Here is a 54,974-nt window from a genome sequence, read left to right as displayed (position 1 = left end):
TTGCCAACGGCGAAGCCCCGGTCTCCCCCCAGGACAGAGACGCGCTGGCGCAATCCTGCCCTCACGTGTTCACCATGATGAGCAAAGAGGAGCTGGCGGTTGCCGAACAGGATGATGGCAGCGAACCACGCGACATTACGCGGGAGCCGCTGGATTTTCCTGCCGAACGCTCAGCTCGCCTGCAACAGTTAGTGCGCGGCGATGAAGGCTTTCTGCTGGCATTGGGCTATTCAACCCAGCGCGGCTATGGCCGTACCCATCCGTTTGCTGGCGAGATCCGCACGGGTTATCTCAGCGTGTCAATCTGCCCGGAAGAGCTGGGTTTTGCCTTTGAGATCGGTGAGATCCTGCTGACCGAATGCGAAATGGTGAATGGCATCACCCATCAGGAGAGCCAGCCACCAAAGTTTACGCGGGGTTATGGTCTGGTGTTTGGACGCGCAGAGCGCAAAGCCATGGCGATGGCGTTGGTCGATCGCGCGTTGCAGACTCGTGAATATTCTGAACGCATCACCAGCCCGGCGCAGGACGAAGAGTTTGTGCTGTCGCATGCCGATAACGTTGAGGCCGCAGGCTTCGTCTCTCACCTTAAATTACCGCACTACGTCGATTTCCAGGCCGAACTGGAACTGCTGAAAAAACTGCGTCAGGAGTATGAGGAACGCCAACATGGCTGAGTTACAGGGCTACAACAACGGCTATCTGGATGAGCAGACCAAGCGCAGTATTCGCCGGGCAATAATGAAAGCGGTGGCGATCCCAGGCTATCAGGTGCCGTTTGCCGGACGAGAAATGCCCATGCCCTATGGCTGGGGAACCGGGGGGATTCAGATCACCGCCAGTATTATTGGCGATGGGGACGTGCTGAAGGTGATTGACCAGGGCGCAGATGACACCACCAATGCGGTGTCGATTCGCCGCTTCTTCCAGCGCGTCAGCGGCGCGGCGACCACTGAGCGTACGCGGGACGCTACGCTGATCCAGACGCGTCACCGTATCCCGGAGACACCACTCGAAGAGGATCAGGTGCTGGTGTTTCAGGTGCCGATCCCAGAGCCGTTGCGCTTTATCGAACCGCGTGAAACCGAGACGCGCACCATGCACGCGCTGGAGGAGTACGGCGTAATGCAGGTGAAACTCTATGAAGATATTGCCCGTTATGGTCACATCGCCACCACCTACGCCTATCCGGTCAAAGTGAACGATCGCTATGTAATGGACCCTTCGCCGATCCCGAAATTTGATAATCCCAAAATGCACATGATGCCGGCATTGCAACTGTTTGGGGCCGGGCGAGAAAAACGCATCTATGCGCTGCCGCCTTACACCAAAGTGGAAAGTCTCGATTTCGACGACCATCCCTTCACCCTGCAACAGTGGGAAGAACCTTGCGCACTGTGCGGCTCGCGCCACAGTTATCTGGATGAAGTGGTAATGGATGACCAGGGCACGCGCATGTTTGTGTGCTCCGATACCGATTTTTGCCATCAGCAGCAGGAACAGAAAAATGCACAATGAACAACCGCTGCTCGCCGTCAATAACCTGACCCACTTATACGCACCGGGCAAAGGCTTTGAACAGGTCAGTTTCGATCTCTATCCCGGTGAGGTGTTAGGCATTGTCGGGGAGTCGGGTTCCGGCAAAACCACGCTGCTCAAAAGCCTCTCGGCACGACTTATACCGCAGCAAGGCACGATTCACTACCAGGGTAACGATCTCTATCAGCAGGATGAAAGCGCACGCCGTCGTCTGCTGCGTACTGAATGGGGCGTGGTACATCAACATGCGCTGGATGGCCTGCGCCCGCAGGTGACGGCGGGCGGCAATATTGGCGAACGGCTGATGGCCATTGGGCAGCGCCACTATGGCGAGATTCGGGCGACCGCCGCGCACTGGTTGCAGGAAGTGGAAATTGCCGCCAACCGTATTGACGATCTGCCCACGACATTTTCTGGCGGGATGCAGCAACGCCTGCAAATCGCCCGCAATCTGGTGACTCAACCCAAACTGGTGTTTATGGATGAGCCGACCGGCGGACTGGATGTTTCGGTGCAGGCGCGTTTACTCGATTTGCTGCGTACTCTGGTGCGGGAACTCAACCTCGCGGTGGTGATTGTGACGCACGATCTCGGCGTGGCACGGTTACTCGCCCACCGGCTACTGGTGATGAAGCAAGGACGCGTTGTGGAAAATGGGCTGACCGACCGTGTGCTGGACGATCCCCATCATCCTTATACCCAACTGCTGGTCTCTTCAGTGCTTAATTAACGGGGCTCATTATGAAAACACAACTGCGGGTAGAAAAGCTGTGCAAGACCTTTGTGTTACATAACCAGAACGGTGTGATGCTGCCAGTATTACAGAATGCCTCGCTGGAAGTGGCTGCCGGTGAATGTGTGGTGCTGCATGGCCGTTCCGGCAGTGGTAAATCGACCCTGCTGCGCGCGCTGTACGGTAATTACCAGGCCAACAGCGGCCATATCTGGTTACAGCATCAGGGGGAGTGGGTCGATATGGCTCAGGCTCCGGCGCGGCAGATCATCGCGATCCGTCGCCATACGGTTGGCTGGGTCAGCCAGTTTCTCCGCGTGATCCCTCGCGTTACCACGCTGGACATTGTGATGCAACCGCTGCTGGAAAGAGGCGTCGAACGCGCCTTTTGTGAGAAGCGAGCCAAAGAGTTGCTGACGCGACTGAATGTGCCAGAACGTTTGTGGGCGCTGGCACCGTCGACCTTTTCCGGTGGTGAACAGCAGCGCGTCAATATTGCGCGCGGGTTTATCGCCGACTATCCGGTGTTGTTGTTGGATGAACCCACGGCTTCACTCGACAGCGCCAATAGCGCAGCGGTCGTCGAACTGATTGAACAGGCGCGTGCTCGCGGCACCGCCATTGTCGGTATTTTTCATGATGAAGGCGTGCGTGAACGGGTGGCGGATCGCCTGCACGTCATGCTGCCGGTGAATGCAGGAGTAGCAGTATGATTATCAATAATGTGGCTTTGGTGCTGGCGGATGAAGTGGTCAATGGATCACTCGAAATGCGGGATGGGCGCATTGCCAGTTTTAGCGAGAGCACCAGCCGCTCCCCGGCCGCACTGGATGGCGCAGGCGCATACCTGTTGCCCGGCCTGGTTGAACTGCATACCGATAACCTGGATAAATTCTTTACCCCACGCCCCAAAGTTGACTGGCCAGCCCACTCGGCGATGAGCAGCCATGATGCGCTGATGGTCGCCAGCGGTATTACCACAGTGCTGGATGCGATTGGCGTCGGTGATGTGCGCGATGGCGGCCACCGCCGGGAAAACCTCGATAAGATGATCGATGCCATCCGTGACAGCAACCGCAAAGGGCTGAACCGGGCGGACCACCTGCTGCATTTACGTTGTGAACTGCCGCACTTCAGTACGTTACCGCTGTTTGAAGGGTTGATGAGTACGCCGGAACTGGCACTGGTCTCCCTGATGGATCACTCACCAGGCCAACGGCAGTATGCCTCGCTGGAGAAATACCGCGATTACTACCAGGGCAAATATCATTTGAACGATGAGCAGATGGATGCGTTCGAGCGAGAACAACTGGCGTTTGCCGCCGAATGGTCGCAGCCCAATCGCCAGGCGATTGCCGGTTTGTGTCGACTAAAAGGCATTGCCATTGCCAGCCACGATGACGCTACCGCCGCCCATGTGGCCGAATCCCACCAGGTCGGCAGCCAGATTGCGGAGTTCCCTACCACGCTGGAAGCGGCTCGTGCTTCACGCGCCTGCGGTATGCAGATTCTGATGGGCGCACCGAACATCGTGCGGGGGGGATCGCACTCCGGCAACGTCGCGGCATGGCAACTGGCCGCTGAAGGACTGCTGGATATCCTTTCATCGGATTACTATCCCGCCAGCTTGCTGGATGCAGCATTCCGTCTGGCGGCAGATGAACACAATGGGCTGAGCCTGGCAGATGCTGTTGCTCTCGTCACGCGTAACCCGGCTCGGGCGCTGGGGTTAAACGATCGCGGGGTGATTGCCGAAGGATTACGTGCGGATCTGGTGCTGGTCCATACCGATCATGGTCATCCACACATTCGTCATGTGTGGAATCAGGGCAGGCAGGTGTACTGATGGCGCGCCTGATCTGGCTTACCGGGCCGTCTGGCGCGGGCAAAGATTCACTGCTCAACGCCTTGCGGGAAGTGCCGCCAGCCAGACTCTTGATCGCTCATCGTTACATTACCCGTGCTGCCGATGCGGGCGGGGAAAATCACATCGCCCTGACGCCCGCTGAATTTAGCCTGCGTGCCGCCAGCAATCTGTTTGCACTGCGCTGGGAGGCGCACGGTCATCAGTATGGCATTGGTGTGGAAGTGGATCTGTGGCTCCAGCGCGGGCTGGACGTGCTGGTTAACGGTTCCCGATTGCACTTGCCCGAGGCGCAGGCGCGCTACGGCGAACAACTGGTGCCGGTTTGTCTGACGGTATCTGCACCTGTACTGGCGGCGCGCCTGCAACAGCGTGGCCGGGAAACGGCGGAAGAGATTGCCCGACGGCTGGCGCGTGCCGCACAGCCGCTGCCGCCGGGCTGCTATCAACTGAACAACGATGGCGCATTGAGTGACACCGTGCTTCAACTGCGCCAGCTTCTGGAGGGTTCGGGATGCAACTGACTTTTCTCGGTACTGGCGGTGTGACGGGGGCACCGGTGCCCGGCTGCGACTGTCTGGCGTGTTTACGGGCGCTGAGCGATCGTCGCTGGCATCGTGCCCCCTGTAGTGCGCTGATTGAGGCCGGGAAGGAGCGCATTTTGCTCGATGCCGGACTGCCGCAGTTGGCACAGCGTTTTCCGCCAGGCAGCCTGTCGCGCATTCTGCTGACCCACTACCATATGGATCACGTGCAGGGGCTGTTCGCCCTGCGCTGGGGCATTGGGCGACCCATCCCGGTGTGGGGGCCGCCGGATGAGAAGGGCTGTGATGATCTGTATAAGCATCCGGGCCTGCTGGATTTCCGCCCCTCATTAACCCCTTTCGTGCCGCACGCCTTTGGTGAATTGCAGGTGACCCCGCTGCCGCTGCAACACTCGAAGCTCACGCACGGCTATCTGTTTAACTGGCAAGGGGCGCGGCTCGCATGGCTGTGCGATACCTGCGGGCTCCCGCCTGACACCGCCGACTTCCTGCGTGGGCAGCGCATTGAACACCTGGTGATTGACTGTAATGACCCGCCACGCGAAGCGGCGGGCAATCATAACGATATTACGCGGGCACTGGCGATCATTGAGCGGCTCCAGCCACGGTTTGCCTGGCTGACCCACCTCAGTCACGAAATGGACAACTGGCTCCAGGACAACCCTTTGCCTGACAACGTACTGCCCGCACGGGATGGTATGACGCTGTCATTAGGGGTAGTTCAACCTGTCACAGTTTGATCACTGGAGTGTCATTCAGCTTTCATCCCGCTTGCCCGTAATAGGCCTCAATTTCAGACTACCGTAAACGGATGAATGAGTATGGCGCAGGCAATATTAAAAACGGCTTTTGATAACCCTCAGCCGTTTAGCCCCAGCGGGCATAAGGTGCTGTCGGTCCAGGGATTGTGCAAAGCGTATGGTGAAAACCGCGTGCTGGATGACGTCAGTTTCGATCTTCATGCGGGTGAGTTGGTGGCAGTGATTGGCCGTTCCGGCGCAGGAAAATCGACGCTGCTGCACATGTTGAATGGCACTATCAGTACCTCGCAGGGTGCCATTTACAACCTCAGTAATCGCGAACAGCCGCAGGATGTGGCCCAGTTAAACCGCAGCCAGATGCGGGCATGGCGCAGTGAGTGCGGCATGATCTTCCAGGATTTTTGTCTGGTACCCCGGTTAGATGTGATAACCAACGTGCTACTGGGACGCCTGAGCCAGACCTCGACCCTTAAGTCCTTTTTCAAAGTGTTTCCCGATACTGACCGCGCCCGTGCCATCGAACTGTTGCAGTGGATGAACATGTTACCCCAGGCGCTGCAAAGAGCGGAAAACCTCTCTGGTGGCCAGATGCAGCGCGTTGCCATCTGCCGCGCACTGATGCAGAACCCAAAAATTTTGCTGGCAGATGAGCCTGTTGCCTCTCTCGACCCGAAAAATACCAAGCGCATCATGGATGTGCTGCGTCAGGTCAGCGAGCAGGGCATCAGCGTGATGGTCAATCTGCACTCGATTGAACTGGTCAAGCAGTATTGCACCCGCGTGATCGGTATCCAGCGCGGCAAAGTCCTGTTCGACGGACATCCTTCAGACCTTACCGACAGCCTGTTACATGCGCTGTACGGTGATGAAATCAACCAGCTCCATTAACGCCTACGACAAGAGAACAACCTCGAATGAAACTGACAACATTAGCTTTATTGACTGGCGCTCTGGTGACTTTTGGCGCGCACGCAGCAGATGCTCCAAAGACCTTGAATCTGGGGATTCTGGGCGGCCAAAATGCCACCCAGCAGATTGGTGATAATCAGTGTGTGAAAGATTTCTTTGATAAAGAGCTGAATGTCGATACCAAACTCAACAACTCTTCTGACTACTCTGGGGTGATTCAGGGCCTGTTAGGTAAAAAAATCGACATGGTGCTGAGCATGTCTCCTGCTTCTTATGCTTCTGTTTACCTCCAGGATCCAAAAGCGGTGGACGTTGTGGGCCTGGTGGTTGATGACAAAGATCAGTCGCGCGGTTATCACTCGGTGGTGATTGTTAAAGCCGACAGCCCGTATAAAAAGCTGGAAGATCTGAAAGGTAAATCGTTTGGTATGGCGGATCCTGATTCAACCTCAGGCTTCCTGATGCCTAACCAGGCGTTTAAGAAAGAGTTTGGTGGCAGCGTAGACGATAAATACAAAGGCACGTTCTCCAGCGTAACCTTCTCAGGCGGCCACGAGCAGGACATTCTCGGCGTCTTAAATGGTCAGTTTGAAGGCGCGGTGACCTGGACTTCACTGGTGGGTGACTACAACAAGGGATACACCTCAGGCGCTTTCACACGCATGATGCGTATGGACCAGCCTGACCTGATGAAAAAAATCCGCATTATCTGGTCTTCACCGCTGATCCCTAACGGCCCGATTCTGGTGAGCAATAACCTGCCACCGGCATTCAAAGCGAAGCTGGTTCAGGCGATTAAAGATCTGGATAAGAACGATCACGCATGCTTCATGAAAGCCGTGGGCGGCGCACAGCATATCGGCCCTGCGACCGTGGCGGATTATCAGAACATCATTGATATGAAGCGTGACCTGATGAAAGACAGCCGCAGCTAATTTCCTACTCCCTTTCCCTCACCCCAACCCTCTCCCGTAAACGGGAGAGGGAGCTGAGTGGTGCATGCATCTGCCCCCTCTCCCAGTTGTGGGAGAGGGCTAGGGTGAGGGGACCTTAAAACCAGAGAAGACACTCTTGACTGATTTCGAACGCTATTACCAACGTATCCGTAGCCAGCAGAAACGTGATTCTCTGCTGTGGTCGTTACTGCTGGTGGCCCTGTACCTGGCGGCGGGGAAGGTGGCGGAGTTCAATCTCCTCACCATTTGGCAATCATTGCCGCACTTTTTTGATTACCTGTATGAAATCATGCCGGTCTTGCATCTGCCGCTGCTGTTTGCCGATGGCAAAACGGAAGGCTCACTGGCCTACTGGGGCTATCGCCTGCATTTCCAACTGCCGCTGATTTGGGAAACCATCCAACTGGCGCTGGCTTCCACCATCATTTCCGTCTTTATCGCGGGCATACTCGCATTTTTCGCGGCCGATAATACCCAATCCCCACCAGGCCTTCGGTTCGCCATTCGCTCTCTGGTGGCTTTTCTGCGTACCATGCCGGAACTGGCGTGGGCGGTAATGTTCGTCATGGCGTTTGGCATTGGTGCGATTCCGGGATTTTTGGCTTTAGCGCTGCACACCGTAGGCAGCCTGACCAAGCTGTTTTATGAAGCGATCGAAAGCGCGTCTGACAAGCCGGTGCGTGGGCTGGCTGCCTGTGGTGCCTCACGTCTGCAACGGATGCGCTTTGCCTTTTGGCCGCAGGTGAAACCGCTGTTTCTCTCCTACAGCTTTATGCGCCTTGAAATCAACTTCCGCTCATCGACCATTCTCGGGCTGGTGGGAGCAGGGGGCATCGGTCAGGAGCTGATGACCAATATCAAACTCGACCGTTTTGATCAGGTGAGCATCACCATGCTGCTGATCATAATTGTGGTTTCACTGCTGGATACGCTGTCTGGCTGGTTACGCCGTCGCGTAGTTGAGGGTTAAACAATGATGACGCTGGTTCCCGATCTCGACAAAATTAAGCAGGAGCATGCCGCACTGTTCAGCGCGCAGTCGCGCTATCTGCGCCGCCTGGCCATAGTGGCATTAGCGATTGCCGTCTACTATCTGCTGTTCTTTCTCTATTTCGGCATTCCGTGGGCGCGCGCTGCGCAAGGTATGGAGCAGCTCGGGCACTATTTTGTCCGCATGTTTATCTGGCAGGATGTCGCCAACTGGCCGTTTGCTTATTACTTCTCGCAGATCGGTATCACCCTGGCGATCGTCTTCTCCGGGACCCTTACCGCCTCACTGCTGGCGTTGCCCCTCTCGTTTTTTGCGGCACGCAACGTGATGCATGAGCCTGCTTTGCGCCCAGTGGCTTTAGTGGTGCGGCGTCTGCTGGATATTTTACGCGGCATCGATATGGCGATTTGGGGGCTGATTTTCGTGCGTGCGGTGGGTATGGGGCCACTGGCTGGGGCGTTGGCGATCATCATGCAGGACGTTGGCCTGCTGGGGAAACTGTATGCCGAAGGCCATGAAGCGGTAGAGCGTTCCCCCAGTCGTGGACTTGGGGCGGTGGGCGCAAACAGCCTGCAAAAGCACCGTTTCGGCATTTTTACCCAGTCATTCCCCAGTTTTCTTGCCCTGAGCCTGTATCAGATTGAGTCCAATACCCGTTCGGCAGCGGTGTTAGGGTTTGTGGGTGCGGGCGGTGTCGGGCTGGTCTATGCCGAGAACATGCGGTTATGGAACTGGGATGTCGTCACCTTCATTACCTTAGTGCTGGTGGTGGTGGTCATGACGATGGACGTGATCTCCAGTCGTCTGCGCAAGCGCTACATTACCGGTAAGCCGGTGCCGTTATGGCAACCGCAAAGCGTTGATTAAAAAACCCTCCCATTACGTAGCACGCAGGTCAAAACGGCCTGCGTGATTACGCTCTCAGCCCGACGCAAACGATTAAATCCGTTGCACATTTACCGGGCGATGCACCATAATCGCGCTTTCATTTGGTTCAGAGGATTCTGAATCAGGATACGCAACCGTTTTCGTTGCAAACGCTGTAATGGCATAGCGCTTGCTATGCTATCAGGGAGTTATACCGGGAGAGTCGCAACGGACAGCAGCGCTGACCCCATGATGTGGGTTCTCCCCGCGCGATAGCCGAGGCGAGCATACCGTCCCGGCGTCGTTTTTTAGCGCAAAACAATAATGCGTATGCATATTCCCTATTGGCAAGAGAGAAAGCACCTGTGTGCCGTCTCCTCGAATGAGAGATGATGATGTTAGATAAACTATTCCAGCTTAAAGCGCACAACACCACGGTGCGTACTGAAGTGATTGCCGGGCTGACCACCTTCCTGGCGATGGCGTATATCCTGTTTGTGAACCCGTCGATCCTGAGCGCAACCGGGATGGATAAAGGGTCGGTGTTTGTCGCGACCTGTCTCGCGGCGGCGATTGGCTCGCTGTTGATGGGCTTAATTGCCAACTATCCGATCGCGCTGGCACCGGGTATGGGCCTGAATGCCTTCTTTACCTACACTGTGGTGCTGCACATGGGCTACAGCTGGCAGATCGCGCTGGGTGCGGTATTCCTCTCCGCTGTGCTGTTCTTCGCCCTGTCGATTTTCAAAATTCGTGAATGGATTATTGCCAGTATCCCACTGCCACTGCGTGCCGGCATTGCCGCAGGCATAGGTCTGTTCCTGGCGCTGATTGCCCTGGAAGGTGCGGGTGTGGTGGTAGATAACCCAGCGACCCTGGTCGGTATGGGCGATCTCACCAAGCCGGGTCCACTGATGGCGATCCTCGGTTTCCTGATCATTGTGGTACTGGAAGCACGTCGCGTGACTGGCGCGGTGTTGATCGGTATTCTGGCGATTACCATTCTGTCGATGCTGCTGGGCCTGACCCCGTTTGCGGGCGTGTTCTCTGCTCCGCCTTCACTGGCACCGACTTTCTTGCAACTGGACATTAAAGGCGCCCTGAACGTTGGCCTGGTGAGTGTGGTGTTTGCCTTCCTGTTTGTGGACGTGTTCGATAATACCGGCACCCTGCTGGGTGTGACCAAACGTGCAGGACTGGCGGATGAGCAGGGCAACCTGCCAAAAATGGGCCGTGCTCTGGTAGCAGACAGTGCGGCTGCGCTGTTCGGTTCACTGTTAGGCACCTCAACCACCACCAGCTACGTAGAATCTGCTGCCGGTGTGAGTGCCGGTGGTCGTACTGGTCTGACAGCGGTAGTCGTGGCGATTCTGTTCCTGCTGAGCCTGTTCTTCTCGCCGCTGGCCTCTAGCGTACCTGCTTATGCGACCGCGCCTGCACTGCTGTTTGTGGCAGTGCTGATGACTTCCGGTCTGGCCGAAATCGACTGGAAAGATATCACCACCGCAGCGCCAGTGACCGTCACCGCATTGACCATGCCACTGACCTACTCGATTGCTAACGGTATCGCTTTCGGTTTCATTACCTGGACCGTGGTTAAATTGCTGACCGGCCGCCTGAAAGAGATCAACATTGCGCTGGTGATTTTATCGCTGCTGTTTGTGATTAAGCTGGGTTGGTTGAGCGCCTGATTCGCCGCTCCTCCCGCGTTTCAAGAAACCGAATGCCCTCTGGGTGTTCGGTTTTTTTTTGCGCTGAGGTGAATGCCTACACGATGACGATTTTCCACCGTCCATCCATACGCCCTTCGGGAAGAATAGATGGACGGCCAGCCCGACTAATTAACTCAACGGAACGGGGGTTCGTTGAAGGTACGCAGTTTGCGTGAGTGCAGCTTGTCCCCCTCGGCGCGCAGCAGTTCTACCGCACGAATACCGATTTGCAAATGCTCGGAAATCGCGCCTTCATAGAACCGATTTGCCTGGCCGGGCAGCTTGATCTCGCCGTGTAGCGGTTTGTCCGATACGCACAGCAAAGTGCCGTAAGGGACGCGGAAGCGATAGCCCTGAGCGGCAATGGTGGCGCTCTCCATATCCACGGCGACCGCGCGGCTCAAATTAAAGCGCAGGGCAGAGGCGGAGTAGCGCAGTTCCCAGTTGCGGTCGTCGGTGGTGACGACCGTACCGGTACGCAGCCGCTGTTTGACCTCTTCGCCGGGCATACCGCTGACGGCTTTGGTGGCGTCATACAGGGCGCGCTGGACTTCTGCGATACTCGGCACGGGGATATCCGGCGGCAATACGCTGTCCAGAACGTGATCGTCACGCAGATAAGCATGGGCCAGCACATAATCGCCGATGGTCTGGCTTTCGCGCAGGCCACCGCAGTGACCAATCATCAGCCAGGCATTCGGGCGCAGCACCGCCAGGTGATCGCAGATGGTTTTCGCATTCGACGGTCCAACGCCAATATTGATCAGCGTAATCCCGCGACGGCCAGGGGCGGTGAGGTGCCAGGCAGGCATCTGGTGTTTTTTCCATGCCAGGTCAGAAAGCATTGCATCGCTGTCTGGGGTAGCCGGATCAATCACCACCTGACCGGCGCACACCAGGCTGTCATAGGGGGTTGCGGGATCGCGTACCTGCTCAATCGCCCAACTGACAAACTCGTCAACGTAGCGGGTGTAGTTGGTAAACAGCACAAACGGCTGGAAATATTGCACTTCAGTGCCGGTGTAGTGACGCAGACGCGCCAGAGAGAAATCGGTGCGCAAAGCATCAAAATGGCACAGCGGGAATTCAGTATCAGGATGGAACAGACCATCCGCCGTCTCGTCCCCAATCAACGACAGTTCCGTGGTGGGGAAGTGGCGAGCGATACCCGCGCTCATGGTGCGGTCCAGCGTCAGGTCGGAGCCGTCTATCACGTACGGGTAGGGGATCTCCTGCTTAGAAGGGCCAACGCTAATTTCGATCTGGTACTCTTTTTCCAGCATCGCTAACTGCTCGCTGAGATAAGGACGTAACAGTTTAGGGCGCGTCAGTGTGGTGCTGTAACTGCCCGTATGCGTGAACCGCCCCCAGGCGCGGGTACGGTTCTGCTGCGGGCCTTCCCCTAGCCAGGTGATACGCAGTTCCGGGTAAACAAACAGCCCCGCAGCACGTTGCGCCTCATCCGGTAAGGTTCCCTGTTCAGTGAAGGTCTTGATGGCACCGCGCAGTGCAGCCACCGCGTTATCATACAAGCGTTCCAGTTCATCCAGCGCCTGCTGGCTGTTGAGATGTTGCCGGGTTCCAGGCATAGGTGACTCCTTGCAGTTCAGTGGCTTTTTAACAGCTTATCTGGTTTCCGTGTAAGACGAAAAAAAGTTTGTAATCAGGATTTAATAGTGCTGGAAATTATTTGCCAGTTTGCCTGCGGACTATCATGATTAGAACTCACTTCCCATCTTTCTGATGATTTGGTTATTCCCTTGCAAAATCCTGGTGTAGCAGTGGTACGCGCGATCAAGCGCACGGCCTGGTATCCGAAACGCCGTAGCTTTCGCACGTTGATGTGGCGCGAAATCACGCCGCTGGCAGTGCCTATTTTTATGGAAAACTTGTGCGTGATGCTCATGGGGGTGCTCAGTACCTTCCTCGTGAGCTGGCTTGGCAAGGAAGCGATGGCCGGGGTGGGGTTAGCCGACAGCTTCAACATGGTGATTATCTCGTTCTTTGCCGCGATAGATCTGGGGACCACCGTGGTGGTGGCCTTTAGTCTGGCAAAACGTAACGGGAAGCGCGCCAGGGCAGCAGCACGTCAGTCGCTGGGGTTGATGACGGTGCTCTCTGTGCTGCTGGTGGTCGGCATTGAAGTCTGGGGCCATCTGATTATTGATGGCATTGCGGGCAGCGCCGATCCCCAGGTGAAAGCGCTGGCGCTGAGCTATCTGCAAACCTCGGCGTTGAGCTATCCTGCTGCGGCAATCGCGTTGATTGGCAGCGGGGCACTGCGTGGCGCAGGCAACACCAAAATCCCCATGTTGATCAACGGCGGCATGAACATCCTCAATATCGCCATCAGTAGCGTGTTGATTTATGGCTGTCTGGGTTGGCACGGGCTGGGATTTGTCGGCGCGGGGCTGGGGCTCACCATTTCGCGCTATATCGGGGCGATTGCGGTGATCGCCGTGTTGATGGCGGGGGTGAACTCCTCGCTGCGTATTACGCTGCGCAGCTATTTTCGCCGTTGGGACATCAATATTCTGCGTGAAGTGCTGGGCATTGGCGTGCCCGCCAGCATCGAATCGGTGCTGTTTAACGGCGGTAAACTCCTGACGCAGGTGTTTGTGGCTGGCATGGGCACCAGTGAAATTGCCGGTAACTTCATTGCCTTCTCGGTGGCTTCACTGATCAATTTACCCGGTAATGCGCTGGGGTCCGCCTCTACCATTATCACCGGCAAGCGCCTTGGCAAAGGTCAGGTGTTCCAGGCGCGTCGCCAAATCATGCACGTCTTCTGGCTGGCAAACCTGTTCCTGTGCGTGTTGGCGTTTACCACGGTGCCGCTCTCCGGCCTGCTGGCGCGGTTCTACAGCCGCGATCCCGAAGTGATTACGGTGACACAGCATCTTATCTGGCTTAACGCCGCCTTTATGCCGTTCTGGGCGGCATCCTGGGTACTGCCCGCAGGGCTAAAAGGCGCGCGTGATGCCCGTTACACCATGTACGTCTCGATGTTCAGCATGTGGGGCATGCGCGTTGTGGCGGGCTACCTGCTGGGGATTCAGTTTGGCATGGGAGTATATGGCGTCTGGCTTGGGATGTTCTTTGACTGGGCGGTGCGCGGCGTCTGTTTCTGGTGGCGATTAACCAGCGGCAAATGGCTCAATAACTACCGAAAGATGGTGGCAAAAAAGTCGTAAAACACAGGGGCGTAGCAGCAGGCTGCGCCCTTATGCTTTTAGTAAATAAGTAAAAGCTATTAGTTCCTTCCTTCTGACTTATGTCATGGTTTACCCCGCAGTCGCTGATCAAATTACCTTATAACTCAAGCTGTTTTGAACTGTCCGTCACTTCACTAAGAGGTCGATTGGTATGGAAAACTGCACGCCGGTATTTGCCGTAAACGATCTTACTGTTGCTCTGCCGAAGGGGATGGACCGCCTGAATGCGGTGGAGAATCTCAGCTTCTCGCTGTATGCAGGGGAAATCCTGTGCATTATTGGCGAGTCCGGTTCGGGTAAATCGGTCACGGCCCATGCTGCCATGGGATTGCTACCGGCGGCGTTACGCATCCAGAGCGGAACCATTACCCTGCACGGCAACGATTTACTGCAAATGACACCGGAGCAACTGCGGCAGCGGCAGGGAAAATCGCTGGCGATTATCTTCCAGGACCCGCTCTCTGCACTGAACCCGCTAATGACCGTGGGTGCTCAAATCCGTGAAGTTCTCCAGGCGCACAATGTGGGTGACAGCGCCAGCCAGAGTGACAAAGTGTTGTCGCTACTGGAGGAGGTTGGTTTGCCCGAACCGCGCCAAATGCAGCACCAGTATCCCTTTCGCCTTTCTGGCGGCCAGCGCCAACGCGTGATGATTGCGATGGCGCTGGCCCTCGACCCCGATGTCCTGATTGCCGATGAACCCACCACAGCGCTGGATGTCACCACTCAGGCGCAAATATTGCAGCTGATTCGCCGTTTGCAGCAGCGGAAAAACATGAGCGTGCTGTTTATCACCCATGATTTTGGCGTGGTTGAAGAGATTGCCGACCGGGTGATCGTGATGGAAAGGGGGCACATGGTGGAGTCCGGTGTGGCTGAGCAGGTCTTGCATCAGCCGCGTCATCCCTATGCGCGCAAGCTGGTGGCGGCCGTACCACGCCTGCGCCAGGAAGCGCAGTGCCTGCCGGAGAGTGCGCCTGAGGTGCTGCGCGTCACCAATTTGTGTAAAACCTATCGCAGCAAAGGTGGCTGGCGCGCGGCACGTAAAGTGCAGGCGTTAAATCAGGTCAGCTTTAGCCTGAAAAAAGGGGAAACGCTGGGCATTGTCGGCGAGTCCGGTTCCGGCAAATCTTCACTTGGGCGCGTGCTGTTGCGCCTCTTACCTGCCGACAGCGGAGAAGTGCTGTTCGACGGACGCGATATTCTGCAACTGAGCGAACAGGCTTTTCGGCCGCTGCGCCGCTGGGTCCAGATGGTTTTCCAGGACCCGTTTGCCTCGCTCAATCCGCGCCACACCATCGAAACGATCCTCACCGCCGGGCCGCGTGCGCTCGGGGGAATGAGTGCTGAAGAGATCCAACGCAAAGCCAGGCAATTACTGCGCCTGGTGGGGCTGGAGCCAGGCGTGCTGGATCGCTATCCCCATGAATTTTCCGGCGGACAGCGGCAGCGTATTGGTATCGCCCGTGCCTTGATGTTTGACCCGCTGCTATTGGTAGCCGATGAGTCGGTCTCAGCGTTGGATGTTTCGGTACAGGCGCAGGTCTTAACGCTGTTGCAGGAGATCCAGGCCAAAACGCAGGTCGCGATGATCTTTATTACCCATGATCTCCGCGTTGCCAGTCAGATTTGCCATCAGGTTGCGGTGCTTTATCAGGGGCAAATTGTTGAACAGGGAACGCCACAGCAGGTCTTCCGCCAGCCGCAGCACAGCTACACGGCAAAACTGGTGGCAGCGATCCCCGGCCACGCAGGCGACTGAAGGACTGTCACTGAGTCTTAACCTCTTTCTACGTGTTTTTCCCGTTTTCAGCGCTTTCACATGACGAAATTACGATCGGTTTTGATCGGTGTATTCACCTGAGGAAAGAGAATGGACGAGAGCTATACCGATAACTTACCCCCGCTTTCCCGGCGGCAAACCTTGAAATTGCTGGCCGCTGGCACCGCCGCCGTGGCGCTCCCCGGCCTGTTTGGTAGCCGGGTTGCTGCCGCCGCCATGAGCAGCAGTGGTGGGCAGATGGTCGTGGGTTTTTCGCAAGAACCCACGGTCTTTAATCCCCTGATGCCACACATTGAGGTGGATGACGGGCTGCACTTTAGCCTGTTCGATCAGCTGTTTGGCGTGGATGAACAGGGCCATTTCTTCCCGAAACTGGCGCTTGAGGTGCCTACAGTCGAGAATGGCGGTATCTCGCAGGATGGCCTGCAGTTTCACCTGAAACTGCGGGATAACGTCAAATGGCATGATGGTCAGCCCTTCAGCGCAGAGGACGTTAAGTTCACTCTGGCACTGCTGGTGGACAGTCATTTCCGCAGCACCAGCCGTACGGGGCACGAGTTAGTGCGCGATGTCACGGTCATCTCTCCTACGGAAATCCGTTGGCGCATGGAAAAAGCCTTTGCGCCGTACACCTCGATTCTCGCGGCCACTTTTATTATTCCGCAACATGCTTTCACGGGCGTTGCCGATAAAAATACGGCGCCATTCAATAATGCCCCGATTGGCACCGGGCCGTTCCGCTGGCAGCAACGTGTGCCCGGTGATCATATTGAACTGGTGGCGAATAAAGACTACTTCCTGGAGGGACCGCGCATCGAACGCCTGGTGTATAAGTACGTGCCGGACCTGAATGTCATGTATACCCAGTTTGTGGCCGGAGATCTGGACGTAGTTGGACTACAGTGGATCTCCGCCGATCACTATGGCGAAGCGAAAAAATTGCCGGGCAAAGTGGTGGATGTCTTCCAGAGTGCCACCATCGAAAACTTCGCCTTCAATTTAGGCAAACCACAGTTTCAGGAGTTGGCGGTGCGACAGGCGATTTATTATGCCATCGACAAACAGACGATTATCGATGCGCTCTATTACAGCCTCCCGAAGCCGACAGAAACCTACATGCCGATGCAGTCGTTTTATTTTAATCCTGATCTGCCTAAACATGAATTTAGCCTGGAGAAAGCGGCGGCCTTGCTCGATCAAGCCGGGTGGAAACCCGGGGCCGGAGGTATTCGCGAGAAAAATGGCGTACGGCTCTCGTTCTCTAACTCCACCACGGCAGGCAACCACCTGCGCGAGCAGATGCAGCAATATTTACAGCAGAGCTTTCAGCAGATCGGCATTGAGATGAAAATCGCGAATTTGCCTCCTGCCGTGATGTGGGGTGATTACTGGATGAAGTCGGAATATGACACGGCGATTGTCGGCCTCAATTTCCTCACCGGGTCTGACCCGGATACGGCCGACTATCTGCGTTCTGATGCCATCCCGGTGCAGGGCGGCGCTGGTCAGAATGTCTTCCAGTATAAAAGCCCACAGGTCGATCAATGGCTGGCGCAGGGGGCCGCGGAGTTCTCTCCTGAAGCGCGTAAAGCGGTCTACTTCAAGATTCAGCAGCAGGTACGGCAGGATATGCCATTTCTGAATCTGTTTACCTTTGCCAACGTGCGTGGTCATAAGCAGGGCGCTGAAAACATCACGCCTAACATCAATGTGCGTATCGATAGCTGGAACGTCAACCGTTGGGGCTGGCAGAAAGCCTGACCCATAAACCGGCGGGCCAGGCGGCTCGCCAGGGAGGATTCTGATGGTGACTTTTCTGATACGGCGCGGTGGGCAGAGCCTGATCCTACTGCTGCTGGTCTCTCTGATTGGTTTTTCCGCGTTGAATCTCGCCCCAGGCGGGCCGCTTTCGCAATACGCGCTGACGCCGGGGATGACGCAGGAGGCGTTACAGCGGCTAAGCCATCAAATGGGGTTAGATCGCCCCTTACCGGTGCAGTATGTTGACTGGCTGATGCATCTGTTGCGTGGCGACTGGGGCCGCTCCTACCGTGACGGCCAGCCCGTGCTGAGCATTATCTTTTCTCATCTGCCAGCCACGTTACTGCTGATGGTGAGTGCCATGGTGTTGTCGATCGCGATTGGGGTATGGAGTGGGATCCGCAGTGCCGTGAAGCGCGACAGCCTGTTTGATCGCGTCTCGACGCTGAGCTCCATGGTGGCACTGTCGATTCCCACGTTCTGGTTTGGTCTGGTCGCAATCTACTTTTTCTCGCTGAAGCTGCAATGGCTCCCCGCAGGCAACATGTACACCGTGGGGGATGGATCGGCACTGGATATCCTGCGCCATCTGATTCTACCGGTGTTAGTGCTGACGTTTGTCGACGTCGCGATCTGGAGCCGTTACATGCGTTCGGCCACGCTGGAGGTGATGCAGCAAGAGTTCATTAAAACCGCCCGTGCCAAAGGGCTCACGCCGCGTCGCGTGCTGCTAAAACATGTGGTGGGTAACGCACTGCTACCGATGATTGCGCTGGCGGGGATGCAGCTGCCGACCATTTTAGGCGGTGCCCTGGTGGCCGAAACGGTGTTTACCTGGCCGGGAATGGGGCGGTTATTTCTCGATAGCCTTGGCTACAGCGACTACCCGGTGGTGATGGGCCTGCTGATGTGTTCAGCCATTCTGGTGCTGTTGGGGAATTTACTGGCTGATGTGGTGACGGCGTTGGTTGACCCGCGCATTCGCCCTGTCTGAGGAGACAACATGACCTCTTCCGTACTGACCCCGCCACGCGCCCACGCCCGCTGGTGGCACAACCGTACCCTGCAACGCTTCCTGCATCAGCGTCTGGCGTGTTGCAGTCTCGTGGTGATCCTGGTGATGGCGCTGGCCTGCGCGTGCGGCCCGTGGCTGCTGCCGTTCGATGACTTGCATATCGATTTACGCGCTCGCTTTGCGCCGCCGCTGAGCGGCTGGCATCTGCTTGGCACCGATCCCCTGGGTCGAGATTTGCTGGCGCGGTTGCTGATGGCAGGGCGCATCTCGCTGCTGATTGGCTTCTGCGCGATGCTGCTCAGTATGCTGGTGGGCACGGTTGTCGGCATTACCGCAGGCTATTACGGCGGCAGAATCGGCGCGTTATTGATGCGCGTAGTTGATGCGTTTTTGGCTTTCCCCAGCGTATTTCTACTGCTGGCGCTGGCCGCGTTTATTAAACCCAGCCCGATGATGATCACGGTGATCATCGCCGTAACCAGTTGGATGGAAGTGGCGCGCATCGTGGAGACTAAAGTGCGATCTCTGCGTGAGCGCGAATACATTCTGGCGGCAAAAATGCTCGGGCTGTCTGGTCGTTGGATCATGTTCCGTGAGCTGCTGCCCAATGTGGTGGGGCCGATCATTGTGGCGGCGACCTTGACCGTTGCGCGCGCCATTCTGCTGGAGGCCTATATCAGTTTTCTGGGTTACGGTATTCAGCCGCCGCTGCCGAGCTGGGGCAATATGTTGAACGGGGCGCAGCAATATCTGCTGAGTGCGCCCTGGCTGGCGCTGGTGCCGGGTGTGGCGATCACCCTGGCGGTAGCCAGTTTTAACTTCATCGGCGATGGGCTACGCGATGCGTTAGACAGTCGCAGCCAGCGCCCTTAGCAGGATTTCTGCATTGGAGCGCAGAAATAGTGGGTTCTGTTTTGCCCGACAACAGGGTTTACTGCGGTTATCAACTTTTCGAGGAGACGAACATGAAAACACTACTCAAAAACTGGTTTGACAGTCTGCTGGTCACGCATGTGCGCGATAACGGGCACGATGCAGAAGCTGTGTTAGATATTGAGTTGTTAATTCCGATTAGCCAACTTTATGGATTTGAGTATTATCCGGCGGTTCATCGCTATCATGAAAGATGATGACTGTTTAAGCATACCTGACCACTGAAAGGCCCGCTCTCTGAGATGCGGGCCTTTTTTTATCCCTGACTTTTCCTGCCAGTCGCTTAGCTAAAAACCTACGAAATCCCGCCGTTTCATTACGTTCATTTCTCAATGTATGCGGAGTGTGTTTTTTGCGTAAAGAAATGTATTTATTTCGGCAGCAACGCGTGATAAAACAGGAATATAAATGATAATCATTCTTCTTATCATTTTAAGTCACCGGCCCGTGGTTTTGAGCTGATGCGTTGCATCGGTGCCAACAAGGCTGTGTGGAACTGAAAAAAAACAATAAATTTGATGCGCATCGAAAATGGAAAAAAATCGGAATTTGCCTTTTAGTAGCTTTAACTCTTTAACCTTGTTTACTGGCCTGGCGATTGGTATGACGCCAGCCGCCGCCGCGCTAGCTGCTGACGCTAGCGCTAAAAACCAGGACAGTACCCTGGTGGTAGAGGCGACAACGCCTTCACTGTATGCACCGACCCACTCTTCGGACCCGAAGTTTACCCGCCCATTAGTGGACACCACCCGTACCATCACCGTGGTGCCAGAGCAGGTCATTAAAGATCAGGGCGTCAATAACCTGACCGACGCGTTGAAAAACGTGCCAGGCGTTGGGGCGTTCTATGCGGGGGAGAACGGCAGTTCTTCTACCGGTGATGCGGTGTATATGCGCGGTATTGATACCTCCAACAGCATTTACGTTGATGGCGTACGTGATATCGGCAGCGTCACGCGCGATACCTTCAATACCGAAAGTATTGAAGTGATCAAAGGCCCGGCAGGCACTGACTATGGTCGTAGTGCGCCGAGCGGCTCCATCAACATGATCAGCAAGCAGCCAACGCTGGATAACAGCCTGGATGCTTCCATTAGCGCGGGCAGCGCCTGGTTCCGTCGCGGCCTGCTGGATTACAACCAGGCCATCAACGACAACACCGCATTCCGTCTTAATCTGATGGGGCAGAAGTCCCATGATGCCGGTCGTGGTGATGTCTCTAATGAGCGCTACGGTGTAGCACCGTCCATCGCCTTTGGCCTGGATACCGCGACGCGCCTGTATGTGGATTACCTGCATGTGCATCAGCACAACACTCCCGATGGCGGAGTTCCTACCGTGGGTCTGCCAGGCTACACCGCGCCTTCTGCTGGCACCGCAGCGCTGGGCAGCTCAGGCAAAGTTAACTCCCACAACTTCTACGGCACCGACTCCGATTTCGATAATTCAGATACGGATACCGCCACGATTCGCTTCGAGCACGATCTGACGCCAGACACCACCATTCGTAACATCACTCGTTGGTCGCGCATTAAACAGCAATATATGCTGAGCGCATTTATGGGCGGTGCGACCAATATCACCCAGCCCGATCCCAACAACGTGGATAGCTGGACCTTCTCGCGCAACATGAACCTGAAGGATGTCAGCAACCGTATCCTGACTAACCAAACCAACATCACGTCAAAATTCACTACCGCGGGTATTGGCCATGATGTGAGTGCAGGGGTTGAGTTTACGCGTGAGAACCAGACCAACTACGGCGTCAATGCGATTACCGCACCGGCGGTGAATATTTATCACCCGGTCACGGACTTTACCGTGGGTGGTTTGACGCGTAACGGCGCTAACGCCAACGGTCAGACTGATACGGCGGGGATCTATGCATTTGATACGCTGCAACTGACGCAGGACTTTGAGCTGAATGGCGGCATTCGTCTCGACAGCTACCACACCGAGTATGACAGCGCCACCGCGTGTGGTGGTACGGGTCGCGGTGCGCTGGCGTGTCCGACGGGCGTTGCTATTAATACACCGGTCACCACCGTTGATACGGCGAAATCCGGTAACCTGGTGAACTGGAAAGCGGGTGCGTTGTATCACCTGACGCGTAACGGCAACGTCTACGTTAACTACGCGGTTTCTCAGCAACCACCGGGTGGCAGCACCTTTGCCCTGGCCGCCAGCGGCTCTGGCAACAGCGCCAACCGTACTGACTTCCAGCCACAGCGTGCTAAAACCAGCGAAGTGGGCACCAAATGGCAGGTACTGGATAAGCGCCTGCTGCTGAACGCCACGCTGTTCCGTACTGACATCACCAATGAAGTCACGACCAACGACGATGGCACCTACTCACAGTATGGCCGTAAGCGTGTTGAAGGTTATGAACTCTCGGCGCAGGGTAACATCACGCCAGACTGGCAGGTTATCGCCGGGTACACCTTACAGCATGCAACAGTGCAAGAGGGGGCTAACACTGCGCAGGACGGCACCGATGGCCTGCCATACACGCCAAAACACGCCTTCTCACTGTGGACGCAGTATCAGGTCACGGACGCCCTTTCTGCGGGTGCAGGCGCGCGTTATGTGGGCAGCATGCATCGTGGTACCGATGGCGCAGTGGGTACACCAGCGTACACCGAAGGCTACTGGGTGGCGGATGCCAAACTGGGTTACAAGGTGAACAACAACCTGGACCTGCAACTCAACGTCTACAACGTGTTTGATACCAACTACGTTGCCTCAATTAACAAGAGCGGCTACCGTTATCATCCGGGTGAGCCACGTACGTTCCTGTTAACGGCTAACGTACACTTCTGATAGCACACCGGTGGGGCATTAAAGCCCCACCTTTATTTGCGAGACTTTCGTTATGATGTATCACATTCCTGCTGTGCTCTCTGCCGAAGAAGTGGCTAACTTCCGTCAGCATATGCAACAAGCCAGTTGGATTGATGGTCGTGCGACGGTGGGTAACCAGGGCGCACAGGTCAAAAACAACCAGCAAATCGATACCCGTACACCCTTATACGATGCGCTGCAAAAATCCGTATTGCAGGCGTTGAATAACAGCCCGTTGTTCTTTGCCGCTGCGCTGCCACGCACTATCTCCACCCCGTTGTTTAATCGCTATGAACAGGGGGAAACCTACGGTTTTCACGTTGATGGCGCGGTGCGCAATAATGGCGCAGCGGGCTGGATGCGCACCGATCTCTCCGCCACGCTGTTTCTGAGCGAGCCAGACAGCTACGAAGGCGGCGAGTTGGTGATTGAAGATACCTACGGGCAGCACAAAGTGAAGTTACCGGCCGGCGATCTGGTGCTGTACCCTTCGAGCAGCCTGCACTGCGTCACCCCCGTGACTCAGGGCGCGCGAGTGGCTTCATTTCTCTGGATCCAGTCGATGATCCGCGATGACAAGCAGCGTGCGATGCTGTTTGAGTTGGATCGTAATATTCAGGGATTGAAGGGGAAATTTGGCGAAAGCGAAGAGATCTTGTCACTGCTGAATATGTATCACAACCTGCTGCGTAGCTGGAGCGAGTTGTAAGGCGGCGGGCCGCAGCCCACCGCACAGGATTAACCCTGAACCTGTACCGCAGCCGCGCTGGCAACGGCGCGCTGGATAGCTTCATCGGTATCTGCGCCGGTCGCGAGCGCAACACCCAGACGACGCTGGCCTTCAATGGCGGGTTTGCCAAACAGACGCAGTTGCAGACCGGCTCCGGTCAGTGCCTGTTCCAGGCCAGAGAACTGTACGTTTTCGCTGTGCAACTGGGGCAGGATCACCGCTGAAGCGGCAGGGCCATACTGACGGATCCCGCCGACCGGCAAGCCGAGGAAGGCGCGCACATGCAGAGCAAATTCTGACAAATCTTGTGAAATCAGCGTGACCATGCCGGTATCGTGTGGGCGCGGAGACACTTCACTGAAAATCACCTCGTCGCCGCAGACAAACAGCTCAACGCCAAACAGACCAAAGCCGCCGAGGGCTTTAACCACTTTTTCTGCGATGGCTTCAGCACGCTGCAACGCCAGGGCGCTCATCTGCTGTGGCTGCCAGGATTCACGGTAGTCGCCATCTTCCTGACGGTGGCCGATTGGCGCACAGAAGTGAATGCCGTCGACGGCATTGATGGTCAGTAAGGTGATCTCAAAGTCAAACTTCACCACGCCTTCAACAATCACGCGTCCCGCACCGGCACGTCCGCCTTGTTGAGCATATTCCCAGGCGCTTTCCAGCTGACTGGCTTCACGGATAAAACTCTGCCCCTTGCCAGACGAGCTCATTACCGGCTTCACGATGCACGGGAAGCCAATGGCCTCAGCGGCGGCAATAAAGTTCTCTTTGCTGTCAGCAAACTGATAGGTCGAGGTTGGCAGCGCCAACTCTTCGGCGGCCAGACGACGGATGCCTTCGCGGTTCATGGTCAGGCGAGCAGCGCGTGCGGTTGGCACAACACGTTGGCCCTGTTGCTCCAGTTCCAGCAGCTTTTTGGTGGCAATGGCTTCAATTTCGGGTACGACGAAATCCGGTTTTTCAGCGGCGATGACCGCCGCCAGCGCTTCGCCATCCAACATATTGATGACGTGGCTACGGTGGGCAACATGCATTGCCGGGGCATCGGCGTAGCGATCCACTGCAATCACTTCCACACCTAAACGTTGGCACTCCAGCGCCACTTCTTTACCCAGCTCACCCGAGCCTAATAACATCACACGCGTCGCCGCCGGACGCAGCGCAGTTCCAAGAATCGTCATAAGTTCACCTGTCAGTCAAATTGCGCGCGCAGTATATACGAAAACGTTTGCGTTCTCATCCTTAGCGACGTTGCTCACGCGAATTGTGCGCTTTGCGCACGGAGTTATCGTTGCGGCTTGGCTTCTGACGCAGTAAATGCCACGCTTAAGAAAATTTCTTCAGGGAGAAGAGCATCATGGCACCTCCAGTGGCAAAAAAAGTCCCGTACGAACTCCACCTGCACGGTGAAACCCGCATTGACGATTATTACTGGCTACGGGACGACAAACGTGAAGACCCGGAAATTCTCGATCACCTGCGCGCTGAGAACAGCTACGGCAAACAGATTCTGGCAACGCAGCAGCCGCTGCAAAATCGGGTGTTGAAAGAGATTATCGATCGCCTGCCGCCGCAGGATCACTCGGTGCCCTACGTGAAGAATGGCTACCGCTATCAGAGCCGTTATGAGCAGGGCGATGAGTATGCGGCGTTCTATCGCCAGCCAGCCGACAGCGCGGAGTCCGACGAGTGGACACTGCTGCTGGACTCCAACCAGCGTGCCTCGCACAGTGAGTTTTACACTCTGGGTAGCCTGCACGTTAGCCCGGATAACCAGGTCATCGCGTTGGCGGAAGATTTTCTGTCCCGCCGCCAGTTTGGCATTCGTTTTCGCAACCTGGAGAGCGGAAGCTGGTATCCCGAAGTGTTAAGCGATGCCTCTTCCAGCTTTGCCTGGGCGAATGACTCGCGCACCCTTTACTACGTGCGCAAACATGAGCAGACGCTGTTGCCCTATCAGGTGTGGCGACATGAACTCGGCTCGCCGCAAAGTAGCGATCAGCTGGTGTATGAAGAAGAGGACGACACCTTTTACGTCAGCCTGCATAAAACCACTTCAGAGCACTTTATTCTGATTGCGCTATACAGCACCACCTCCAGCGAAATTCAGCTGATTGATGCGGAGTACCCGGATGCGCAGCCGCAGGTGTTCTGCCCGCGCCGCCGCGATCACGAGTACAGCCTCGATCACTACGATCATCACTTCTACATTCGATCAAACCGTGAGGGTAAGAACTTCGGTCTGTATCGCACGACTTGGCTGGCGGAAAATCGCTGGGAAGCGCTGATTGCCCCGCGCGATAACGTGGTGCTGGAAGACTTCCAGCTGTTCCGCCACTGGTTCGTGGTGGAAGAGCGCCAGCGTGGATTGACCAGCCTGCGCCGTATCAACTGGCAAACCGGGGAGGAGGTGGGTCTCGCCTTTGACGACCCGACTTACGTCACCTGGCTGGCCTACAACCCCACGCCGGAGAGCGATAAGCTGCGTTATGGCTACTCTTCCATGACCATGCCTTCAACGCTGTTTGAACTGGATATGACAACCGGTGAGCGAGTCATCCTCAAACAGACGCGGGTCGGCAACTTCAACAGTGATGATTACAAAAGTGAGCACCACTGGATTACGGTACGTGATGGCACCGAAGTGCCGGTTTCACTGGTTTATCATCGCCAGCATTTCCAACAGGGCAAAAACCCGATGCTGGTGTATGGCTACGGTGCCTACGGCAGCAGCATGGATGCGGATTTCAGCACCAGCCGCCTCATCCTGCTCGATCGTGGTTTTATTTATGTGCTGGTGAATGTCCGTGGCGGCGGAGAACTCGGACAGCAGTGGTATGACGATGGCCGCCTGTATAACAAGCAAAACAGTTTTAACGACTTTATTGATGTGACACAGGCGCTGGTGGCGCAGGGTTACGGTGCGCCGGATCAGCTCTATGCGATGGGTGGCAGTGCGGGCGGTTTGCTGATGGGCGCGGTGATTAACCAGGCACCGGAGCTGTTTAACGGCGTGGTTGCGCAGGTGCCGTTTGTTGACGTGCTGACCACCATGCTGGATGAGAGTATTCCACTCACCACCGGGGAATATGATGAGTGGGGCAACCCCGAGCAGGAGTCCTTCTATCGCTACATTCGCCAGTACAGCCCGTATGACAACATCGAGGCAAAAGCCTATCCGCATCTGCTGGTGACCACCGGGCTACATGATTCTCAGGTGCAATACTGGGAGCCGGCCAAATGGGTAGCGAAGCTGCGTGAATTGAAAACCGATGACAATCTGTTGCTGCTGTGCACCGATATGGATTCCGGTCACGGCGGAAAATCGGGGCGTTTCAAAGCGTATGAAGGCGTTGCGATGGAGTTCACCTTCCTGATTGCGCTGGCGCAGGGTGTGCTGAGCGGCACCAGCGCCTGACAGCACAAACCGCCCGAAGGGGCGGTTATTCTTCCGTTTTACTGAGGTGTTTGCGTAGCGCCTGACGCAACGGCGGGCGCAAATCGCTGACGTTGTCCAGCATCCAACGCAGGTAGCCCGGATCTTTGCGGGCTACCACGGCAACACTTTGACCACGATACTTGCCAAACGGCAGCACATCACCCTGAGCGGCCGCAGGTTGGCTGCGTGTGACCAGCTGTTGTGCATCCCACCCCGAGGTTTCCAGAATGCGGATCAGCAGAGCGGCGGTGACATAGCAGTCATACAGCGCGCGGTGTGCATGGAGATCCGCCGGGGGAGTGACGTCGAGTTTCAGGCTGTGGCGCAGCGCCTGGTTGCCGTATTTAATTCCCGGCCAGAGCTGGCGCGCCAGCATCATGGTGCAAATCCATTCACCGGGCATTTCAGGCAACATGCGGCGGTCAAAGCTGGCGTTGTGCGCGACATAAAAGGCACTGCCATGATAGCGGGGGATCACCACTTCAATCGGCGGTTTGCCTGCCACCATCGCTTCAGTGATTCTGTGAACCGCCATCGCCTCACGGCTAATAGGGCGGTCGGGTAGCACCAGATCGCTCATCGGGTTAACGATGCGCCCATCAATCACATCCACAGAGGCGACTTCAACCACGCCACCCTGTAAACCACAGGTTTCGGTATCAATAATGCGGAACATGGCTTACTTCTGCTTCGGTTCGTAAGGAAGACGCGATAAGGAGAGGGAGGCCTGGCGGTAGTGCATCAGACGCTGACGGAACCATTCCCGCAGTGCCGCAGGCTGATCATTTTCGACCTGTTCGGCAATCACCGGCATATTATATCGTTCTTTGAATGCCACCCCGGCCGCAGCCAGATCGACATTCACTTTATCTTTCTCTTCCTGGGACAAAAGGGCGAGATTGAGGTTCATGCTGTTCTCCTGATATTGAACGGCAAAAGTAATGGTTTCCCGAGCCGGGATCAAGCGCTGTGCACCGCATTGTGTGCCCTCGACACCGCTTAACGGGGAGCGTATGCTGGCCGCCATTGATAATGAGGCCATTTTTGTAAGCCGAAGAGGAAGCCGGTTGACCACCTTATGGATTGTGCTGCGAGCGCTGCACTTTTTAGCGCTGATTTTGCTGGTGGGTAGTGCATTCTACACTGCCTTGCTTGCCCCGGTGCGTTTGCGTCCCTGGCTGGCGCAACGTTTGCGCCCACTACTACTCAGTTGTAGTGTCATAAGCGTAGCGAGTGCCGTTGCGATGGCGCTGGTACAAACCGCACTGATGAGCGGTGACTGGCGCAGTATCGGTGATGCATCGGTTTGGCAGGCGGTGCGCTCAACGCGTTTTGGTTTCGCCTGGCAGTGGGAAATCGGTTTCAGTTTGCTCGGGCTGTGGGTGTGGCGACTGCGTGGATTGCCGCGTCAGCAAGGTTTGCTGGTGGCGGGACTGCTCCAGCTGATGCCGCTGGCGTGGATTGGTCATGCGGCTATGCATGATGGTCTGTTAGGGATTTTCCACCAGTTGAACCAGACGTTGCATTTGGTGAGTGTCTCTTTCTGGGCCGGAGGCCTGTTGCCGCTGTTGCTGTTGATGCGTGATGCGCGGCAGATGGAAAAGCGCATCGATGCTATTCGTGCCATGATGCGTTTCTCGCGTTATGGTCATCTTGCCGTGGCGATGGCGCTTTGTACCGGTACGATCGATACCATGCTGATCGTTGGTCCGCCGTTCCTCTGGACGTTCAATAGCTACATCGCGCTGCTGCTGTTTAAGATTTTACTGGTCAGCCTGATGGTGTCGATTGCGGTGTATAACCGTTATTACCTGGTGCCGCAGTTCCACGAGGCTGGCAGCCGTAGCCCGCAACTTTTTTTACGCCTGACGCAGTATGAATTGCTGTTGTCGTTAGGCGTGGTAGGTCTGGTGAGTGTGTTTGCCACTCTGACGCCGACCTGAGATTTCACTGGTACGTTTTAAGAAGGAAAGCTGTTTTGCTGAAGAAAGCCCTCCCTGCAATCCTGTTACTTTCGCTGTGTGGTCAGGCCATGGCCGCTGAGATCATCACCGTGAGCCGTTTTGAGATTGGCAAAGACAAATGGCCGTTGACGCGCGAAGAGATCATGCTGAGCTGCGAGAAAAGCGGTGCGATGTTCGCCATTAATGATGGCACCCTGGTGCAATACCCACTGAATGACCTGGCCGAAGCCCAGGTTAAATCGCACCAGTCCAACGGCAAGCCGATCAGCATTATCCAGCGCGATGATCCCGATCATCCCGGCCAGAAAATGAGCCTGCAACCACTGATCGAACGCACTCAGAAGCTGTGCGCTAACTAAGTTTCCTCTATCCCGGTGTGGCACGCCTGCCACACCGTTTCAACTTCAGATTTCTGCCATTGCGATCACAAATCGTTCAGCTTCCCCCCTCACACCACGCCCGTTGCTGGCAAAACCCCGCAGCTGTTCTACCCTTAAATAACCAGGCGTAATCGCCTGCATTAATGCCAACTTTTAGCGCACGGCTCTCCAAGAGCCATTTCCCTGGACCGAATACAGGAATCGTATTCGGTCTTTTTTTAATTCGTTGATTTTATTGAACTTATTTTCATTTGTCCGAAAATGTCCGAAAAATGTCCGAAATTCTATATTCGGTCTATACCATATCGAACTCCTGTCCACGGGAATCCAGGTACTTTTTCGTCATCGACATGTTCTTGTGGCCGAGCAATCGTTGTGCGAATTCCTCTCCTTTTTCTGCTGCGTAGAGGCGGCTGGCAAGGCTACGGATTTCGTGGAACGAGGGTGGGCTTTGTGCAAACTCCAGGGCTGTTTTATCCCGTGCATCTGCAAATGCACTGGTGATTGCATCTGGCAGAACTGCACCAGGTTTACGGCCACCTTTTCTCACAGTGGAGTAGATGAGAAATTCAGAGGGGTTTCCCGCTCTGCAACGTTCTACAACCTGGTCCAGTGAAAGACTAACGACATTCAGTGTCAGGCTTAGAGGAACCGCAAGCATATGCCCTGTTTTTCCCTGAGTAATAAAAATGCGACCGTCACGAATGTCATCAAAGGTCATCTTCGAAATATCTTCCCTTCGTTGCCCTGTCAGTAAAGCAATATCCATCGCGTTAGCGAGCCAGTTGCTCATGCTTTGTGCTGCACTTCTGATTACAGTAAATTGCTCTAACGACATCCTCTCCCTTTTGACATCAGGCGTGGGCGTTCGGGTTGGCTCCGCTGGATTCCTTTCTATTACACCCTCAACAATTGCTTCCCTGAAAACATCCAGTAAGAGTGATCTTAAAGCTGCTGCCATATTCTTTTTCCCTGATTCAATATATGAATCGAGGAAGATGGCAATTTCTCGTGTGGTGATATTCTCAATGGCTTTGGTGCCGAATTCTGCACACAAAGTCTTAAGCTGATTATTCCTTATTTTCATCGTGTTTGGTTTCAGCTCGCGGCGAGACAAAATAATTGCGTACCGATCCAACCAGAGTGAAAAAGTAAATTCTGGTTTCTCTTTAAGCCGTAAAAGAAGGGATGAAGGGATATAGTTTTCATCAATGTAGTTGTTAGCTTCGAGAGCCTGCGATACCGCTTCTCTGCGAGAAATCCGGCCAAGAGGTATCTCCTGGCCGGTGACAGGATTACGCCAGTAGTAACTCTGTCGAGATTTTCTGAATGTCAGATTCCTTGGCAGATTAGCGTTGTAGCGGTCCGGCCTGTTCGACATGTTTTAACTTCTCCACTAACGATCCCTTTTTGGGGGGGCTAACTGATGTCGTTTTTCGGACCATTTTGCTTTTACGCGGATCGACATAAATAGCGTCTGCTACCAGTTGGTATTTTTTGCCGTGAAGCTCGGGGCATGGGTATATGCGACCCTCCCGCGCCCAGCGGCGAAGCGTAGAAAGCGATGGGGGTTGTGAGTAGACCAGTGCGGCCCACTCCTGCAAATCAAGAAGCTTTGCCATAAGTTCTCCGATAGTTTACTGAGATAAACTGCAATTAAACGCAATTCAGCGTTTGGAAGGGGTAAGGATGCTAAGAGGCTTTTTTGCTAGTGATTTTCGGCTGGCATAATTCGGGCATATTGGCGCGCACGAGTGCTTCGGCGAATGGCGGCGGTACCGCGTTTCCACATCGAGCAACCTGCTTGTCTTTGGCGTATTTTGTGCCGCGAAAATCACGGTCAATTACGTACCAAGACGGAAAGCCTTGGGCGGCGTAAAGCTCATGAGGTTGGAGCATGCGCATGCCGATATCGACAATCTGAAAATCAGTGCCATCTACCGTAACCAAGCCAAAACGGTCATTCGTTGTGACGGTACCAAGGGGTTCAGTCAGTCCAACGCCTCCTTTCTCGTTTCCGTAATACTTCATTAGGAAAGCGCGAACCTCGCCCAGGTGCGTGCCGCTGGCGGTGATGGTATGCAACGGTGTATCGGTTGGCTGGCCTGTATTGGTACCGCGAAACTTAATCAGGCTCGACGTAACCAGCGCATGATGATCGGTGGTAGTCACTGTATGGGCTGGCGCATCCATAGCAGCGCCGGGGCCGGTGTAGTTGCCACCGAAGTGCTTAGTGAGGAAAGCTGTTGCCAGAGCAAACTTATTGCCTCCCGCTGTCACTGTCCCTACAGGTCTCTCAATGTCGAGCACACGCGGTGATTGCCCTGGGCGCTCTCCATAGCCCATTTGAATCATCGTGGGCATGACTAAAGCGCTATGACCTCCGCCGCCAGCAGTGACCGTTCCCGCTGGTTCATCAACCGGATGGCCGACGCTATTACCGAACTGGCGGGAAACAAACGGTGATAAGTGGGCTTCCACTATTCCCAGTGCATGGCCGTTCCCACCGGGGCGTTTTGCTGTGCCAGCAGTGACTGTCGGTACCGGCTCTGTAATTTGCTGCCCAGTTGCGCCGGTCCGAAATTTAGTCATGTGCGGCGTGACGATCGCATACCCATGGGTTTTGGTAATGGTCTGTAGCGGATCATCAAGTGACTGGCCGCGAAAGCAGTCATATTTCGTTTTGGTGCTGGTGTGGTTGCACTTAACAATGAAAGGCGTGGGGTTGTCGATCACGAAGCGCTGAATGCCTCGAGCGATGCGTTTCATTGTGTTCTCTGCCAGCGGCTTACTGCGGCCGAAAATACTGGGGCAGGGGATTGACCAGTCAATGCATTCCGCTGCGGTTCGCCAGGGCTTCAGATGACCTGACTGCACAGCCAGGCTTTTTGGATCGCCGTGTGATGGCTGTGGCCACGATACTGGTTCACCATCGCAGCGCATCACCATAAAGAAGCGTTTGCGGATAGTTGGTGCACCGAAATCACAGGCGCGCAGCTCACGGTACTCGACCGCATATCCCAGACCGGCAATCAGTCTGCGGGCGTCAGCACTATGGCGGGCAATCTGCAGGAAGTCGCAAACCTCATCCACTGCCGGATGATCTGCAGCAATGCCAGTGCTCAACATGCCTACAAATGCTGAGAAGGTTTCACCGGTATGAGAAGGATCAGGCCGGTCTTCATCCGCCAGCAATGGCCCCCACGTTTTAAATTCCTCCACATTTTCCAGCATCATTACGCGTGGCCGCTTTGCCAGCGCCCAGCGGATCACAATCCACGCCAGGCCGCGAATCTCCTTTTTAACTGGCTTGCTGCCTTTGGCTTTACTGAAATGGCGGCAGTCAGGCGAGAACCAGGCCAGCCCAACCGGCGCGCCAGCGGTCGCTGCCAGCGGGTTAATATCAAACACAGATTCACAGTAGTGCAACGTATCCGGGTGATTGGTTGTGTGCATGGCGATCGCGTTCGGGTCATGGTTGATAGCGATATCCACGCTGCGGCCGATAGCCATCTCGATCCCGGTGCTGGCTCCGCCACCTCCGGCGAAGTTATCAACGATGATTTCCCTCATTGGGCGAGCTCTCCAAACGTGGCTGTCAGTGATTGTGCTGCTGCGATAATTTCAGTGGATGGCTGGCGCTCCAGCAGCATGCGGTTAATGTGATGCTTCACTTTTCGCGCATGCTCCTGAGGTAGTGCGGCGAGCTCAGGTATCTGGTCAGCAAACAATGTGACCTCGGCAGACCATACGTCATTTATGGTTTCAGTGATGATCGATGGCGCTGGCATTGATTTAATTAGACGCGCCGCTGCGCGATCCACATGCGCCAGCATTGCTGCGCCGCGCGCTTCCAATTCATCCCGGCTGACATAATCGAATTTGGGACCACGCCACGTTTTATCGAATACGGCAATAGCAGCGCCGAAACCGGCTGATGATTCAGTCGGCTGCCCCTCTTCAGGGCGGTACCAATCAGGTAGATCAAAGCTGATGCGTCCGCGTATGAAAGCGATATGGTCCGCTTCTTCAGGCCACCATACCTCCCCGGTAGCCGCTTTTATCAGGAACACATACCGTCCGCCTGCCTCTCGCATAGACATGGTATGAGTGATGATGTGCCGCATACCTGTGATATAAGCGCCATCATGCTTGCTGGCGCGAGAATAGGGCGGGTTGGCATATCCAGCCCCCTGCAACACTGCCAATCGCGCACTCCAGTCCTGCGTGAGTGCGTTGTCCTCAGCGCTATAAAAATCTTCGCATTTGGCGTTATCCTGATCTGCAAACAAATCGAGGACGAACGGTCCATATTTTGTGTTGATGCCCCACCAGAGCTTGTCTGGCGTTCGCCACTGATCCCCAACCTCTTTTAGCTTGTGTGTGGGCTGAGCGCGTAAGGTTTCGAGCGCCATGACATAGGGCGAAAGTGAGGTTTCAGTCATTCGAGGTAAATCTCCGCAACAAGGGCCGCAATCAGCAGCGCAATCCAGATCGCGGCTATTGCCGTGATTTCGTAGTAAGGCTGGTGGCGCGCATAGTGCGCGCGTAAGTGGTTTTTCATTTGGTGGGGGCGTAAAAAAACCGCTTTCGCGGCTATCGATAAACGGGTGAGCATGCAAGCGGCGCGTTCGGCCGCCGCTCCTGCAGTCGTTTTTTGATCTGCTTACATGCGGTTTTGTCGGGATAAATGCGCTCGCTGACGGGCATAGGCTCAACGGTGACGGAGGTTAGCAGAAGAACAAAGCCGATCAGCATGGTGCCTCCGGGGGCGTTGTTGTTAGGGCACTCAGTGCTATCTTGGCAGCCTCCATCATCTGGCCACGCGTTAGCGGGTTGCCGGTAGGGTTGACAATAAACAGCCGAAGCAGGGCTGCCAGTAACTCTTTTTCTTCACTCAGCATCACTGGACCTCTTGATCTGTTTCGGTAGCTTGATCTCGTAGTTGAGAAATATGGAATTCGGCATTTAGCTCAATGACTTCGAGAGACTTCGCCACCATCGATGTCGGGTAGTCGCTGGCAAGCTTGCGGCAATACTCGAGGAATGACTGAACACCTTCGGCCTGGGCATCTAAATGCTGTGAAGCAGCAGCAAGGTTATTCAGCTGGCGCTCGAGTAATTCACGTTCAGTGAGTAGCGCCTGATAATCCTTGAAGTAAACCACCGGGCCATCGTCATCATGCAGCAGGCCATGGCCGACGACGGAATAGCGCTTTACGGTATGGCCTAGGCTGGAGGGACGCTTAGTAACCATGCTGCTCTCCTTTCAGGTTTTGATAGCGCTGCAGGAACAGAACCTGTGCCTGCCGGGGCATCAGCGGCGAGATCATCATGGGCGATGGCTCGATACCTTCAAGCTGGGTGAATACAGGCCCGTCCTCCAAGTCGAAATCACGGCGCTCTGTCGCCAGCATCACCAGATCCGCATATTTCACCTCGCGGCTTTTAGCCTCAGGTAGGCCGAACTTTTGAATGATTGCGGCCTCTACTCGACCCAGAATTGCCTGGTAATCCGGCAGAAGCGCTTTCAGCGGAGAGGAAATATCATTGCAGTAAGCTTCTGCGGCGTCGTGCAGCAGCGCTTCCATCGCCAACTGCGGCGGTACCAGATAGCTGGTCATCACAGAATGCTGCGCCACGCTGTAGAAGTGATCGAGGTGGCCGGTGAAGCGGCAGATGTTTGAAAGCGATGCGGCGATATCCTCAATGCAAATTGATTCAGGATCGATGTTCAGAAAGTCGAAATGCTTACCAGAAAGCGTGCGGATCAGGCTCATTACATATTCCTAAGGCAAAAGGGGAGGCAGCCGCGTAGAGGCCTACGCGGTGGGGTGAACGGTTAACAAAAGTGACTGGGGTTGGTAAATCCTAGAACGGGATATCGTCGTCCCAGTCTTGCGCTGGCGGCTGTTGAGCGCCATTAGCACCGGCGTTCTGGGCAAGTCGCGAGAGATTGCCCGTCGGGGCGGGTTGCTGCGGCTGACCCCATCCACGACTCATCTGCGTTGCTGCCCCCTGCTGGCGCTCATCTTTGTCTTTCATCGTTTCACAAAGGTGGTCTATCGTTTTGGCAGGTTCGTTGGCAGCATGCTCTGAATAGGTTTTGCGGGTTCCTGGCTGGAATACATGGCGAACTTCGAACTTATAGCCTTCTCCGCCATCGGTTTTGGTGTAGAGAACCTTCTGCAACATCAGGCCCACTTTCTTACCTATGAGCGCTGGGTTAGTCCAAACGATGCCCTCTTGCGTTTGCTGCTGCACCGGCTGCGCATCTTTCACCTGGCATGCCCATAACAGCGAACTGATCAGGCCGAGCCCGAACGTAGGCGCGCCATCTTTGCCGCAATAGTTAATTCGGAGGTAATTGGCTTTTGCTCCATTACTATCAAGGCTGATTTCCAGCGCTTGCGACTGGCTACCATCTTTGCCGAACGAGTAAATAGCAGAGGAGATAATCCCCTCATAAGCGCCGGTTTCGGAAATGCCGCCAGCCGTGCCGGCTGTTTTAGCCAGCTCTGCAGCTTGCGCATTCCACACAAAGCCCATAGGTATAGGTTGCTGATTCATTGCATTGATCCTTATAAATCGGTCATAAATTCAGTGATGGCGGTATCAACCGCGTGGAGGTCGTTGTCCATTTCAGTCAGCGCAGGGAACATATCTGGCGGCGCTTTCGCGGTATCGTGGTCATCGCCTTTGATCAGAAAGACGTGTTTTCCGTCCTTCTTGATGCAGCGCAGTACGATTGAGAAATAGCCTTCCGGCGTTAACTTCTCATTCAGCATTTTGCCAATCGTCTTCATGCGAACTTTCCCGTCGCTCTCCTCTGTGTGGCAAAGAAAGTAAACACGGAAATCATCGGGTAATAAGGTTGCTGCGGTAATTAGCTGCCATACGTGGTCTGCCATTTCCGTGAACTTCTGAAAGCCGGTCTGATAGGCGCGCATCATGTTTTCGTGTTGCATGACCACTTGAAAATCGTCGATTATCAGCACGCGTTTCGTGGGGTGGGTACCGAACCGCGTGATGAGCTCGCCAATACGGTTCCAGTCATCAAAACGGAAAATGTTGCCATGCTGGCGCGTTCCGTCTCCCAGCACCTTGCCGTGGAGCTTCCAGCCAGTTGACCTGAAAGGAAGCAATTTAGGGATGCATTGCAGCAAAATGGTGTTGTCGGGTTGAACGTTGCGCAGGCTGTAAGTCTTGCCTGCACCTGAATCCCCCAGAATCAAAACAGGCGTGCCCATATCAGCGCTCCAGGTAATTAATGGTTAGTTCCATGCGAGGCACATTCCGACAACCACACAAACAGAGATAAGCACCGGGGCCAGCCAGATACGGCGGCGGGGGTGGAAGTCAGCGCCCGTCAGGCGATGTTTGAACTGCAGGCGTTCAATGGGGTTCATGAAATCACTCCTTGCTGATGAGGTGTGGCGCGCTGGCGCAGTAAGTGCTGTGCTGCGTTGGCTCAAAAAAAAGCCCCCGAGGCGGGGGCAAATCAACACACAGCAATAACGTTGTTACGGGAGTTCACAACGGGGAGGGCACTGGCTGATCAGCGTGGCTATCAGGGATTGATAGGGAACTGCAGTGCCCTTTCCGTTGTGCGCCGGGGTGATGCCCGGCATCGTGCCGCCTTTACTTTTAAGCCCAATGTACTGCTGCGGTTCTCCGGGCTGCCCTGGTGAGGCGTTAAACTTGAGCCTGCTTTTCCTGGTGTCGGATAAGCTTGATTGCGTGATGAGACTGCATTTTTTCTAAAGCTTCCGCTTGTTGTTCAAGAGGTAGCATGTAGAAAATTTCAACGGCACAGCCTTGCATACCGCCATCCATTTCAGTCGTGAAGGTTGGGAGCCAGCACTTAACTTTTGCGGAGTAGGGAGGTTTCTTTGCAGCCATGGTTTTCTCCAATTATTACGGCAACATGCCGCGAATTCTCTTTGATGCTGCGCTGGCGCACCCCAAAGAAAACTTAATCACCGCTCTGTCCGCCGCATGCCAGGGATGCCTTTACCCCGTGAGGTCAGGGAATGCCTGGGTGCTGAGTTCGGACCTCTCGGCCGCCAGCTCGGTGATTGTTGGTTAGTTTGTTAAAGAGCATCAGCTTGATGCGGTGGGCTGCGTCGTGCTGTGACTGAAATATATTGCGCCAAGCGCATATGCGTCAAGCGCATAAAGCAAGATGTGATTATTCTCTGGAGGGTTTTGAGCCTTAACTTTCTGAAAAGTCTGAGATAAAAAATTATGAGATTTTTTGCGAGGGAAACAAAAAAGCCCGCATCAGCGGGCTAGGAGTTTGGCGGTTGTATTAACCGTGGCGGCGGAACTGTTGTGACTGGCTGAGCATGACCCTTCCAGAAACGTGCAGCATTTCGGCTTCATCAAGCGAAATTGTCCACTCGCGGTACTTACTGTTATCAGATATGACAATTAGGTCAGTTTTAACTTTCTGCAAGCGCTTGACGAAGGTATCACCATTAAAGTCAAAGACATAAATGCCATCACCATCGAAATAATTAACGCGTTGGTCTACGAAAATCAGGTCTCCTGGCTCAATCGTCCCTTGCATGCTGTCGCCGCGAACATTGATTAGCTTTACCATTTCCTGAGGGACAGAACCAAAAATCAGCTTCGCGTGTTCAGGTTCGTACTCAATTGATCTAATAACTTCAACAACATCTCTTGACGGCGAACCACTACCGGCACTTGCAGATACTTCGAGCACTTCCACCCTGAACACATCATTCCTCCGAGAATCTAACAAAGATCTTACACTGTATAAATCAACAGTATCATTTAAGTTGTCGGAAGAAAATAGTTCTGCGGCAGGCACTTGTAGCGCAGCGGCGATTTTTTTTATCTGGGCGTCACTGTATCCCTGTTTACCTCGCTCTAAGCGAGACAGGTTCCCCACATCGCTTTCCGCAAGCAATGCCAGTTCGGACAGGGTTAACTTTTTCGCCTTGCGGATTTGGCGAATTTTATCTCCAACATTCATGAGCACATTTGAATCCATTTATGCGTCCCTCGCAAAGCGTGTTGCGCAAATTTACCGGATGCCATATTATGCGTTCAGCGCATTTAATGAGGGCGTGAAATGCAAAATATGCGAACACCACTACGCGTTATGCGTGAGGCGAAGGGCCTAACAATCAGCGAAGTTGCCTTGGCAGTTCAAATTGATGTGGGAAATCTGAGCCGCATAGAACGAGGGATTCAGGTTACCTCTATCGAGACTGCGGAAAAAATTGCTGATTTCTTCAACCGAAAAATTAGCGAAATGCAGATTCTTTATCCGCATCGCTATGCCGAAGGACACAAAGCCGACCAATGATTGAGACATCCGGCGCTGACTGTTCTGGCTGAGGCCGGGACTGTCAGAACCTGAATAACTTAATGGAGAAATTTAAATGCGTTCATCAGCAATAACCAGCAATTCAGTTCATCTGAAATGCAAACCTGAAGTACTGGAGAGCTATTTTCACCAACAAGTGCTGGCGCGAGGTAATAAGCCACTGGCATTGGATATGGGGATTCATCCATCCGGCTTGAGCCGTACAAAGATGCGAATGGTTGGTCTTGCATGTCGACTGATCTGCCAACTTGGCTTGCCAGATGACTGCTTATTCTCAGCAGACGAGGGTAAAAGCGTTGTATTGCGGGGTGAGTTAGCCGCGAAGCTGCTTTCCATGCTTGAGCATTTAAAAATGCCAGCCGAGGGAATCGATGGATGAAAGGTTCGTTGAGACTAATCAGACCTATAGCGATCGACGCGGTATCAGAGTGTGCGTTACTCGTTATGACAGGCAAAACCGGCAAATCATTTTTATGCGGCCTGGTTACCCGCACGAATGCATGGTGCCGAAATGGTACTTCGAAAAGTATTTCAAGAAAGCAGGGAAAGAAGGCTGAACAGTTGGAGCTGAACAGCCGGGTACTACATTGCTTTGGTCAAGCGAGGTCAATTATGAAACAGAAACGCCATAAGACGCAACCTGAAACTACTGTACATAAAGACATAACCCGTGAAGCCTTTGCTCAGGAAATTAACCCTGAAGTGGGGCGGAAAATGCGCCAGCTTATTGAGCAGATTAAACGTGAGAAATCTGGGCATGAATAACACAGCGGAGATCATTAATTTTCGCGCGCCTGTGCGGCGTGAGGAGCATCGCGTGGCCGATCTTGATGATGGGTATGTCAGGCTGGCAACTCTCATTCTGGAAGAGCTAGCAGGAGCAGATTTAACTAAGCGGCAGTTCAAGGTGCTGCTGGCAGTGATCCGCCTTACCTATGGCTGGAATAAATCCCGCGACAAGATAGCCAACTCTCAACTCTCTGAGATTGCCAAATTGCCAGTTAAAAGGGTGAGTGAAACCCGCGTTCAACTTTTGAAAATGAAGGTATTAACTGCTGCGGGTCATCAGATTGGCATCAATAAAAACGTCTCTGAATGGGACATCCCTCAAAGCGAGGGATTATCCCTCAAATCAGGGGATAAAAAATCCCCTAAAGCAGGGGACGGTAATCCCTCAAAACAGGGGGACTCCATAGACATTATTCCAAAGACAGTAAAAACAGATCCCCCTAAAGCCCCCAAGGGGGAATTTTCGGAGGAGGTAATCTCACAGGCGAAACAGGTCCTGGAGTATTACAACGAGACCACAGGCGCAACCTGTCGTTCTGCAGAGCCTTTTGCCGTTCTGCTCTCTGAAAAGCCTACCCGTGCGGCGTACACCGTCGCTGATTTAAAACTGGTGGTGCTCTGGGTGGCTCGCACCTGGCCGCGTCGCGGCAACAGTGTTGCTAAGCCAGCCAACATCTGCCGGGTAAACCGCTTTGATGGCTACCTGAGCGATGCCGATATCTGGCAGCAAAATACGGTTGATATTGACTGCGGGGCCGTGGTCGAAGCCTGGAACGAAATTACCGAAGGCCGCCTGCCTCCTGCTGAACTTGATCATGACCGCGCTGCGAATATCCGCGAGATGACCGGCCATTTAAAACACAAAACCGTAGAAGCGTTTCGCATGTATTTCTCCGCGTTCATGAGTGATGCGCGCGAATTCCACTTTGGCGGCCCTGATGGCTCTGGCTGGCGCGCCAGCTTCGATTACGTCATGAAGCTGGAAACGCTGCGCAAAGTTCGGGAGAAATCATTGTGATTGAACTCGAAGCCAGTGTTATTGGCAGCTTGCTGATCGGTGGACTTACGCCAAATGCCGTAGACGTGATCAACACTCTGGATGAAAAAGCATTCAAAAATTATTTCTATCAGAGTGCCTACCGCGAAATTAAACGTCAGGCCACGCATAACATGATGATCGATGCGCTGCTCGTTGCCGAGGCGATGGAAAAAGAGCAGGGCAATCACAGTGGCGTGTTTGCCACCGTCATGGAAGCCGCCAGAAATACGCCTAGCGCGGCAAACCTGAAGGGGTACGCGAAGCGACTGGAGGAAAAATACCAGCTACGTCAGTTCATCACGCTAATGGAAGAAAACTACGACAAAGTCTCTGAGGCAGCCACTCATGATATCGCGATGGAGCTCATTCACAGCTTCACCCGCAAACTGATGACCATCAGCCGACCAACTGATGAGCTGTTGCCCGTTCGCCTGGGTGATTTGCTGGATGGGTATATAGACACGCTGGAGAAGCGTGTTTCAGATGGAGATGAGTCTCATACGGTGAAAACCGGGATCGAGGGACTGGATAATCTCACCGGCGGTCTGAATGACACCGATTTCATCATTATCGCTGCGCGTCCGGGTATGGGTAAAACAGAGCTGGCGCTGAACATCGCGGAGCAAGTCGCTAAACGCTTCGTCACTCTGGGCAGTGAAAAGGTGAGTCGCGGTGTGCTGATCTTCAGCATGGAAATGCAGGGCGAACAGATTGTTGAGCGCCAGCTAGCCAACACATCAAACCTGTCTATCTCTAAATTGCGCAAAGCGCAGCAACTTGAGGATGAGGACTGGGCGCGAATCTCTATGGGAGTCGCTCAGCTGGCTAACCTGGATGTGTGGGTAGTCGATGCTACCGATCTGAGTATTGATCAAATCCGGGCCATCGCCACGAGGCACAAACGCAATTATCCGGGGCTTTCTCTCATCATGGCCGACTATCTCGGCCTCATTCGCAAGCCATCTGCAGAACGTAATGATCTGGCGATCGGTGAAATCACTCGCGGCTTGAAAACCATGGCGATGGATTTGCGCACGCCTGTTGTCTGCCTGAGTCAGCTTTCCCGTGACGTAGAGAAGCGCCCAAACAAACGCCCTGTAAACGCGGATCTGCGTGACAGCGGCAGCATTGAACAGGATGCAGACGGCATCTGGTTTATCTATCGGGACGGAGTTTACAACCCTGACAGCCCTGCGGCCCACCTGGCGGAAATCATCGTGGGTAAAAACCGCCATGGTGAGCAGGGCGTGGTGTATCAGGAATTCCGTAACGGCCATTTCATAGACACCGACCAGGCTATCGCGGCGCAACTGGCGCGCGCGAAACCAGCCTATGGGGGTAACTCAAGGAGAGATGATTTTTGATCCAGACATTCAACATCTGCCCAGTGGCTAAACCTCGAATGACGCAACAGGACAAGTGGATAAAGCGACCGGAGGTGATGCGGTACCGTGCCTATTGCGTAGAGGTTCGGCTTAACCGCATTCAGCTGTCAGAAGAAGGGCAGCACATCAGGTTCGTTATTCCAATGCCTGCAAGCTGGAGCAAACGTAAACGGGCTGAATTAAACGGGAAACCACACAGGCAAAAGCCAGATGTGGACAACCTGCACAAGGGGCTAATGGATGCCATCCTGGACGACGACAGCGGCGTGTGGGATGTGCGGATTAGCAAAGTATGGGGGGAAACTGGCTGCATCGAAATTATTGATTCACTGTAATCAGCATAAGCATTTTATCAGGGAAATGAGTGCGGCCCTATTGCTGGCGCTGCGTGCTAATAAACCGTGCCTGAGCTACCAAGCAGGGCCACAAGAGAGAAAGGGCTGGTAAAGCATGACGGCACAGTATTTAGAGTTTGTCCGCCAGCAGCTGATTATTGCCACTGCGGATCTGAGTGGGGCAACTAAGGGGCAGTTGCAGGCATGGCTTGAAGATGCGCAGTTTTCCACAGGCCGGTTTAAGCGCAAAAAAACGAAGATTGAGGACGAAGTGACAGGACAACTTATCACGCTTGATAACCCACCGATTCCGGGCAAGCAGTCCCGCGCAAAGGGGTCAGCCATCGCGCTGGTGCAGCCGGTCGAATTCACTACCTCATCATGGCGGCGTGCGCTGCTGGCACTGGATGATCCGCACAAAGCGTGGTTGCTCTGGATTTATAGCGAAAATACCGGATTCGATTATCAGGTAGCGATAACTCAGTGGGCCTGGGATGCATTCCGCGTGCAACTGGAAGGGCGGCGCATTGCCGCTAAAACCTTAACGCGACTTAAAGCGTTGGTATGGCTGGCGGCGCAGGATTTAAGGTCTGAAATCATGGGTCGTGAAACGCTCGAGTACAAAAAGCTGGCGCAGCTGATGGGGATCACTGCAATGGCATGGACCAAAACTTTTACTGAACACTGGTTGGTGTTGAAAGGCATTTTCAGGCAGATGGATAGCCATGCGCTTAAAGCTGTATCGAATGTGAGGTCAAAGCAAAAAGCGGGTAACTTTCAACCGCTTCTTGTAAAAGTAGATTGAAACAGCTATATTTCGGTCAAATTTGATATGTTGTCAAAATTATATCTAACCCGCCTTTGTGCGGGTTTTGTCGTTTTTGGGCTACTTAATTTCTGCGCCAATCTCCTGCATCTTTTTCAGTACGCGCGTTAATTCATCCTCTGAAAGGCTGAGCTGTGCGGCCATGTAAAAAAGAATATGTGGCGAGATAGCACGCGGAGATTCGCCGCCAGTATATTTTCGCCACTGGCTATTACTTGCGACTCCTGCCAAATCTGCCATTTGGTTCCCTGTGTAGCCCAGCGTTTCTTTTAGATTCGTCAGGTCGTCGGTCGTTGGCGGGGAATAGTCGTTAATCAGTCTCATTAGCGCACCTGTAAAAAAGCCCCTTGCGGGGCTTTCGTTAAATCAGTTTGAGAAACACGGTTGCTATTGCAGCCCCTGCACCTAGCAGACCAGATGCGACAACTACCGGATACCAGCGAGATTCGCTATTTATCTTTGAAGTTTCAGCAATCAGCTTAGCAATCTCAGCGTTGATTTTTGCTAATTCAGCCTGGGTCATTTCGTGGTTACTCATCGTTCATCCTTTCGGGTTCGGGCTGCGACTTATTCGCTACCTCATGTGAAAGATAATAGCCCCTTTGGTGCTACCTGTCAATTACCCGATGTCACTTTTTTCATCTGACTACTACAGCACCAACCGGCTAACCGGAGGTGATCAAATGGTAAAACTCATGCCTGACAAAATTGCATCAGCAACTAGCTACTGCGTGTCTGGCGCGCTTGTATGTGGAGGTAGCGTGTATCAGTGGGTACAAAACCTCGACTGGAATACGGTGGCGGTGATTAGCGGTATCGTGATCGGTATTGCTACTTTCATCGTTAATGCCTGGTACAAGCGCCAGATGCTTAAGGTTTACAAGGGTGCTGTGGAGCGCGGCATCTTGTCTCCACCCGGCCAGGAGGAGTAGATATGCCTCTGTCACCGGCACTAAGAAAAAAAATTATCGCTGCATCTGTCGGTGGCGCTCTGGCTATCGCGACAGCGGTGATCCCCAGCCTTGAGGGGAAACCGCCAAAACCTTATCGCGATGTTGGCGGGGTCTGGACGGTCTGCTACGGTCATACAGGTAAAGATATCGTGATCGGCAAGACGTACAGCCAGCAGGAATGTCTGGCGCTGCTTAATCGCGATCTGGCGACCGTGGCCGCTCAGATTGACCCGTACATCAAAAAGCCCGTTCCTGAAACCACCCGTGCTGCGCTCTACTCGTTTGCCTACAACGTAGGCGCGAAAAACTTCAAAACCTCAACGCTGCTTTACCGCCTCAATCAGGGTGATACGGCTGGCGCATGTGATCAGCTCAGACGCTGGGTGTATGTGGACGGCGTGAAGTGGAAAGGGCTGGCGAACCGGCGCGAGGTTGAGCGCGATATTTGCCTGTGGAAATGATGCGATGAGCCTGAGCGATATCAAATGGGGCGCTGTCACTATTGCAGCGCTTGCGCTGGTCATTGTTGGCCTAGCCGTCACGGTGAAGATTCAGCACGCCAGCAACATCATGCTATCAGACCAGAAACAGCAGGCTGAGCGGGATAAAACCACAGCAGAGGCCATCACAGACAATGTGATTACCGCTGTCACTCTCATGAACGATATCTACCGGGCCACCCATGAAAAAAAAGCAAACGTTGCGGCGGCTGCTGGCGCTCGGGTTGTGTCTATCCGAAATCAACTCACCAGCGATGCGTGCGCTAACACCCGTATTGATAGTGCTGCTGTTGAGCAGTTGCGGCAGTACGCGGACGGTTTACGTCAAAGTCCCTTACGTACCGATCAGCAGTGAGCTGACAGCCGACACGCCACAACCCACCATTCCCGACAACATGACCTGGTCGCAGAGCCTGCAACTCAACGTGCTGGCATTCAGCGCGATAGGTCAGTGCAACCTCGATAAAGCGGCGATCCGCAAAATTGAGCAGGAACGGCAGAAATGAACAGATTCCTAACCTAGCTGAAAAGCTGGTTTATTCACACCAAAGAAGAGAAAACACCGATGTCAAAAATCAAATTAGCGCTGGCTGTACTGGCTGGCGTGCTCGCTGATGGTACTACCGCTAACACTCTGACCGTACAGGTTACCAACGATGCTGGCGGCGTGTTGTCCGGGCAAGCCGTGACACTGACGGGTGACAATGGCGTTGTTTTCTCGCGCACTGCGTTGACCACCGATGATAACGGTGCGGCGACCACTGACCTCACCAGCACGATTGCGGGCACTTATCAGGTGACTGCTACCCTGGCGGACGGTACCGCGCAGTCCATCAGCGTTGAGTTCCTGGCGGTGCCAGTGGCCGCTTCGAATGTTGTTCCAGTAGCTGCGACCACCAGCGCTCTGGATGCACTTAAAGCCGACTTCGAAAAAGAGGTTGAGTGGATTCTGCACGGCATTGAAGTGTTCGGCGAAGCTGCCGAGGCTGATCTGGTGGCGCTGCGTAACAAGTTCCGCTGATCATCACAGGGCGCATTTGCGAGTGCGCCCGATGATGAATGAGTATCGAACAGAAATAAAACGATTTGAGGTGGTGATATACTGCTCATGCCATAAGGCTAAAAAACTTGGGGTGAGCATGAAAGACGGAATTTATAAGTTAATTTTCAATACCAACGTTAATTTGAACGGCCAACTGGATGGCATCGTAGTAGTCAATGCTGGCAAGATTAACGGCGGAGATTATGTATGCTTCTACAAGGGTGAGGTGATTGGAACTCAAGCCTTTATCAAATCTACGCCTCACAATCATAAGGACACCACAGCCTTTAACGGTCATTCGCCTTTAGAACTTGAGATTAGATTTGAAGATCATACAAGCCATTATCTCTTTAAAGGCCATCTTAAGGATGATCCGAAACAAGTTATTCACGGCCAACTAAACTATTTAAGTTCGCTAGCTTAACTAACTGAAACCGCCTACGGGCGGTTTTTTATTGGAGCAACAATGGCAAAACCGGACTGGGGAGACCTTCAGCAACGGTTCCTGTCCGAGCATGCTAAAACCGGTATTTCTCCCAAAGACTGGTGCGAAGCGCAGGGACTGAATTACACATCTGCGCGCCGTTACATCAAAAAGCCATCTGCGCAAAATTCTGCGCACTCAACTGCGCAAATTGCGCAGCAAAAGCCGACCAGAATTGCGCCAGCGCAGCCCAATTTTACGACCGCAGCGCAGACTGATGTGCACGATATTGATCTGCGCATTTATGGGCTGAGCGAGCAGCAGCTCTTGTTTGTAGAGGAATATTTGATCGACCTGAACCGCACGGCAGCCTACCGCCGGGCAGGTTACAAAGGCGAGGGTAATACCGCCTACGTGAACGCCTCGCGTATGCTAAGAAATGCTAAGGTGAGCCGAGCTGTGCGGGACGTTATGGAAGCGCGAGCGCGGCGGACAGCAATCACCCAGGATGGCGTGCTGCAATGGTGGTGGGATATCGCGACCGCTGACGCCTCCGAACTGACTGAGCACCACCGTGGGTGCTGTCGCTATTGCTGGGGATTCGGTCATCAATATCAGTGGCGCGACATGGTGGAGTTTGAAGAGCAGCGCGTCGAAGCCGCCACACGCAAACAGCGTGAGCCGACAGATCAGGGCGGTTACGGTTATGATGCTGTTCTCGATCCAAATCCAGAATGCCCCCGCTGCAACGGCATTGGACTGAGCCGCACCGTGATCCACGATACCCGCGACACCTCAGGCGCTGCCCGGCGATTATTTGCCGGAGTCAAAGAGGGCAAGTTCGGTATCGAGGTGATTACCCGAAATCAGGACGATGCTCTCAAGATGGTGGCGCAGCACCTGGGCATGGTGAAAACCAGAGCCGAACTGAGCGGCCCTGATGGTGGGCCTATCAAAACTGAGCAGGTAACTATGACGGCAGAGCAGGCCGCCGAGGCGTACCGCAAAATGATGGGCTGATTGCCGAAAACGAGGCGTTGGCCGTCAAAAAAGGCTATGCAATTCTGGGCCGGTTTTATGCACGGTTTATGCACCCGATTTTACCTGGTTTCCCCCTAGAAAACCCCGACAAATAAGCCTCTCGCTGCGTATGCGGTGCGAGTGTATCTTGGCCGGGGCGCAATACGTCTATTATGTTAAATCGCTGCAATTCCTGAGAATTTTTCATGCCTATCCCGTTCCCCTTTGATTTCCGTAATCCCGATTACGGGCAGGTGTTCGAGTGGCGCATGGAGAGGCTACAGCGCATCAGGCAAAACCCTGAGGTGATGCCCGCGCTGCGAGAGTTCTACCGTAACGACCCGGCGCAGTTCATTATCGACTGGGGCATCACTACCGACCCGCGTAACCTCGATTACGGGCTGCCCGTCTCGATACCGTTTCTGCTGTTCCCGAAACAGGAGGAGTGGATTCACTGGATCATGGACCGGCGCGGCCACCATGAGAACGGCATCACCGAAAAGAGCCGTGAAATGGGGCTGAGCTGGACCTCGATCGGCCTGGCCTGTGCGATGTGCCTTTTCAACAAAGAAATGGTGATCGGCTTCGGTTCCCGTAAAGAGGAATACGTGGACAGTACCGGCGACCCAAAGGCGCTGTTCTGGAAGGCACGTAAATTCGTTGAGATGTTGCCCGTGGAGTTTCGCGGCGACTGGAACGCGAAGAAGCACGCGCCTTACATGCGTGTTGAGTTCCCCACAACCGGCGCTGTGCTCAAAGGCGAGGCGGGTGACAACATCGGACGTGGTGACCGAACCACGCTCTATTTCGTGGATGAGGCCGCATTTCTGCAGCGCCCGATGCTTATTGAGGCGTCACTCTCACAAACCACGCGCTGCCGCATCGACCTCTCATCGGTCAACGGCATGGCGAACCCGTTCGCACAGAAGCGCCACGGTGGCCGCATACCGGTATTCACCTTCCACTGGCGCAGCGACCCGCGCAAAGACGATGCCTGGTACCGGAAGGAGTGCGAGAAGATTGATAACCCGGTTGTTGTGGCGCAGGAACTTGACCTGAATTACGCTGCATCAGCGGAAGGCGTGCTGATCCCGAGCGACTGGGTGCAGGCTGCCATCGATGCGCATGTGAAGCTGGGCATTGAACCCACTGGCAAGCGCTTGGGTGCAATGGACGTGGCCGACGAAGGGCGCGATAAAAACGCCTTGTCTACCCGTCATGGCTTCCTGCTGGAGAACGTGCGCGAGTGGTCTGGCGTGGGCAGCGATATCTACGGATCGGTAGAGAAGGTGTTCGGCTACTGCGAAGAGGACCGGCTCGAAGAATTCCGCTTCGATGAGGACGGGCTGGGGGCTGGCGTTCGTGGTGACGCGCGCGCCATCAATGAGCTGCGTAAAGCGGCGAGACGGCCCATGATACTGGCTACGCCATTCCGTGGCAGCGGCGGGGTTTTCGATCCTGACGATGAAGCGGTGCGCGGCGATAACGGCCAGGCGGCCCGACTCAACAAAGATTTCTTTGCCAACGCTAAAGCACAAAGCTGGTGGTATCTGCGCAAGCTATTTCAGAACACCTACCGCGCGGTGGTTGAGGGCATGGCCTACAACCCCGACGAAATTATCTCAATCAGCAGCCTGATGGCCTGCAAAGACAAACTGGTCATTGAGCTGTCCCAGCCAACCTACTCCATTAACGGCGTGGGGAAAGTCACCGTGGACAAACAGCCTGACGGCACCAAATCACCTAACCTGGCTGACTCCGTCATGATCAACTACGCGCCAATGAACGCGGATCTGGATATCTGGATGCGCCTGTAACGAGGAAACGATGGGACGTAAGAACAGAGGCAGCGCATCGGCTCCCCAGGCGACAGCGGACAGCTACGATAACTTTATGGCGCGCGTGGGTATGCAGCAGCCTAACCAGCATGCCGCATCGACCTACCGGGCTAACTTTACCAGCCGCAACCGACTGCAGATTGAATGGGCGTACCGCTCATCAGCCATTATCGGCTCTGCCGTGGATGCTATCGCGGATGATATGACCCGCAAGGGCATCCGTATCACCTCAGAAATCGATCCCAAGCATCGCGGCATCATTGAGTCAAAATTTGATGAGCTGGAGCTGTGGGACCGGTTGAACGACACCATCAAATGGTCACGCCTCTACGGTGGTGCCGTGGGCTTTATCATGATCGAGGGGCAGGCACCGATGACGCCGCTGCGACTCGAGACGATTGGGAATGGCCGATTCAAGGGCGTGCTTCCCCTCGACCGCTGGATGATTAACCCGGTCCTGACGCGGCGTATCAAAGAAATGGGCCCGAATCTGGGCAAGCCTGAATTTTACGATGTGGTGACGACTGCTACCGGCATTCCCTCCTGGCGTATTCATCACAGCCGCCTGATCCGCTTCGACGGCGTAACGCTGCCTTACCAGCAGGCTATCACCGAAAACGAGTGGGGCATGTCGGTGGTTGAACGCATCTGGGATCGCCTCACCGCGTTCGACAGCGCCACCATGGGCGCGGCGCAGCTGGTTTACAAAGCCCACCTGCGCACCATGAAGATTAAGAAGCTCAGAGAGCTGATCGCGATGGGCGGCAAAGCCTATGACGCTTTGCTGAAAAATATGGATTTGGTGCGGCTGTATCAGAGCAATGAGGGGTTAACGCTGCTCGATGGCGAGGATGACTTTGAAACGCACCAGTACACGTTTTCCGGGCTGGATGATGTGATCGGGCAGTTCGCGGAGCAAATCAGCGGCGCGGTAGATATCCCTCTGGTGCGTCTCTTCGGCCAGTCGCCGAAAGGATTCTCAACCGGTGATGCTGACCTGGCCAACTACTACGACAAAATTGGTACGCAGCAGGAACGCCGCCTGCGTCATCCGTTGCGCAGGCTGCTGGATATCATCCACCGCTCTGAGCTGAGCCAGCCTCTACCCGATGATTTCACTTTCGAGTTTAACCCGCTCTGGCAGATGTCGGATGTGGATCGCTCCACCGTAGCCGTCAACATGACCAATGCCATCAGCACCGCCCTGAATGATGGACTGCTGACGCAGAAGGCCGCCATGACGGACCTGCGTGAAGCCTCTGATGTGACCGGCATCGGCGCATCGATTACCGATGAGGATATCAACAATGCCGCAGATGAACCGCCGCCGGGGATCGGGGGTGATGACGACGAAAAGCCTGTCGAAGCAGGCGGAGATCCAGTATCGAACCAGCCTACGCAAGATAGCGCAAGCCGTGGGGGATATCGTAAGTGGCGGCTACGATGGTTCAAATGACAGCGTCACGGAAATCATGGATGCGCTCGATGCTTACAGTCAAAAAATTGAAGGCTGGGCTGGCCGCGTAGCCACGCGCTTTGCGGACACTATCGCCAGGCAGAACGAGCATGAATGGAAGCAGAACAGCCAGCATATCAGCGCTGAGCTGCGCCATATCATCCAGAACACCTCTACCGGCCAGGTGATGCAGAGCATCGTCGCCGAGCAAATCAAGTACATCAAATCGCTGCCGCTCGAAGCGGCTGACCGCATTTACGACATCCAGAACCGGGCCATTGAAGCTGTTTCCGCTGGCGGTCGTGCTGCACCGTTTGCGAAAGAAATCGCCGCTTCCGGTGATGTGGCCGCGTCACGCGCCCGGCTGATAGCCCGAACTGAAATAGGCAGGGCGACCACCGCACTCACGCAGGCGCGCGCACTGGCTATCGGTTCCGATGGCTATATCTGGCGCACGGCGGACGATGGCGATGTACGCCACTCGCACGAAGAGATGGAGGGTAAGTTTGTCGCCTGGACTAATCCACCCACGCTGGACGGTCTGACCGGCCATGCTGGCGCACTGCCTAACTGCCGGTGCTGGTGTGAAGTCGTCATCCCCGATAAATAACGAGCCGCAGCAATGCGGTTTTTTTTGGCCTGAACCGGGCAGGAATGCATGAAATATCTGTTTAACACCCGTCTGGGTGATACCCGCTTTCGCCTGAGCGATGGCTCATTGCTTTGCAAGGATGTGCCGATCGCCAGAACCGGTAGCCAGCTCTATTCCGCTGATGACCTGCCGAATCTGGAAGCAGACAGTGATGGGGAAATCGTGGTTGAGCGCACGCCTGATGAGGTGTTCAGCCCGGAGACGCTGGCCTCCTTTGAAGGCATGACGGTGACGATCCTCCACCCGGAAGATGACGCCGGAAACATTAAGTTCGTGGACCCGGAGAACTGGCGCGAGCTGGCCGTGGGCCACGTCCAGAACGTCAGGCGCGGCACTGGCAGCCAGTCAGACCTCACTATCGCTGACCTCATCATCAAAGATGAGGCGGCCATCGGCTATATCGAAAGCGGTCTGCGCGAGGTGTCATGCGGTTATGACGCTGAGTATAAGCAGACCGGTGCGGGTAAAGCGAAACAACACCAGATCACTGGTAATCACGTGGCTCTAGTCCCAAACGGCAGGGCCGGTTTACGTTGCGCAATTGGAGACAGAAACACGATGGCAACTACCAAAAAAAGCTGGATCACGCGCTTTAGACAAGCGATGAAAACCGGCGATGCGGACACCATGAATGAACTGCTTGAATCGGCCCCGACGGGCGATGAAGGCGATTTACCTCAGGGTGTTAACCTAAATATCAACCTGAGTCCGCAAAATCCTATGCCGGATAAGAACCCGGAAATGGGCGGCCAGGCTACCGGGGATGACAACGCAGAGGTACCCGCCTGGGCACAGGCATTAATCGCTCGCCTCGATGCGCTGGAGGGGAAAACCGGTGATGGCAATGATCCGGAAAAGAACCTGACGGGTGACAGTGACCCCGAGGAGAAGGATGAGAAAGAGGAGACCGCTACCGGTGATGCTGCGTATCGTGCCGAACTCATCCTGCCGGGCATTGACCTTAAACAGGCGATGAAGCCGACAGCCTTCAAACGCCACGTTCTGGCTACTGCCGATCAGTCACTGGTACGTCAAATCGTAGGCGATGCGGCAATCAAAACGTTGAATAAGTCGGTGGTGGATATGGCGTTTACCGCTGTCTCCGAGCTGGCGAAAAGTCGCAATACTGCCGCACAGCGCACCGCTGATGCCGCCCAACGTACCACCGACTCCATCTCATCCCTCAACCAGCGCAACCAGGAATTCTGGGCTAAACGCTAAGGATCACTATGACATCAATTCTTCTCCGGATGCCTGTGGGCATTGCCGGTGCCATTTCACGTCCGCAGGACCTGACCGTTGAGCCAGCACTGCTGGATGCCACGCTGGCGTTTCCTGACTATGGCCTGCCGGGCAAATTCACCGGCAACAGCTTTGTGCCGCTGGTGGCCGGTGATACGGCAGCCGCTATTACGGGCTTCCTGGTGCGCCCTTATCCAACCACTAGCAACGCCGATTTTAATCACCAACTGGCCTCAGGCGGTGATCTGACCGGCGGCCTGCGTACCGGCGACATCCTCAAGCGCGGTTACATGACCGTGAACGTGGGTGCAGACGCCACAGGTATCACCCGTAACGCCCCTGTGTATTGCAAGCTGGCTGGCGGTGCGCTGACGCCGGATGCGCCAGCCGAGGGTGATGCCACGGTGGTGGCCGTTCCGAACGCTGTCTTTACCGGTGCCGGTGATGCAGACGGCAACGCTGAAATTTCTTACAAGATTTAAGGATCAACCATGCAGACTTTTGACCAACGCACCGTAGACGGTACTGGTGCCTTCCTGGTTGGTGAGCTTGAACGCCTTGACCAGACCCTGAACGCTCCGCTGGTGGCGTACACCTGGAGCCGTGACATTCAGTTACGCGAAGATGTGTCGATTGCCGACGACATCTCCAGCTGGACCAACACCAGCTTTGCCGCTGCCGGTTCAGGTGCGAACCCAAACGGTAAGAACTGGGTGGGCGCGAACTCCACTGCGATCGCTGGCGTAAATATCGATATTGATAAACTCGGCCTCCCGCTGAACCTGTGGGGCATGGAGCTGGGCTGGACCGTGATTGAACTGAACGCCGCGCAGCAGGTCGGTCGTCCGATTGATGCCCAGAAATATGACGGCATGCAGCTGAAATGGCAGATGGACAACGATGAGCAGGTCTACATCGGCGACACAGACAAAGGGCTGAAAGGGCTGCTTACGCTGGCAACCGGTACCGGCAAAGTGGGCCTGACAAATGCGGTTAAGACCTGGGTAACGTCAACGGCAGACGAGATCCGCCAGTCGGTGAATACCGTATTAACCACCGCCTGGAAAAACTCGGCTTACTCGATGGTGCCGACTGACCTGCTGTTGCCGCCGGAGCAGTACGCGCTGCTGGCAAGCACCATTGTGTCAGAAGCGGGTAACCAGTCACTGCTGACCTATCTCTCTACCAACACCATTGCCTATCACCAGAACGGTCTCCCGCTGAACATCCGCGCCGTGAAGTGGCTGAAAGGCCGTGGCGTGGGCGGTACCGATCGCATGCTGGCATATACCAACGACAAAAAGTTTGTCCGCTTCCCGCAGGTACCGCTACGCAGCATCCCGATCCAGTATCGCGGCCTGTACCAGCTGGTGACCTACTACGGCAAGCTGGGTGCTGTTGAACCGGTTTACCCGGAAACGCTGGCCTATATGGACGGCATCTGATCCACTGATTCAGCCCCGAAAGGGGCTTCGCAGGAGCCATCATGGCTAAAAAATCACAGGTAGAAATTCTGGTGCACACCCCGTTCACGTTCAACGCGCCTGGAGGAGAAGTGACGGAATTCGGCACCGGGCGGATCGCCGTAGACAAAGACGTTGCCGAGCACTGGTTCGTGAAAGCGCACTCCGACCAGACGGGGACGGTCACGGCGAGTGGCAGCGATGAGGAATTGCTGGCGCAGATTCAGACCCTGAACACGCAGCTGGAACAGCAGGCCAAACTGATCACCGAACAGGCTGAGCAGATCGAGGCCAAAGATAAGGCGCTGGCGGTGTTAACTGCCGAGAATGAGGCGCTTAAGGCAGGAGGCGATGGCAAAAAATAATTCACTCCCTTCCGTAGCCGATTTCCGCACCGCCTACCCCCAGTTCGCTGACACAGCCAAATTTCCCGATCTGCAGGTGACATTACGTCTCACCCTGGCGGATAACCTGCTCAATGAGAAGGTCACCGGTACCGAGATGTTCCCGTATTTCGTCAAGCTGTTTGTGGCGCATTACATGGTTCTATGGGCGGCAGACAGTCGGGCCATGGCGACCGGCGGCGCGGGCGGTTCAACTAACGGCGTGCAATCGTCGAAGTCCGTGGACAAGGTCAGCGTCAGCTATGACACCGGCGCAACGCTAAACCCGGATGCCGGTTTCTGGAACAACTCACGTTATGGCGCGGAGTTCTGGCAGCTCATCATGATGTTCGGGGCCGGAGGTCGGCAGCTATGAAATCAGGCCTGACTATCCGCGCGGACAATCTGCAGGACGTGCTGGATGCCCTGAAGCAACTGGGCAATAAGGATGTGCTGGTGGGTATACCCTCAGACCGCGCGGAACGTCAGGACGGCATGGAAATCAATAACGCGGAGCTGGGCTACCTGCACAGCTTTGGCGGGACGATCCGCGTGCCGGAACACACGACCACGCTTTACCGGCAGGTTGACGGTGAGGGCAATTTTAAACACGGCGGCAAGTTTGTTCAGCAGTCGAAAAGCAATTTCGCCACCGATCACAAGGTTGCCTCCTACACCGTGTCGCTGCCGCCGCGCCCGTTTCTCGAAATGGGGATCGCCAGCTCGCGCGTGAAAACGACCGACCTGTTAAAGCAGGCCGCTGGCGCAATGCTCAGCGGTAACGCCGCGCAGGCCGAAATCATGCTCAACCGGGCCGGTATGGTGGCATCGCAGGCGGCAAAGCAGGTGATTACCGCTGGTGACCAGCTGACGCCGCTCTCTGAACGCACCCTGCAGGCGCGGCGAAGCCGGGGCCGCACCGGTACCAAACCACTCTATGACACCGGGCAGCTGCTGCGCTCAATCACCTACGTTGTGAGGGATAAAAATGCCTGACTTAGACGTCTCAGACGTACTTTTCGATCCTGACTTCTGCAACACGTCACTGAAGGTAACGCGGCGCACCATGACGGTGGATGCTGACGGCAACGGTCACAACGCGCTGGTTACCGCGCCATTCAGCGGCGTGGTAACGGTGGATAAATCGCTGGAAAGTCGCCGGATGGAAAGCGGGCAGGTTGTGCACGGTGCAATTCTGATCGTGACCGCGGAACGCCTTACGCAGGGCCAGACGGGCCATGATGCGGATATCGTCAACTATCAGGGGCGAGACTACCGCGTTTCTTTCGTGGACCCGTACACAGAGTATGGGGCCGGATTTG

At 54.9% G+C, this 54,974-nt stretch carries 65 protein-coding genes (2 of these 65 only partly in view); 47 read left to right on the top strand and 18 right to left on the bottom strand.

Annotated elements, in window-relative coordinates; translation table 11 throughout:
• The 12 genes from F3J40_RS01665 to F3J40_RS01610 all read left to right on the top strand — a co-directional run.
• Positions 1-677: the 3' portion of a carbon-phosphorus lyase complex subunit gene (locus F3J40_RS01665; RefSeq protein ID WP_167012275.1), read on the top strand. It extends 400 nt beyond the left edge of the window; 677 of the gene's 1,077 nt are visible here — the last part of the coding sequence; the start codon falls outside the window, past its left edge; its stop codon occupies positions 675-677.
• Entirely contained in the window at positions 670-1,518 is an 849-nt protein-coding gene (locus F3J40_RS01660; protein WP_017347105.1) for an alpha-D-ribose 1-methylphosphonate 5-phosphate C-P-lyase PhnJ, read from the top strand. Before F3J40_RS01665 ends, F3J40_RS01660 begins: the two co-directional genes overlap by 8 nt.
• The gene (gene phnK, locus F3J40_RS01655) at positions 1,508-2,269 is read left to right on the top strand and encodes a phosphonate C-P lyase system protein PhnK (RefSeq protein WP_017347106.1); all 762 of its coding nucleotides are present in this window, start codon (positions 1,508-1,510) and stop codon (positions 2,267-2,269) included. The genes F3J40_RS01660 and phnK overlap by 11 nt, the downstream gene beginning before the upstream one ends.
• Before the next feature lie 11 nt (positions 2,270-2,280).
• Positions 2,281-2,985 carry a phosphonate C-P lyase system protein PhnL gene (phnL, locus tag F3J40_RS01650; protein ID WP_017347107.1) on the top strand — a complete coding sequence of 235 codons (705 nt, stop codon included), beginning with the start codon at positions 2,281-2,283 and terminating at the stop codon, positions 2,983-2,985.
• Positions 2,982-4,118 carry an alpha-D-ribose 1-methylphosphonate 5-triphosphate diphosphatase gene (gene phnM, locus F3J40_RS01645; RefSeq protein ID WP_167012273.1) on the top strand — a complete coding sequence of 379 codons (1,137 nt, stop codon included), beginning with the start codon at positions 2,982-2,984 and terminating at the stop codon, positions 4,116-4,118. The genes phnL and phnM overlap by 4 nt, the downstream gene beginning before the upstream one ends.
• The gene (gene phnN, locus F3J40_RS01640; RefSeq protein WP_017347109.1) at positions 4,118-4,660 is read left to right on the top strand and encodes a ribose 1,5-bisphosphokinase; all 543 of its coding nucleotides are present in this window, start codon (positions 4,118-4,120) and stop codon (positions 4,658-4,660) included. Before phnM ends, phnN begins: the two co-directional genes overlap by 1 nt.
• Positions 4,651-5,421, top strand: a complete 771-nt coding sequence (phnP, locus tag F3J40_RS01635; protein ID WP_167012271.1) for a phosphonate metabolism protein PhnP — start codon at positions 4,651-4,653, stop codon at positions 5,419-5,421. Before phnN ends, phnP begins: the two co-directional genes overlap by 10 nt.
• An 81-nt stretch (positions 5,422-5,502) precedes the next feature.
• Positions 5,503-6,330: a phosphonate ABC transporter ATP-binding protein gene (gene phnC, locus F3J40_RS01630; RefSeq protein WP_167012269.1), complete on the top strand. Its 828-nt coding sequence runs from the start codon at positions 5,503-5,505 to the stop codon at positions 6,328-6,330.
• Between the two features lie 26 nt (positions 6,331-6,356).
• Positions 6,357-7,286, top strand: coding sequence for a phosphonate ABC transporter substrate-binding protein (gene phnD / locus F3J40_RS01625; protein WP_167012267.1), 930 nt, complete (start codon positions 6,357-6,359; stop codon positions 7,284-7,286).
• Positions 7,287-7,422: 136 nt separating this feature from the next.
• Positions 7,423-8,277: a phosphonate ABC transporter, permease protein PhnE gene (gene phnE / locus F3J40_RS01620; protein ID WP_017347113.1), complete on the top strand. Its 855-nt coding sequence runs from the start codon at positions 7,423-7,425 to the stop codon at positions 8,275-8,277.
• Between the two features lie 3 nt (positions 8,278-8,280).
• A complete protein-coding gene (phnE, locus tag F3J40_RS01615) occupies positions 8,281-9,165 on the top strand; it encodes a phosphonate ABC transporter, permease protein PhnE (protein ID WP_167012265.1) in 885 nt (294 codons plus the stop codon).
• 392 nt (positions 9,166-9,557) lie between these two features.
• Positions 9,558-10,856 carry an NCS2 family permease gene (locus F3J40_RS01610; protein ID WP_240155286.1) on the top strand — a complete coding sequence of 433 codons (1,299 nt, stop codon included), beginning with the start codon at positions 9,558-9,560 and terminating at the stop codon, positions 10,854-10,856.
• Positions 10,857-11,011: 155 nt separating this feature from the next.
• On the opposite strand, the gene F3J40_RS01605 is transcribed toward F3J40_RS01610, so the two are convergent.
• Positions 11,012-12,466 (bottom strand): AMP nucleosidase, encoded by a 1,455-nt coding sequence (locus F3J40_RS01605; RefSeq protein ID WP_017347123.1) that lies wholly within the window; start codon positions 12,464-12,466, stop codon positions 11,012-11,014.
• 192 nt (positions 12,467-12,658) lie between these two features.
• On the opposite strand from F3J40_RS01605, the gene F3J40_RS01600 reads away from it, so the two are divergent.
• The 8 genes from F3J40_RS01600 (at position 12,659) to ybiX (ending at position 23,134) form a co-directional block, all read left to right on the top strand.
• Entirely contained in the window at positions 12,659-14,071 is a 1,413-nt protein-coding gene (locus F3J40_RS01600; protein ID WP_369410905.1) for an EmmdR/YeeO family multidrug/toxin efflux MATE transporter, read from the top strand.
• Positions 14,072-14,243: 172 nt separating this feature from the next.
• Entirely contained in the window at positions 14,244-15,854 is a 1,611-nt protein-coding gene (locus F3J40_RS01595; RefSeq protein ID WP_167012261.1) for an ABC transporter ATP-binding protein, read from the top strand.
• A gap of 111 nt (positions 15,855-15,965) precedes the next feature.
• A complete protein-coding gene (locus F3J40_RS01590; RefSeq protein ID WP_167012259.1) occupies positions 15,966-17,636 on the top strand; it encodes a peptide ABC transporter substrate-binding protein in 1,671 nt (556 codons plus the stop codon).
• A 43-nt stretch (positions 17,637-17,679) separates the two neighbouring features.
• Positions 17,680-18,630: an ABC transporter permease gene (locus F3J40_RS01585; protein ID WP_167012257.1), complete on the top strand. Its 951-nt coding sequence runs from the start codon at positions 17,680-17,682 to the stop codon at positions 18,628-18,630.
• 9 nt (positions 18,631-18,639) lie between these two features.
• Positions 18,640-19,524 (top strand): ABC transporter permease, encoded by an 885-nt coding sequence (locus F3J40_RS01580; RefSeq protein WP_167012255.1) that lies wholly within the window; start codon positions 18,640-18,642, stop codon positions 19,522-19,524.
• Positions 19,525-19,616: 92 nt separating this feature from the next.
• Positions 19,617-19,781 carry a hypothetical protein gene (locus F3J40_RS01575; RefSeq protein WP_167012253.1) on the top strand — a complete coding sequence of 55 codons (165 nt, stop codon included), beginning with the start codon at positions 19,617-19,619 and terminating at the stop codon, positions 19,779-19,781.
• Positions 19,782-20,115: 334 nt separating this feature from the next.
• Positions 20,116-22,404, top strand: coding sequence for a catecholate siderophore receptor Fiu (locus tag F3J40_RS01570; RefSeq protein WP_167012251.1), 2,289 nt, complete (start codon positions 20,116-20,118; stop codon positions 22,402-22,404).
• Between the two features lie 52 nt (positions 22,405-22,456).
• On the top strand, positions 22,457-23,134 hold the full coding sequence (gene ybiX / locus F3J40_RS01565; RefSeq protein ID WP_017347131.1) for a PKHD-type hydroxylase YbiX: 678 nt from the start codon (positions 22,457-22,459) through the stop codon (positions 23,132-23,134).
• 29 nt (positions 23,135-23,163) lie between these two features.
• Here the strand turns inward: ybiX and purT are convergent, their stop codons facing one another.
• Positions 23,164-24,345, bottom strand: coding sequence for a formate-dependent phosphoribosylglycinamide formyltransferase (purT, locus tag F3J40_RS01560; protein ID WP_167012249.1), 1,182 nt, complete (start codon positions 24,343-24,345; stop codon positions 23,164-23,166).
• Between the two features lie 176 nt (positions 24,346-24,521).
• On the opposite strand from purT, the gene F3J40_RS01555 reads away from it, so the two are divergent.
• Positions 24,522-26,582: a prolyl oligopeptidase family serine peptidase gene (locus F3J40_RS01555; RefSeq protein WP_167012247.1), complete on the top strand. Its 2,061-nt coding sequence runs from the start codon at positions 24,522-24,524 to the stop codon at positions 26,580-26,582.
• Between the two features lie 25 nt (positions 26,583-26,607).
• On the opposite strand, the gene exoX is transcribed toward F3J40_RS01555, so the two are convergent.
• Positions 26,608-27,279 carry an exodeoxyribonuclease X gene (gene exoX, locus F3J40_RS01550; RefSeq protein ID WP_167012245.1) on the bottom strand — a complete coding sequence of 224 codons (672 nt, stop codon included), beginning with the start codon at positions 27,277-27,279 and terminating at the stop codon, positions 26,608-26,610.
• 3 nt (positions 27,280-27,282) lie between these two features.
• Entirely contained in the window at positions 27,283-27,513 is a 231-nt protein-coding gene (locus F3J40_RS01545) for a DNA polymerase III subunit theta (RefSeq protein ID WP_017347135.1), read from the bottom strand.
• 157 nt (positions 27,514-27,670) lie between these two features.
• On the opposite strand from F3J40_RS01545, the gene copD reads away from it, so the two are divergent.
• A complete protein-coding gene (gene copD, locus F3J40_RS01540; RefSeq protein ID WP_205297162.1) occupies positions 27,671-28,546 on the top strand; it encodes a copper homeostasis membrane protein CopD in 876 nt (291 codons plus the stop codon).
• Between the two features lie 89 nt (positions 28,547-28,635).
• Complete coding sequence (locus F3J40_RS01535) at positions 28,636-28,926, top strand: YebY family protein (protein WP_167012914.1); 291 nt, start codon at positions 28,636-28,638, stop codon at positions 28,924-28,926.
• A 316-nt stretch (positions 28,927-29,242) separates the two neighbouring features.
• On the opposite strand, the gene F3J40_RS01530 is transcribed toward F3J40_RS01535, so the two are convergent.
• The 12 genes from F3J40_RS01530 to F3J40_RS01480 all read right to left on the bottom strand — a co-directional run bounded on the left by F3J40_RS01530 (position 29,243) and on the right by F3J40_RS01480 (position 37,948).
• Positions 29,243-30,328 (bottom strand): tyrosine-type recombinase/integrase, encoded by a 1,086-nt coding sequence (locus F3J40_RS01530; RefSeq protein WP_167012243.1) that lies wholly within the window; start codon positions 30,326-30,328, stop codon positions 29,243-29,245.
• Complete coding sequence (locus tag F3J40_RS01525; RefSeq protein WP_167012241.1) at positions 30,297-30,569, bottom strand: excisionase; 273 nt, start codon at positions 30,567-30,569, stop codon at positions 30,297-30,299. Before F3J40_RS01525 ends, F3J40_RS01530 begins: the two co-directional genes overlap by 32 nt.
• A gap of 70 nt (positions 30,570-30,639) precedes the next feature.
• Positions 30,640-32,520: a DNA cytosine methyltransferase gene (locus tag F3J40_RS01520; protein ID WP_167012239.1), complete on the bottom strand. Its 1,881-nt coding sequence runs from the start codon at positions 32,518-32,520 to the stop codon at positions 30,640-30,642.
• The gene (locus F3J40_RS01515) at positions 32,517-33,392 is read right to left on the bottom strand and encodes a phage N-6-adenine-methyltransferase (protein ID WP_167012236.1); all 876 of its coding nucleotides are present in this window, start codon (positions 33,390-33,392) and stop codon (positions 32,517-32,519) included. Before F3J40_RS01515 ends, F3J40_RS01520 begins: the two co-directional genes overlap by 4 nt.
• A complete protein-coding gene (locus F3J40_RS01510; RefSeq protein ID WP_167012235.1) occupies positions 33,389-33,565 on the bottom strand; it encodes a hypothetical protein in 177 nt (58 codons plus the stop codon). Before F3J40_RS01510 ends, F3J40_RS01515 begins: the two co-directional genes overlap by 4 nt.
• Positions 33,566-33,850: 285 nt before the next feature.
• Positions 33,851-34,204 (bottom strand): hypothetical protein, encoded by a 354-nt coding sequence (locus tag F3J40_RS01505; protein ID WP_167012233.1) that lies wholly within the window; start codon positions 34,202-34,204, stop codon positions 33,851-33,853.
• Positions 34,194-34,727: an HD family hydrolase gene (locus F3J40_RS01500; RefSeq protein ID WP_167012231.1), complete on the bottom strand. Its 534-nt coding sequence runs from the start codon at positions 34,725-34,727 to the stop codon at positions 34,194-34,196. Before F3J40_RS01500 ends, F3J40_RS01505 begins: the two co-directional genes overlap by 11 nt.
• A gap of 91 nt (positions 34,728-34,818) precedes the next feature.
• Complete coding sequence (locus F3J40_RS01495; RefSeq protein WP_167012229.1) at positions 34,819-35,517, bottom strand: single stranded DNA-binding domain-containing protein; 699 nt, start codon at positions 35,515-35,517, stop codon at positions 34,819-34,821.
• A gap of 11 nt (positions 35,518-35,528) precedes the next feature.
• Complete coding sequence (locus F3J40_RS01490; RefSeq protein ID WP_167012227.1) at positions 35,529-36,197, bottom strand: ATP-binding protein; 669 nt, start codon at positions 36,195-36,197, stop codon at positions 35,529-35,531.
• A gap of 24 nt (positions 36,198-36,221) precedes the next feature.
• Positions 36,222-36,356 (bottom strand): hypothetical protein, encoded by a 135-nt coding sequence (locus F3J40_RS25025; RefSeq protein ID WP_255464825.1) that lies wholly within the window; start codon positions 36,354-36,356, stop codon positions 36,222-36,224.
• 286 nt (positions 36,357-36,642) lie between these two features.
• Entirely contained in the window at positions 36,643-36,849 is a 207-nt protein-coding gene (locus tag F3J40_RS01485; protein ID WP_167012225.1) for a hypothetical protein, read from the bottom strand.
• A gap of 409 nt (positions 36,850-37,258) precedes the next feature.
• Positions 37,259-37,948 carry an XRE family transcriptional regulator gene (locus tag F3J40_RS01480; protein WP_167012913.1) on the bottom strand — a complete coding sequence of 230 codons (690 nt, stop codon included), beginning with the start codon at positions 37,946-37,948 and terminating at the stop codon, positions 37,259-37,261.
• A gap of 99 nt (positions 37,949-38,047) precedes the next feature.
• Here F3J40_RS01480 and F3J40_RS01475 point away from each other — a divergent pair, with 99 nt between their 5' ends.
• The 8 genes from F3J40_RS01475 to F3J40_RS01440 all read left to right on the top strand — a co-directional run bounded on the left by F3J40_RS01475 (position 38,048) and on the right by F3J40_RS01440 (position 42,658).
• Entirely contained in the window at positions 38,048-38,284 is a 237-nt protein-coding gene (locus F3J40_RS01475; RefSeq protein WP_369410904.1) for a helix-turn-helix domain-containing protein, read from the top strand.
• A 76-nt stretch (positions 38,285-38,360) separates the two neighbouring features.
• A complete protein-coding gene (locus F3J40_RS01470; RefSeq protein WP_167012223.1) occupies positions 38,361-38,684 on the top strand; it encodes a hypothetical protein in 324 nt (107 codons plus the stop codon).
• Positions 38,677-38,862, top strand: a complete 186-nt coding sequence (locus tag F3J40_RS01465; RefSeq protein ID WP_167012221.1) for a DUF4222 domain-containing protein — start codon at positions 38,677-38,679, stop codon at positions 38,860-38,862. The genes F3J40_RS01470 and F3J40_RS01465 overlap by 8 nt, the downstream gene beginning before the upstream one ends.
• Positions 38,863-38,917: 55 nt before the next feature.
• Complete coding sequence (locus F3J40_RS01460) at positions 38,918-39,070, top strand: hypothetical protein (protein WP_167012220.1); 153 nt, start codon at positions 38,918-38,920, stop codon at positions 39,068-39,070.
• A complete protein-coding gene (locus F3J40_RS01455; protein ID WP_167012219.1) occupies positions 39,063-40,112 on the top strand; it encodes a replication protein in 1,050 nt (349 codons plus the stop codon). Before F3J40_RS01460 ends, F3J40_RS01455 begins: the two co-directional genes overlap by 8 nt.
• Positions 40,109-41,497, top strand: coding sequence for a replicative DNA helicase (locus tag F3J40_RS01450; protein ID WP_369410903.1), 1,389 nt, complete (start codon positions 40,109-40,111; stop codon positions 41,495-41,497). The genes F3J40_RS01455 and F3J40_RS01450 overlap by 4 nt, the downstream gene beginning before the upstream one ends.
• A gap of 38 nt (positions 41,498-41,535) precedes the next feature.
• Positions 41,536-41,853, top strand: coding sequence for a RusA family crossover junction endodeoxyribonuclease (locus tag F3J40_RS01445; protein WP_205297161.1), 318 nt, complete (start codon positions 41,536-41,538; stop codon positions 41,851-41,853).
• 115 nt (positions 41,854-41,968) lie between these two features.
• Positions 41,969-42,658, top strand: a complete 690-nt coding sequence (locus tag F3J40_RS01440) for a bacteriophage antitermination protein Q (RefSeq protein ID WP_167012217.1) — start codon at positions 41,969-41,971, stop codon at positions 42,656-42,658.
• An 81-nt stretch (positions 42,659-42,739) separates the two neighbouring features.
• On the opposite strand, the gene F3J40_RS01435 is transcribed toward F3J40_RS01440, so the two are convergent.
• Both F3J40_RS01435 and F3J40_RS01430 read right to left on the bottom strand, forming a co-directional pair.
• On the bottom strand, positions 42,740-43,003 hold the full coding sequence (locus F3J40_RS01435; RefSeq protein WP_167012215.1) for a helix-turn-helix domain-containing protein: 264 nt from the start codon (positions 43,001-43,003) through the stop codon (positions 42,740-42,742).
• Between the two features lie 37 nt (positions 43,004-43,040).
• Positions 43,041-43,217 (bottom strand): hypothetical protein, encoded by a 177-nt coding sequence (locus F3J40_RS01430; protein WP_167012213.1) that lies wholly within the window; start codon positions 43,215-43,217, stop codon positions 43,041-43,043.
• Positions 43,218-43,305: 88 nt separating this feature from the next.
• On the opposite strand from F3J40_RS01430, the gene F3J40_RS01425 reads away from it, so the two are divergent.
• From F3J40_RS01425 to F3J40_RS01350, 16 genes are all read left to right on the top strand, one after another.
• Positions 43,306-43,611 carry a phage holin gene (locus F3J40_RS01425; protein WP_369410901.1) on the top strand — a complete coding sequence of 102 codons (306 nt, stop codon included), beginning with the start codon at positions 43,306-43,308 and terminating at the stop codon, positions 43,609-43,611.
• Positions 43,612-43,613: 2 nt separating this feature from the next.
• A complete protein-coding gene (locus F3J40_RS01420) occupies positions 43,614-44,093 on the top strand; it encodes a lysozyme (RefSeq protein WP_304623105.1) in 480 nt (159 codons plus the stop codon).
• Between the two features lie 221 nt (positions 44,094-44,314).
• Positions 44,315-44,638, top strand: coding sequence for an Rz1-like lysis system protein LysC (gene lysC / locus F3J40_RS01415; RefSeq protein WP_167012209.1), 324 nt, complete (start codon positions 44,315-44,317; stop codon positions 44,636-44,638).
• Positions 44,639-44,697: 59 nt separating this feature from the next.
• A complete protein-coding gene (locus tag F3J40_RS01410) occupies positions 44,698-45,153 on the top strand; it encodes an Ig-like domain-containing protein (protein WP_167012207.1) in 456 nt (151 codons plus the stop codon).
• Between the two features lie 118 nt (positions 45,154-45,271).
• Complete coding sequence (locus F3J40_RS01405; RefSeq protein WP_167012205.1) at positions 45,272-45,598, top strand: hypothetical protein; 327 nt, start codon at positions 45,272-45,274, stop codon at positions 45,596-45,598.
• Positions 45,599-45,640: 42 nt separating this feature from the next.
• Positions 45,641-46,618, top strand: coding sequence for a terminase small subunit (locus F3J40_RS01400; protein WP_167012203.1), 978 nt, complete (start codon positions 45,641-45,643; stop codon positions 46,616-46,618).
• Positions 46,619-46,824: 206 nt separating this feature from the next.
• Positions 46,825-48,435, top strand: a complete 1,611-nt coding sequence (locus tag F3J40_RS01395) for a terminase large subunit (RefSeq protein ID WP_167012201.1) — start codon at positions 46,825-46,827, stop codon at positions 48,433-48,435.
• Between the two features lie 10 nt (positions 48,436-48,445).
• On the top strand, positions 48,446-49,912 hold the full coding sequence (locus tag F3J40_RS01390) for a DUF1073 domain-containing protein (protein ID WP_167012199.1): 1,467 nt from the start codon (positions 48,446-48,448) through the stop codon (positions 49,910-49,912).
• Positions 49,800-50,522 (top strand): phage head morphogenesis protein, encoded by a 723-nt coding sequence (locus tag F3J40_RS01385; RefSeq protein ID WP_167012197.1) that lies wholly within the window; start codon positions 49,800-49,802, stop codon positions 50,520-50,522. Before F3J40_RS01390 ends, F3J40_RS01385 begins: the two co-directional genes overlap by 113 nt.
• Positions 50,523-50,570: 48 nt before the next feature.
• Complete coding sequence (locus tag F3J40_RS01380; protein ID WP_167012195.1) at positions 50,571-51,785, top strand: DUF2213 domain-containing protein; 1,215 nt, start codon at positions 50,571-50,573, stop codon at positions 51,783-51,785.
• 8 nt (positions 51,786-51,793) lie between these two features.
• A complete protein-coding gene (locus F3J40_RS01375) occupies positions 51,794-52,288 on the top strand; it encodes a structural cement protein Gp24 (protein WP_167012193.1) in 495 nt (164 codons plus the stop codon).
• 9 nt (positions 52,289-52,297) lie between these two features.
• A complete protein-coding gene (locus tag F3J40_RS01370) occupies positions 52,298-53,251 on the top strand; it encodes a DUF2184 domain-containing protein (protein WP_167012191.1) in 954 nt (317 codons plus the stop codon).
• 41 nt (positions 53,252-53,292) lie between these two features.
• On the top strand, positions 53,293-53,634 hold the full coding sequence (locus F3J40_RS01365; RefSeq protein WP_167012189.1) for an STY1053 family phage-associated protein: 342 nt from the start codon (positions 53,293-53,295) through the stop codon (positions 53,632-53,634).
• Entirely contained in the window at positions 53,621-54,028 is a 408-nt protein-coding gene (locus F3J40_RS01360) for a DUF4054 domain-containing protein (protein ID WP_167012187.1), read from the top strand. The genes F3J40_RS01365 and F3J40_RS01360 overlap by 14 nt, the downstream gene beginning before the upstream one ends.
• Positions 54,025-54,648, top strand: coding sequence for a phage virion morphogenesis protein (locus F3J40_RS01355; protein WP_167012185.1), 624 nt, complete (start codon positions 54,025-54,027; stop codon positions 54,646-54,648). The genes F3J40_RS01360 and F3J40_RS01355 overlap by 4 nt, the downstream gene beginning before the upstream one ends.
• Positions 54,641-54,974 carry the 5' portion of a head-tail adaptor gene (locus F3J40_RS01350; RefSeq protein WP_167012183.1) on the top strand. It continues 53 nt past the right edge of the window, so the window shows 334 of its 387 coding nt (coding positions 1-334); the start codon lies at positions 54,641-54,643; its stop codon lies beyond the right edge, outside the window. Before F3J40_RS01355 ends, F3J40_RS01350 begins: the two co-directional genes overlap by 8 nt.

It is taken from the genome of Candidatus Pantoea multigeneris (assembly GCF_011752615.1).
Lineage (GTDB): Bacteria > Pseudomonadota > Gammaproteobacteria > Enterobacterales > Enterobacteriaceae > Pantoea > Pantoea multigeneris.
This window is presented reverse-complemented; position numbering and strand designations above follow the sequence as displayed.

Bases quoted from the DNA above. Each gene is read 5' to 3' on its own strand.
- F3J40_RS01660 (WP_017347105.1), top strand. From the start codon at position 670: ATGGCTGAGTTACAGGGCTACAACAACGGCTATCTGGATGAGCAGACC.
- phnK (WP_017347106.1), top strand. From the start codon at position 1,508: ATGCACAATGAACAACCGCTGCTCGCCGTCAATAACCTGACCCACTTA.
- phnL (WP_017347107.1), top strand. From the start codon at position 2,281: ATGAAAACACAACTGCGGGTAGAAAAGCTGTGCAAGACCTTTGTGTTA.
- phnM (WP_167012273.1), top strand. From the start codon at position 2,982: ATGATTATCAATAATGTGGCTTTGGTGCTGGCGGATGAAGTGGTCAAT.
- phnN (WP_017347109.1), top strand. From the start codon at position 4,118: ATGGCGCGCCTGATCTGGCTTACCGGGCCGTCTGGCGCGGGCAAAGAT.
- phnP (WP_167012271.1), top strand. From the start codon at position 4,651: ATGCAACTGACTTTTCTCGGTACTGGCGGTGTGACGGGGGCACCGGTG.
- phnC (WP_167012269.1), top strand. From the start codon at position 5,503: ATGGCGCAGGCAATATTAAAAACGGCTTTTGATAACCCTCAGCCGTTT.
- phnD (WP_167012267.1), top strand. From the start codon at position 6,357: ATGAAACTGACAACATTAGCTTTATTGACTGGCGCTCTGGTGACTTTT.
- phnE (WP_167012265.1), top strand. From the start codon at position 8,281: ATGATGACGCTGGTTCCCGATCTCGACAAAATTAAGCAGGAGCATGCC.
- F3J40_RS01610 (WP_240155286.1), top strand. From the start codon at position 9,558: ATGATGTTAGATAAACTATTCCAGCTTAAAGCGCACAACACCACGGTG.
- F3J40_RS01605 (WP_017347123.1), bottom strand. From the start codon at position 12,466: ATGCCTGGAACCCGGCAACATCTCAACAGCCAGCAGGCGCTGGATGAA.
- F3J40_RS01595 (WP_167012261.1), top strand. From the start codon at position 14,244: ATGGAAAACTGCACGCCGGTATTTGCCGTAAACGATCTTACTGTTGCT.
- F3J40_RS01590 (WP_167012259.1), top strand. From the start codon at position 15,966: ATGGACGAGAGCTATACCGATAACTTACCCCCGCTTTCCCGGCGGCAA.
- F3J40_RS01585 (WP_167012257.1), top strand. From the start codon at position 17,680: ATGGTGACTTTTCTGATACGGCGCGGTGGGCAGAGCCTGATCCTACTG.
- F3J40_RS01580 (WP_167012255.1), top strand. From the start codon at position 18,640: ATGACCTCTTCCGTACTGACCCCGCCACGCGCCCACGCCCGCTGGTGG.
- F3J40_RS01575 (WP_167012253.1), top strand. From the start codon at position 19,617: ATGAAAACACTACTCAAAAACTGGTTTGACAGTCTGCTGGTCACGCAT.
- F3J40_RS01570 (WP_167012251.1), top strand. From the start codon at position 20,116: ATGGAAAAAAATCGGAATTTGCCTTTTAGTAGCTTTAACTCTTTAACC.
- ybiX (WP_017347131.1), top strand. From the start codon at position 22,457: ATGATGTATCACATTCCTGCTGTGCTCTCTGCCGAAGAAGTGGCTAAC.
- purT (WP_167012249.1), bottom strand. From the start codon at position 24,345: ATGACGATTCTTGGAACTGCGCTGCGTCCGGCGGCGACGCGTGTGATG.
- F3J40_RS01555 (WP_167012247.1), top strand. From the start codon at position 24,522: ATGGCACCTCCAGTGGCAAAAAAAGTCCCGTACGAACTCCACCTGCAC.
- exoX (WP_167012245.1), bottom strand. From the start codon at position 27,279: ATGTTCCGCATTATTGATACCGAAACCTGTGGTTTACAGGGTGGCGTG.
- F3J40_RS01545 (WP_017347135.1), bottom strand. From the start codon at position 27,513: ATGAACCTCAATCTCGCCCTTTTGTCCCAGGAAGAGAAAGATAAAGTG.
- F3J40_RS01535 (WP_167012914.1), top strand. From the start codon at position 28,636: ATGGCCGCTGAGATCATCACCGTGAGCCGTTTTGAGATTGGCAAAGAC.
- F3J40_RS01530 (WP_167012243.1), bottom strand. From the start codon at position 30,328: ATGTCGAACAGGCCGGACCGCTACAACGCTAATCTGCCAAGGAATCTG.
- F3J40_RS01525 (WP_167012241.1), bottom strand. From the start codon at position 30,569: ATGGCAAAGCTTCTTGATTTGCAGGAGTGGGCCGCACTGGTCTACTCA.
- F3J40_RS01520 (WP_167012239.1), bottom strand. From the start codon at position 32,520: ATGAGGGAAATCATCGTTGATAACTTCGCCGGAGGTGGCGGAGCCAGC.
- F3J40_RS01515 (WP_167012236.1), bottom strand. From the start codon at position 33,392: ATGACTGAAACCTCACTTTCGCCCTATGTCATGGCGCTCGAAACCTTA.
- F3J40_RS01510 (WP_167012235.1), bottom strand. From the start codon at position 33,565: ATGCTCACCCGTTTATCGATAGCCGCGAAAGCGGTTTTTTTACGCCCC.
- F3J40_RS01505 (WP_167012233.1), bottom strand. From the start codon at position 34,204: ATGGTTACTAAGCGTCCCTCCAGCCTAGGCCATACCGTAAAGCGCTAT.
- F3J40_RS01500 (WP_167012231.1), bottom strand. From the start codon at position 34,727: ATGAGCCTGATCCGCACGCTTTCTGGTAAGCATTTCGACTTTCTGAAC.
- F3J40_RS01495 (WP_167012229.1), bottom strand. From the start codon at position 35,517: ATGAATCAGCAACCTATACCTATGGGCTTTGTGTGGAATGCGCAAGCT.
- F3J40_RS01490 (WP_167012227.1), bottom strand. From the start codon at position 36,197: ATGGGCACGCCTGTTTTGATTCTGGGGGATTCAGGTGCAGGCAAGACT.
- F3J40_RS25025 (WP_255464825.1), bottom strand. From the start codon at position 36,356: ATGAACCCCATTGAACGCCTGCAGTTCAAACATCGCCTGACGGGCGCT.
- F3J40_RS01485 (WP_167012225.1), bottom strand. From the start codon at position 36,849: ATGGCTGCAAAGAAACCTCCCTACTCCGCAAAAGTTAAGTGCTGGCTC.
- F3J40_RS01480 (WP_167012913.1), bottom strand. From the start codon at position 37,948: ATGAATGTTGGAGATAAAATTCGCCAAATCCGCAAGGCGAAAAAGTTA.
- F3J40_RS01475 (WP_369410904.1), top strand. From the start codon at position 38,048: ATGCAAAATATGCGAACACCACTACGCGTTATGCGTGAGGCGAAGGGC.
- F3J40_RS01470 (WP_167012223.1), top strand. From the start codon at position 38,361: ATGCGTTCATCAGCAATAACCAGCAATTCAGTTCATCTGAAATGCAAA.
- F3J40_RS01465 (WP_167012221.1), top strand. From the start codon at position 38,677: ATGGATGAAAGGTTCGTTGAGACTAATCAGACCTATAGCGATCGACGC.
- F3J40_RS01460 (WP_167012220.1), top strand. From the start codon at position 38,918: ATGAAACAGAAACGCCATAAGACGCAACCTGAAACTACTGTACATAAA.
- F3J40_RS01455 (WP_167012219.1), top strand. From the start codon at position 39,063: ATGAATAACACAGCGGAGATCATTAATTTTCGCGCGCCTGTGCGGCGT.
- F3J40_RS01445 (WP_205297161.1), top strand. From the start codon at position 41,536: ATGACGCAACAGGACAAGTGGATAAAGCGACCGGAGGTGATGCGGTAC.
- F3J40_RS01440 (WP_167012217.1), top strand. From the start codon at position 41,969: ATGACGGCACAGTATTTAGAGTTTGTCCGCCAGCAGCTGATTATTGCC.
- F3J40_RS01435 (WP_167012215.1), bottom strand. From the start codon at position 43,003: ATGAGACTGATTAACGACTATTCCCCGCCAACGACCGACGACCTGACG.
- F3J40_RS01430 (WP_167012213.1), bottom strand. From the start codon at position 43,217: ATGAGTAACCACGAAATGACCCAGGCTGAATTAGCAAAAATCAACGCT.
- F3J40_RS01425 (WP_369410901.1), top strand. From the start codon at position 43,306: ATGTCACTTTTTTCATCTGACTACTACAGCACCAACCGGCTAACCGGA.
- F3J40_RS01420 (WP_304623105.1), top strand. From the start codon at position 43,614: ATGCCTCTGTCACCGGCACTAAGAAAAAAAATTATCGCTGCATCTGTC.
- lysC (WP_167012209.1), top strand. From the start codon at position 44,315: ATGAAAAAAAAGCAAACGTTGCGGCGGCTGCTGGCGCTCGGGTTGTGT.
- F3J40_RS01410 (WP_167012207.1), top strand. From the start codon at position 44,698: ATGTCAAAAATCAAATTAGCGCTGGCTGTACTGGCTGGCGTGCTCGCT.
- F3J40_RS01405 (WP_167012205.1), top strand. From the start codon at position 45,272: ATGAAAGACGGAATTTATAAGTTAATTTTCAATACCAACGTTAATTTG.
- F3J40_RS01400 (WP_167012203.1), top strand. From the start codon at position 45,641: ATGGCAAAACCGGACTGGGGAGACCTTCAGCAACGGTTCCTGTCCGAG.
- F3J40_RS01395 (WP_167012201.1), top strand. From the start codon at position 46,825: ATGCCTATCCCGTTCCCCTTTGATTTCCGTAATCCCGATTACGGGCAG.
- F3J40_RS01390 (WP_167012199.1), top strand. From the start codon at position 48,446: ATGGGACGTAAGAACAGAGGCAGCGCATCGGCTCCCCAGGCGACAGCG.
- F3J40_RS01385 (WP_167012197.1), top strand. From the start codon at position 49,800: ATGACGACGAAAAGCCTGTCGAAGCAGGCGGAGATCCAGTATCGAACC.
- F3J40_RS01380 (WP_167012195.1), top strand. From the start codon at position 50,571: ATGAAATATCTGTTTAACACCCGTCTGGGTGATACCCGCTTTCGCCTG.
- F3J40_RS01375 (WP_167012193.1), top strand. From the start codon at position 51,794: ATGACATCAATTCTTCTCCGGATGCCTGTGGGCATTGCCGGTGCCATT.
- F3J40_RS01370 (WP_167012191.1), top strand. From the start codon at position 52,298: ATGCAGACTTTTGACCAACGCACCGTAGACGGTACTGGTGCCTTCCTG.
- F3J40_RS01365 (WP_167012189.1), top strand. From the start codon at position 53,293: ATGGCTAAAAAATCACAGGTAGAAATTCTGGTGCACACCCCGTTCACG.
- F3J40_RS01360 (WP_167012187.1), top strand. From the start codon at position 53,621: ATGGCAAAAAATAATTCACTCCCTTCCGTAGCCGATTTCCGCACCGCC.
- F3J40_RS01355 (WP_167012185.1), top strand. From the start codon at position 54,025: ATGAAATCAGGCCTGACTATCCGCGCGGACAATCTGCAGGACGTGCTG.